Origin of the sequence: Nocardioides sp. REDSEA-S30_B4 (genome assembly GCF_001627265.1) — a bacterium.
Lineage (GTDB): Bacteria > Actinomycetota > Actinomycetes > Propionibacteriales > Nocardioidaceae > Nocardioides.
This window is the reverse complement of record NZ_LUPI01000038.1, coordinates 1-49,827: the sequence shown is the minus strand read 5'-3', so window position 1 is coordinate 49,827 and position 49,827 is coordinate 1. Positions and strand designations below refer to the sequence as shown.

Annotated in this window: 46 protein-coding genes and 4 pseudogenes; 11 read left to right on the top strand and 39 right to left on the bottom strand. The window is 67.3% G+C overall.

Going from position 1 to position 49,827, the window contains the following annotated elements:
- From A6R01_RS09340 to A6R01_RS09325, 4 genes are all read right to left on the bottom strand, one after another.
- Positions 1-353, bottom strand: a 353-nt coding sequence (locus A6R01_RS09340; RefSeq protein ID WP_292605170.1) for a glycosyltransferase, incomplete at its 3' end; no start/stop codon positions are given.
- Positions 354-695: 342 nt separating this feature from the next.
- Positions 696-989, bottom strand: a complete 294-nt coding sequence (locus A6R01_RS09335; RefSeq protein WP_292605169.1) for a glycosyltransferase — start codon at positions 987-989, stop codon at positions 696-698.
- Positions 986-1,678: a glycosyltransferase gene (locus A6R01_RS09330; RefSeq protein ID WP_292605168.1), complete on the bottom strand. Its 693-nt coding sequence runs from the start codon at positions 1,676-1,678 to the stop codon at positions 986-988. The genes A6R01_RS09335 and A6R01_RS09330 overlap by 4 nt, the downstream gene beginning before the upstream one ends.
- Positions 1,675-2,613 (bottom strand): glycosyltransferase family 1 protein, encoded by a 939-nt coding sequence (locus tag A6R01_RS09325; protein WP_366925102.1) that lies wholly within the window; start codon positions 2,611-2,613, stop codon positions 1,675-1,677. Before A6R01_RS09325 ends, A6R01_RS09330 begins: the two co-directional genes overlap by 4 nt.
- A 408-nt stretch (positions 2,614-3,021) precedes the next feature.
- Here A6R01_RS09325 and A6R01_RS09320 point away from each other — a divergent pair, with 408 nt between their 5' ends.
- Both A6R01_RS09320 and A6R01_RS09315 read left to right on the top strand, forming a co-directional pair.
- Positions 3,022-3,285, top strand: a complete 264-nt coding sequence (locus tag A6R01_RS09320; RefSeq protein WP_292605167.1) for a hypothetical protein — start codon at positions 3,022-3,024, stop codon at positions 3,283-3,285.
- Between the two features lie 110 nt (positions 3,286-3,395).
- Positions 3,396-4,475 (top strand): alkene reductase, encoded by a 1,080-nt coding sequence (locus A6R01_RS09315; protein ID WP_292605166.1) that lies wholly within the window; start codon positions 3,396-3,398, stop codon positions 4,473-4,475.
- A gap of 67 nt (positions 4,476-4,542) precedes the next feature.
- Here the strand turns inward: A6R01_RS09315 and A6R01_RS09310 are convergent, their stop codons facing one another.
- The 3 genes from A6R01_RS09310 to A6R01_RS09300 are packed head-to-tail and all read right to left on the bottom strand — an operon-like array spanning position 4,543 to position 5,938.
- Entirely contained in the window at positions 4,543-4,794 is a 252-nt protein-coding gene (locus A6R01_RS09310) for a CDGSH iron-sulfur domain-containing protein (protein WP_292605165.1), read from the bottom strand.
- A complete protein-coding gene (locus A6R01_RS09305; RefSeq protein WP_292605164.1) occupies positions 4,791-5,786 on the bottom strand; it encodes an iron-containing redox enzyme family protein in 996 nt (331 codons plus the stop codon). Before A6R01_RS09305 ends, A6R01_RS09310 begins: the two co-directional genes overlap by 4 nt.
- Positions 5,786-5,938 carry a hypothetical protein gene (locus A6R01_RS09300; protein WP_292605163.1) on the bottom strand — a complete coding sequence of 51 codons (153 nt, stop codon included), beginning with the start codon at positions 5,936-5,938 and terminating at the stop codon, positions 5,786-5,788. The genes A6R01_RS09305 and A6R01_RS09300 overlap by 1 nt, the downstream gene beginning before the upstream one ends.
- A gap of 291 nt (positions 5,939-6,229) precedes the next feature.
- Between A6R01_RS09300 and A6R01_RS09295 the strand changes: the two genes are divergently transcribed.
- Entirely contained in the window at positions 6,230-7,348 is a 1,119-nt protein-coding gene (locus tag A6R01_RS09295) for an NADH:flavin oxidoreductase (protein ID WP_292605162.1), read from the top strand.
- Between the two features lie 13 nt (positions 7,349-7,361).
- Here the strand turns inward: A6R01_RS09295 and A6R01_RS09290 are convergent, their stop codons facing one another.
- The 10 genes and pseudogenes from A6R01_RS09290 to A6R01_RS09250 form a co-directional block, all read right to left on the bottom strand.
- Complete coding sequence (locus tag A6R01_RS09290; protein ID WP_292605161.1) at positions 7,362-8,822, bottom strand: ABC transporter substrate-binding protein; 1,461 nt, start codon at positions 8,820-8,822, stop codon at positions 7,362-7,364.
- Between the two features lie 503 nt (positions 8,823-9,325).
- Positions 9,326-10,014: pseudogene (locus A6R01_RS09285) on the bottom strand (transposase); the annotation flags it as partial.
- Positions 10,015-10,144: 130 nt separating this feature from the next.
- Complete coding sequence (locus A6R01_RS09280) at positions 10,145-10,909, bottom strand: GntR family transcriptional regulator (RefSeq protein ID WP_292605171.1); 765 nt, start codon at positions 10,907-10,909, stop codon at positions 10,145-10,147.
- 136 nt (positions 10,910-11,045) lie between these two features.
- Positions 11,046-11,702 (bottom strand): NAD(P)H-dependent oxidoreductase, encoded by a 657-nt coding sequence (locus tag A6R01_RS09275; RefSeq protein ID WP_292605160.1) that lies wholly within the window; start codon positions 11,700-11,702, stop codon positions 11,046-11,048.
- Between the two features lie 120 nt (positions 11,703-11,822).
- Positions 11,823-12,170: an ester cyclase gene (locus tag A6R01_RS18295; protein WP_366925101.1), complete on the bottom strand. Its 348-nt coding sequence runs from the start codon at positions 12,168-12,170 to the stop codon at positions 11,823-11,825.
- A 110-nt stretch (positions 12,171-12,280) separates the two neighbouring features.
- Positions 12,281-13,090, bottom strand: coding sequence for a fumarylacetoacetate hydrolase family protein (locus A6R01_RS09270; protein ID WP_292605159.1), 810 nt, complete (start codon positions 13,088-13,090; stop codon positions 12,281-12,283).
- Positions 13,087-13,827, bottom strand: coding sequence for an isochorismatase family cysteine hydrolase (locus A6R01_RS09265; RefSeq protein WP_292605158.1), 741 nt, complete (start codon positions 13,825-13,827; stop codon positions 13,087-13,089). The genes A6R01_RS09270 and A6R01_RS09265 overlap by 4 nt, the downstream gene beginning before the upstream one ends.
- On the bottom strand, positions 13,824-14,387 hold the full coding sequence (locus A6R01_RS09260) for a YceI family protein (RefSeq protein ID WP_292605157.1): 564 nt from the start codon (positions 14,385-14,387) through the stop codon (positions 13,824-13,826). Before A6R01_RS09260 ends, A6R01_RS09265 begins: the two co-directional genes overlap by 4 nt.
- A gap of 157 nt (positions 14,388-14,544) precedes the next feature.
- Positions 14,545-15,324: an SDR family NAD(P)-dependent oxidoreductase gene (locus tag A6R01_RS09255; RefSeq protein ID WP_292605156.1), complete on the bottom strand. Its 780-nt coding sequence runs from the start codon at positions 15,322-15,324 to the stop codon at positions 14,545-14,547.
- 11 nt (positions 15,325-15,335) lie between these two features.
- Positions 15,336-16,379 carry a Rid family hydrolase gene (locus A6R01_RS09250; protein ID WP_292605155.1) on the bottom strand — a complete coding sequence of 348 codons (1,044 nt, stop codon included), beginning with the start codon at positions 16,377-16,379 and terminating at the stop codon, positions 15,336-15,338.
- 321 nt (positions 16,380-16,700) lie between these two features.
- On the opposite strand from A6R01_RS09250, the gene A6R01_RS09245 reads away from it, so the two are divergent.
- The 4 genes from A6R01_RS09245 to A6R01_RS09230 all read left to right on the top strand — a co-directional run bounded on the left by A6R01_RS09245 (position 16,701) and on the right by A6R01_RS09230 (position 22,010).
- On the top strand, positions 16,701-17,114 hold the full coding sequence (locus A6R01_RS09245; RefSeq protein ID WP_292605154.1) for a carboxymuconolactone decarboxylase family protein: 414 nt from the start codon (positions 16,701-16,703) through the stop codon (positions 17,112-17,114).
- Entirely contained in the window at positions 17,107-17,532 is a 426-nt protein-coding gene (locus A6R01_RS09240; protein WP_292605153.1) for a carboxymuconolactone decarboxylase family protein, read from the top strand. Before A6R01_RS09245 ends, A6R01_RS09240 begins: the two co-directional genes overlap by 8 nt.
- On the top strand, positions 17,525-18,490 hold the full coding sequence (locus A6R01_RS09235; protein WP_292605152.1) for a VOC family protein: 966 nt from the start codon (positions 17,525-17,527) through the stop codon (positions 18,488-18,490). The genes A6R01_RS09240 and A6R01_RS09235 overlap by 8 nt, the downstream gene beginning before the upstream one ends.
- A gap of 121 nt (positions 18,491-18,611) precedes the next feature.
- A complete protein-coding gene (locus A6R01_RS09230; protein ID WP_292605151.1) occupies positions 18,612-22,010 on the top strand; it encodes a pyruvate carboxylase in 3,399 nt (1,132 codons plus the stop codon).
- 60 nt (positions 22,011-22,070) lie between these two features.
- Here A6R01_RS09230 and A6R01_RS09225 read toward each other — a convergent pair.
- Together A6R01_RS09225 and A6R01_RS09220 are read right to left on the bottom strand one after the other, a co-directional pair.
- Positions 22,071-22,493, bottom strand: a pseudogene (locus A6R01_RS09225) (nicotinate-nucleotide diphosphorylase (carboxylating)); the annotation flags it as partial.
- Positions 22,494-22,512: 19 nt separating this feature from the next.
- The gene (locus A6R01_RS09220; RefSeq protein WP_292605150.1) at positions 22,513-23,163 is read right to left on the bottom strand and encodes a hypothetical protein; all 651 of its coding nucleotides are present in this window, start codon (positions 23,161-23,163) and stop codon (positions 22,513-22,515) included.
- Between the two features lie 188 nt (positions 23,164-23,351).
- Between A6R01_RS09220 and A6R01_RS18290 the strand changes: the two are divergent.
- Positions 23,352-23,735, top strand: a pseudogene (locus A6R01_RS18290) (hypothetical protein); the annotation flags it as partial.
- Positions 23,736-23,932: 197 nt separating this feature from the next.
- Here the strand turns inward: A6R01_RS18290 and A6R01_RS09215 are convergent.
- From A6R01_RS09215 to A6R01_RS18285, 6 genes are all read right to left on the bottom strand, one after another.
- Positions 23,933-24,742, bottom strand: a complete 810-nt coding sequence (locus A6R01_RS09215; protein WP_292605149.1) for a nuclear transport factor 2 family protein — start codon at positions 24,740-24,742, stop codon at positions 23,933-23,935.
- Positions 24,743-24,880: 138 nt separating this feature from the next.
- A complete protein-coding gene (locus A6R01_RS09210) occupies positions 24,881-26,104 on the bottom strand; it encodes an ABC transporter substrate-binding protein (protein ID WP_292605148.1) in 1,224 nt (407 codons plus the stop codon).
- A 108-nt stretch (positions 26,105-26,212) separates the two neighbouring features.
- A complete protein-coding gene (locus tag A6R01_RS09205; protein ID WP_292605147.1) occupies positions 26,213-26,908 on the bottom strand; it encodes an ATP-binding cassette domain-containing protein in 696 nt (231 codons plus the stop codon).
- Positions 26,905-29,010, bottom strand: a complete 2,106-nt coding sequence (locus A6R01_RS09200; protein ID WP_292605146.1) for a branched-chain amino acid ABC transporter ATP-binding protein/permease — start codon at positions 29,008-29,010, stop codon at positions 26,905-26,907. Before A6R01_RS09200 ends, A6R01_RS09205 begins: the two co-directional genes overlap by 4 nt.
- Entirely contained in the window at positions 29,007-29,618 is a 612-nt protein-coding gene (locus tag A6R01_RS09195; RefSeq protein ID WP_292605145.1) for a branched-chain amino acid ABC transporter permease, read from the bottom strand. The genes A6R01_RS09200 and A6R01_RS09195 overlap by 4 nt, the downstream gene beginning before the upstream one ends.
- 72 nt (positions 29,619-29,690) lie before the next feature.
- Complete coding sequence (locus A6R01_RS18285; protein WP_366925100.1) at positions 29,691-29,834, bottom strand: helix-turn-helix domain-containing protein; 144 nt, start codon at positions 29,832-29,834, stop codon at positions 29,691-29,693.
- Positions 29,835-30,173: 339 nt separating this feature from the next.
- Here A6R01_RS18285 and A6R01_RS09190 point away from each other — a divergent pair.
- Positions 30,174-31,435, top strand: a protein-coding gene (locus tag A6R01_RS09190; protein ID WP_292605144.1) for an IS3 family transposase whose coding sequence is annotated in 2 segments (ribosomal slippage) — positions 30,174-30,522 and positions 30,522-31,435 — 1,263 coding nt in all. Because the reading frame shifts where the segments join, the coding sequence is not laid out codon by codon here.
- On the opposite strand, the gene A6R01_RS18280 is transcribed toward A6R01_RS09190, so the two are convergent.
- The 9 genes from A6R01_RS18280 to A6R01_RS09145 all read right to left on the bottom strand — a co-directional run bounded on the left by A6R01_RS18280 (position 31,393) and on the right by A6R01_RS09145 (position 40,569).
- Positions 31,393-32,010, bottom strand: coding sequence for a GntR family transcriptional regulator (locus A6R01_RS18280; RefSeq protein WP_366925099.1), 618 nt, complete (start codon positions 32,008-32,010; stop codon positions 31,393-31,395). The two genes, A6R01_RS09190 and A6R01_RS18280, sit on opposite strands and share 43 nt — an antisense overlap.
- 143 nt (positions 32,011-32,153) lie before the next feature.
- Positions 32,154-33,146 carry an amidohydrolase family protein gene (locus A6R01_RS09180; RefSeq protein WP_292605142.1) on the bottom strand — a complete coding sequence of 331 codons (993 nt, stop codon included), beginning with the start codon at positions 33,144-33,146 and terminating at the stop codon, positions 32,154-32,156.
- Positions 33,136-34,311, bottom strand: a complete 1,176-nt coding sequence (locus tag A6R01_RS09175) for an NADH:flavin oxidoreductase (RefSeq protein WP_292605141.1) — start codon at positions 34,309-34,311, stop codon at positions 33,136-33,138. Before A6R01_RS09175 ends, A6R01_RS09180 begins: the two co-directional genes overlap by 11 nt.
- A 55-nt stretch (positions 34,312-34,366) precedes the next feature.
- Positions 34,367-35,293, bottom strand: coding sequence for a fumarylacetoacetate hydrolase family protein (locus A6R01_RS09170; RefSeq protein WP_292605140.1), 927 nt, complete (start codon positions 35,291-35,293; stop codon positions 34,367-34,369).
- Positions 35,294-35,614: 321 nt separating this feature from the next.
- Positions 35,615-36,355 (bottom strand): SDR family oxidoreductase, encoded by a 741-nt coding sequence (locus A6R01_RS09165; protein ID WP_292605139.1) that lies wholly within the window; start codon positions 36,353-36,355, stop codon positions 35,615-35,617.
- Positions 36,356-36,463: 108 nt separating this feature from the next.
- Positions 36,464-36,997 (bottom strand): VOC family protein, encoded by a 534-nt coding sequence (locus A6R01_RS09160; protein ID WP_292605138.1) that lies wholly within the window; start codon positions 36,995-36,997, stop codon positions 36,464-36,466.
- Positions 36,998-37,832: 835 nt separating this feature from the next.
- Complete coding sequence (gene dmpG / locus A6R01_RS09155; RefSeq protein WP_292605137.1) at positions 37,833-38,837, bottom strand: 4-hydroxy-2-oxovalerate aldolase; 1,005 nt, start codon at positions 38,835-38,837, stop codon at positions 37,833-37,835.
- Positions 38,838-38,842: 5 nt separating this feature from the next.
- On the bottom strand, positions 38,843-39,775 hold the full coding sequence (locus A6R01_RS09150) for an acetaldehyde dehydrogenase (acetylating) (protein WP_292605136.1): 933 nt from the start codon (positions 39,773-39,775) through the stop codon (positions 38,843-38,845).
- Positions 39,772-40,569: a fumarylacetoacetate hydrolase family protein gene (locus tag A6R01_RS09145; RefSeq protein WP_292605135.1), complete on the bottom strand. Its 798-nt coding sequence runs from the start codon at positions 40,567-40,569 to the stop codon at positions 39,772-39,774. The genes A6R01_RS09150 and A6R01_RS09145 overlap by 4 nt, the downstream gene beginning before the upstream one ends.
- A 65-nt stretch (positions 40,570-40,634) precedes the next feature.
- Here A6R01_RS09145 and A6R01_RS09140 point away from each other — a divergent pair, with 65 nt between their 5' ends.
- Positions 40,635-41,396: an IclR family transcriptional regulator gene (locus tag A6R01_RS09140; protein ID WP_292605134.1), complete on the top strand. Its 762-nt coding sequence runs from the start codon at positions 40,635-40,637 to the stop codon at positions 41,394-41,396.
- A 334-nt stretch (positions 41,397-41,730) separates the two neighbouring features.
- Here A6R01_RS09140 and A6R01_RS09135 read toward each other — a convergent pair whose 3' ends face one another.
- The 4 genes and pseudogenes from A6R01_RS09135 to A6R01_RS09120 all read right to left on the bottom strand — a co-directional run bounded on the left by A6R01_RS09135 (position 41,731) and on the right by A6R01_RS09120 (position 45,551).
- A complete protein-coding gene (locus A6R01_RS09135; RefSeq protein ID WP_292605133.1) occupies positions 41,731-42,573 on the bottom strand; it encodes an IS3 family transposase in 843 nt (280 codons plus the stop codon).
- A gap of 47 nt (positions 42,574-42,620) precedes the next feature.
- Positions 42,621-42,908 carry a transposase gene (locus A6R01_RS09130; RefSeq protein ID WP_292605132.1) on the bottom strand — a complete coding sequence of 96 codons (288 nt, stop codon included), beginning with the start codon at positions 42,906-42,908 and terminating at the stop codon, positions 42,621-42,623.
- A 68-nt stretch (positions 42,909-42,976) separates the two neighbouring features.
- A pseudogene (locus A6R01_RS09125) lies at positions 42,977-44,015 on the bottom strand (IS256 family transposase); the annotation flags it as partial.
- Between the two features lie 288 nt (positions 44,016-44,303).
- A complete protein-coding gene (locus tag A6R01_RS09120; protein WP_183591284.1) occupies positions 44,304-45,551 on the bottom strand; it encodes an IS256 family transposase in 1,248 nt (415 codons plus the stop codon).
- Positions 45,552-46,120: 569 nt separating this feature from the next.
- On the opposite strand from A6R01_RS09120, the gene A6R01_RS09115 reads away from it, so the two are divergent.
- Complete coding sequence (locus A6R01_RS09115; RefSeq protein WP_292605131.1) at positions 46,121-46,372, top strand: hypothetical protein; 252 nt, start codon at positions 46,121-46,123, stop codon at positions 46,370-46,372.
- Positions 46,373-47,340: 968 nt separating this feature from the next.
- Here A6R01_RS09115 and A6R01_RS09110 read toward each other — a convergent pair.
- Positions 47,341-47,682, bottom strand: coding sequence for a hypothetical protein (locus tag A6R01_RS09110; RefSeq protein WP_292605130.1), 342 nt, complete (start codon positions 47,680-47,682; stop codon positions 47,341-47,343).
- Between the last annotated feature and the right edge of the window lie 2,145 nt (positions 47,683-49,827).

Here is a 49,827-nt window from a genome sequence, read left to right as displayed (position 1 = left end):
TCGTGGGGGCGCCGCTGCGGCACCAGCACCGCAGGACGACGGGCGGCGGCGACCTCGGCGACGGCGTTCTGCCCGGTGTGGGTGACGACGACGTCGGCCCCGTGCAGCAGCGTCCGGGTGTCGGGGCGCCAGCGACGCGCGTCGGCCACCTCCCAGGTCCACGTGGGCGTCTGCTCCTGCGCGGCCGCGAGCCGTGCGTCGAGCTCGGCGTCTCCCAGGTCGTGGCCCCCGGCACCGCCGAGGTAGAGGACCGTGCGTCGACCGGGAGGGGGCACGTCGCCGACCGGGTGCCGCGAGAGCCCACCGACCCCGTGGACCCGCGCGCGGACGTCGGCGGGGAGCCCGGGCAGCATGGCGGCGCTCGCTTCGTCCCGCGAGCCACGCCGAGAGCTGGGTCGTACGCCGGAGCAGGCCGGCGTGGTCGCGGGGCACCCAGTGCAGGCGACCGCCGGCGGTGACGTCGTGGTGCGCGGTGGGCAGGGGCGGGAGCGGGTCGTCGTCGCGGGCCAGCTCGAGCCAGCCGCCGGCCCAGTCCCCCGACCACTCCGCGGGGTGGGGGAAGGAGGAGAGGCCGGTGACGGTGCAGCCGTGGCGGCGGGACAGCGCCCGGGCCACCGCACCGGCACGGTGCAGGTGACCTCGCCCGTGGTGGTGGACGTAGTAGCCGATGGTCGGTCGGCCGGCCCGCGAGGCGCTCACGCGGCCACCTCCCCGTGGGCGAGCGAGGCGTAGACCTGCTCGTACTCCGCGACCATCCGCTCGGCGGAGAGCCGGCGCACGGCGTGCCGGCGCACGGCCCGCCGGTCGCACCCGGCGGCCTCCTCGATCGCCGCGGCGAGGCCGGTGACGTCGTCGGGGGCGCAGAGGACCCCCGTTCCCTCTGCCACGATCTCGGGCAGCGCACCGCGGGCGAACGCGGCCACCGGGGTGCCGCTCGACATCGCCTCGGCGGCCACCAGTCCGTAGGGCTCCTCCCAGGCAGGGGTCACCACCGCGACCGACGCCCGGCCGAGCAGCCGGGCGAGGCGGGGCCGGCCAGGACGATCTCGCGGCCGGCGAGGCGTGCCGCGTCCACCGCGAGGTGGGGCGCCTTCTCGCGCACCAGCCGACCGGTCCACACGACCGGCCCGCCGCCGGGGCCCGGGCGCCAGGCCCGGGTGTCGACCCCGTTGAGGACCGGGCGGGCCTCGATCGTGCCGGCCCAGGCACGGGCCGTGCACTCACTGACGGCGGTGAAGGAGGACGCGCCGCCCGACACCGCGACCGCGGACTCCAGCCACGGCAGCGGCGGGGTGTGCAGGGTCGTCACCAACGGCACCGGCAGCAGGTCGGCCATGGCGACCGGCAGGTGGTGCAGGGAGTGGTTGTGCACCACGTCGAAGCGGTCGCCGGCGGTGCGGGTCAGGTCGAGCATCAGGTCCAGGTAGGCGTGGTGGTCGGCCATCCACTCCTCGGCGGGGGCGTTGACGTCGCGCATGGACACCGCCGAGGGCCGGAAGCGGGGCGGGGTGAGGGCCCGGACCGGCAGCGCGGGGTCGCTGCCGGCGGCGGCGTACACCGTCACGTCGTGGCCGCGCCCGACGAGCAGGCGGGCGAGGTGGTGGGTCAGCGCCTCGAGACCGCCGGCGAACGGCTCCGCGACCGGGTAGCGGTTGGAGGCGACCAGGCAGACCCTCACGAACCGGCCCGTCCTGACAGGAGCCGGGAGTAGAGCTGCTCGTGCGCCGACGCGACGGCCGCCCGCTGGGCACGTCGCCAGGCGACCGAGACCCCTGCGGCCGGACGCTCCGCGTGGGCGCGGCGCAGCGCCGACGCCAGCGACGCCTCGTCGAGGCCCGCCTCGTCGTGGGCGTAGGACAGCACCGGCCCCTGGTCGGCGTAGTGGCCGCAGGTCGGGGCCACCACGGCGGTGCCGAGGTCGCGGCAGGCCTCGAGCCACCCGGAGTGCGTGCCGAAGCGGTAGGGCAGCACCGAGACGTCCAGCGACGCCAGGTAGTCCCACAGCGCGTCGTCGTCGAGGAAGTCGTGGACGTGCAGCTCCAGGCGTCCGGCGTCGGCCTGGTCGTGGAGGTACGCCGCCAGCGACTCGTCGCGGCGGGCGCCGTCGGGGTCGAGGACGTCACGGTGCCCGTTGACCTGCAGCACCCCGCCCGGGATCGCGGCGACGGTCTCCACCAGGGTCGGCAGCAGGGCCATCGGGTCCATCGAGGCGCGCAGGCTCTTGACGTGCAGACCCACGCGGAACGTGTCGCCCGTGCGCCAGCCCCGGCGCTCCTGGGCCGCCTCCATGGTCGAGAACGGGACGACGTGCGGGTGGGGCAGCACGAGTGCCTCACGGCCCCAGCGGCGCGCGATCTCCGCCGCCGCGCCGGAGGTCAGCGTGACCACGGCGTCCGCGGCCGGCACCAGCACGTCGAGCTGGGCGTCGTGGGCGGCACGGTCCTCGTGGTGGGGGTTGCGCAGGTCGTGCACGGTCAGCACGAACGGCTTGCCGCGGCCCCGCAGGACCTCGGTGAGCTCGGTCAGCTCGGCGGGGTCGACGGCGTCGAAGCCGAAGTGGACGTGGAAGACGTCGAAGTCGGCCGTGCGGGCCCACTCCGGGCGCAGCATCACCGGCGGCCACCAGCGGGCGGACGGAGGCGACCGTGATGGTCGGCCCAGCGGTCGGCCCGGCGGTCGGCCCGGCGGTCGGCCCGGCGGTCGGCGACGGGTCCGACGACGAGCCCCGGGGCGGGGGGACCGGGAGGTGCTGGGTCGCCTGGGGGGCCTGGGTGGCGTGGGGGGCCTGGGTGGCGTGGGAGGGGGACTCGGGTCCCGAGAGGAGTGGCACAGCCCGTGGATATCCTTCGAGGACCGCTCTCATGTCACTCGAAGGGGTGGAGTGGCCGGGCCGGTGTCCCTGCGGACGGGCGCCGCGGCGAAGTCGGTCCTTCAGGGTGGTCCACCAACGGGCGAGGCGGGCGGCGCCCGCGCCCCCTCCGGACACCCGGCGGGGTGGTGGACCCGTGCCAGCATCGGTCCATGACCGTCTTCGTCGCGTGGTCCCCCGCCGGGTTCGACGACGAGCTCGTGGGCGAGGCGACCGGCCCCTGGCACGAGGTGCGCCGGGTCGCCGACCAGGTGCTGCTCGTCGATGCCGACGAGACGCTGTCGAAGGTCTACCACCACCTGAAGTGGAGCCTGCCCGAGGACGCACCGCTCCTGGTGGTCCCCTCCGAAGGACCGGGCAAGAACCGCGGCCTGCCGGCCGGCACCACCTCCTGGCTGCGCGCCCGCGCCGAGTAGTGCCGGCTGCTCCTCGAGCACCGGCCACACCCCTCCGGCGACGGCGGTCGTGATCCATCCCTCGCTCCTGCCGGGGATGAAACGGACCGCGGTCCGCTGTTGACCCGACCATGACCACCTCACCTGCCTTCGAGTCCGTCCGGGTCGGCTCCTGGGAGCTCCCGCAGCGCTTCGTCATGGCTCCGCTGACCCGCAACCGGTCCCCCGAGACCGTGCCGACCGAGCTCAACGCCACCTACTACGGCCAGCGCGCCGGTGCGGGCCTGATCATCAGCGAGGGCACCCAGCCCAGCGCGGTCGGACAGGGCTACCTCGCGACCCCGGGCATCCACTCCCCCGAGCAGGTCGCCGGCTGGCGGCGCACCGCCGAGGCCGTGCACGCCGAGGGCGGGCGCATCGTCGTGCAGCTGATGCACGTCGGGCGCGTCGCGCACCCCGACAACAAGGCGGGTCTCGAGACCGTCGCCCCGAGCGCGATCGCCGCGCCGGGCGAGATGATCACGGCCGCCGGTCCGGTCCCGCACCCGGAGCCGCGCGCGCTGGGCACCCACGAGGTCCGTGGCATCGTCGAGGACTTCGTGCAGGCCGCGCGCAACGCGGTCGAGGCAGGCGTCGACGGTGTCGAGATCCACTCGGCCAACGGCTACCTCCTGCACCAGTTCCTGTCCCCGGTCAGCAACACCCGCACCGACAGGTACGGCGGCTCCCCCGAGGCCCGCGCCCGGCTGAGTGTCGAGGTCACCCGCGCGGTCGCGGAGGCCATCGGCGCCGACCGCGTCGGCATCCGGATCAGCCCCGCCCACAACATCCAGGGCGTCCTGGAGGAGGACCCGGCCGACACCCGGGCCACCTACGAGGCGCTCGTCGACGGCATCGCCGACCTCGGCCTGGCCTACCTCTCGATGCTGGCCGACCCGCGCGGGGAGCTGACGCAGGACCTGCGCCGCCGCTTCGGCGGCCCGGTGATCCTCAACTCCGGCTTCTCCGAGCAGACCACCTTCGAGGAGGTCGAGAAGCTGCTCATCGACGACCTCGCCGACCTGGTCGCCGTGGGTCGCCCGTTCCTGGCCAACCCCGACCTCGCCGAGCGGTGGCGCACCGGCGCGGCCCTCAACGAGCCGGACCCGGCCACGTTCTACGGCGGCGGCGCCGAGGGCTACACCGACTACCCCACCCTGACCAGCGCCTGAGGGCGCACCCCGCGTCGGGCCCCCCCCGGGGGGGTGGGGGCCCGACGCATCCTCCTGGGGAGGAAGCTCAGTAGTCCTCGAGCTCGCGCCCGTGGCGCGGGCTCGGCACCGCGGTGGCGGGACGGCGCCGCACCTGCTTGTGGGACCCGTCGCACCACGGCGGCACCGACGAGGCGCCGCAGCGGCACACCGCCACCACCGGTCGCTCGGAGTGGTGCTTGACGCCCTGCTCGTCCTCGACGGTCACCGGTCCCGGGATCAGCACCGGGCCGTCAGGGCACAGCAGCACCTCACGCGTGGTGGTCTCCCCCGTGCTCATGCCACGGCTCCGTGCTCGAGCTGGGCACCGTCGCGGACCGAGGACAGGACCGCGGTCGCGGTCTCCTGCTCGGCCGCCAGGCAGACCGCCGCACCCCAGAGCGCGTCGTCGGCCACGAGCGGCTCCCGGGCCACCCAGCCGCCGAGCATCCGGCGTACGGCGACCTGCTCGTGGACGGCGTCGGCGACCATGTGCTCGCGGTAGTAGGCGATCATCGGCTCGGGCATCCCCAGCCGCTCCAGGCCACGCACCATCCGCTTCGACGGCACCGAGCTGCAGACCTCGAAGGCGGCCAGGTGACCCAGCGCTGCGGGCACCAATCGCCGGTGCAGCCCGAGCATCGACATCAGGTTGTTCTGCTCCAGGACCTCCGGCAGCGCCTCGTCGACGTACGCCGCGTAGCCGGTGTCCAGCCCGCAGGCCGCCATCCCGCGGCGCCAGAGCTCGGCGTGCAGGTGGTCGGGGTGGCCGTTGCCGTACTCGTCGGCCGCGATCGCGACGAGATGCGCCTTGGTCTCGTCGTCGAGCCGGGGCAGCGCCCACATCGCCGAGTCCTGCTCGCGCACGTGGTAGATCGAGCGCTGCCGCAGCAGCGCGAGCACCTGCTCCTCCTCGGCCTCGCGCTGGACGAAACGGACCAGCGACTCCCCGCCGGTGTCGGCGGCGCACAGGTCGAAGAAGAGCTCGGCGAAGTCCTCCCCGTCGGCCACCCGGTCCTGGGCGGGCTGGGCCAGGTGCCGGGCGCGGTCGCGCCAGCGCTCCTCCAGGTCGTGCTCGAGGTCGGCACGCACCGCCAGCAGCGCGGGATCCCACTCCAGCGCGTCGTCGACCTCGTCGAAGCCGCGGTGGTGCAGCTCGTAGAGCATCCACAGCGCCAGCGCGGCGTCGTCGTGGGAGTCGGCCTCCACGCTGCGGGTCACCCCTCGCCCGCGGAAGCAGTCGCTGAGGGCCTCGGTGAGCGCGCCCCGAGGGGTCGGCAGCGGGGCCGGCATCAGCGGTCCTCCTGCCAGGCGTGCCACACACCGCGGCAGTCCCGGAAGCCGTCGGTGGCGGGGCGCACGGCGTCGCGGCGCCCGGGGGTCGGGCCGGAGGGGGCTCGGCGCTCCTCACGGAGCTGCTCGAGATGCTCGAGGAGGCGGGTCATGCCACGACGGTGCCCAACCCGCCGGACCGTCAGGCCACCCGAAGGGAGATGACCGAGCAGCCTCCGCGCGAGCGCCCCGCGACGTCACCCGAACGGGCGAATCCTCACCGGTCCCGCGCTCGGTCGCGCGAGGTTCACCCTTTCGGGGTGGTTGCCGGTGAAGCGCCGGGGGAACCCACCGGACGCGGCAGCGACCGCCCCGGTCTGGACTCACGCAGGCTCGGCCGGGGCGGTAGCCGCACAAGCCTCCTGCTGGCGCCCGTGCCCCACGTGACCGGCATGATGACCGCGATGAGCACGCCAGCCCCCTCCTCGCCACCTGCCTCGCCATCCGGCCCGACACCCGCCCTGGCCGACCCGCTGCCCCAGCCGCACGGACGGCCGTGGCGCAACCGGTTCGCGCTGGCGCCGTTGACCAACACCCAGAGCCATGCCGACGGCACGTTGTCCGACGACGAGCGGCGCTGGTTGGTCGCCCGCGGGACCGGCGGCTTCGGCCTGGTGATGACCGCAGCGGCGTACGTCGCTCCCGCCGGCCAGGCCTGGGGCGGTCAGCTCGGCATCGCCTCCGACGCGCACCTGTCCGGGCTCACCGCGCTTGCCGACGAGCTGCGCGCGACGGGCGCCACCTCGTCGGTGCAACTGCACCACGGCGGACGGCGCGCCGACCCGCGGCTGACGGGACGGCCCAACCAGTGCCCGTGGGACGATCCCGAGAAGGACGCGGTCGCGATGAGCACCGGCGAGGTCGAGGCGATGGTCGAGGACTTCGTGGCGGCCGCGGTGCGCGCGGAGCGCGCCGGCTTCGACGGGGTGCAGCTGCACGGGGCGCACGGCTACCTCCTGGGCCAGTTCCTCGACGCGCGGCACAACCACCGCACCGACGGGTACGGCGGTGACCTGGACGGCCGGGTGCGGCCCCTGCTGGACGTGGTCGAGGGCGTGCGCGCCGCGACCGGGCCCGACTTCCAGCTGGGCGTGCGGCTGACTCCCGAGGGCACCGGCATCAGCCTCGAGGAGGGTGTCGAGACCGCCCGGCGGCTGCTGGACTCCGACCTGCTCGACCACCTCGACATGTCGCTGTGGGACGTCTTCATGCGCCCCCGCACCGGTGCCGACGGGCTGCTCATCGAGCACTTCGCCCGGCTCCCCCGCCGGCGCACGGCGCTGGGTGTGGCCGGCGGTGTCGTGTCGGCCGCCGACGCCCGGTGGTGCCTGGAGCAGGGCGCGGACTTCGTGACGGTCGGGATCGGCGCGATCCTCCACCACGACTTCGCGGCGCGGGCGCTGGGCGACCCCGACTTCCGGGTGCGCGAGCGCCCGGTCAGCCGTGAGGACCTGCGTGCGGAGTCGGTCGGCGAGGCGTTCCTGGACTACCTCGCCGCCGGCTGGGACGACCTCGTGGCGTGAGCCGACCCGGGGGTCAGCGGGCCACCGACGTACGCACGAGGTTGCCGCAGGTGTAGCCCTTGCCGGAGATCTGCTGCCACTCCCCCTGCTGCAGCTGGACGACGGTCTGGCACGGGAAGGACTTCTTGCCGCCGACGTTCATCTCCGCGTGCATCCCGCCGGCCGTCCACGAGCCCACCTTGCGGATCTCCGCCAGCAGCGTCTCGCGGCTCAGCTTCCCGCCGAGGGCCACGGCCCGCTCGGCGAAGAGCCGGGCGGCGGACCAGGCGAAGAGGCCGAAGGTGCTGGGCGACGCACCGGGCTTGACCCGCTGCAGCCACTGGACGTACTGGGTGATCTCGGGGTTGCCGGAGTTGAAGGCCGGGTGCGGGACCGGCGCCATCGCGCCGTCGACGTTCGCGCCGCCCTGCTCGTGGAACTCCGGGCCGTACTGCGTCTGGGTCACCACGAACTGGTCGGGCTCGAAGTTCTGCTGGGCCATCGCGTCGGCCAGGCGCACGGCCTGGATGGTGGCGCCGGTGAAGGAGACGAAGCGGATGTCCTTGTCCTTCATCTCCTGCACGAACGGCGCGTAGTTGAACTCCGCGGTGCCGATGCCCTTGAGGATCTTGACCTGGAAGCCCACCGACTCGGCGGTCTCGGAGAAGCTCTTGGCGAGGTCGGGCGACCCGCCGAGCTCGAGGTAGAGGAAGGCGGCGGACTGCGTGGCCGCCTTGTTCTGCTTGGTGTAGAACTGGTACGCCGCGTCGGTGATGACGCCGGGCTCCAGCGCCTGCGCGGAGAAGCAGGTCGTGCAGTCCGCGCGCCCCTCGGTCAGGATGTTGGCCCGCAGGTCCGGCAGGCCGCACTCCTGGGTCGTGCGCGCGCCACCGGCGTCGTAGATCGAGACCGAGCCGACCGCGGCGAAGGACTCCGCGCAGGCGCGGGTGTAGGCCGCCTGGTCGCCCGCGGAGTCGGTCTTGCTGTCCAGCTCCAGCAGCGTCAGCTTGCGACCGCACACGTCGGAGCGGGAGTTGAAGTAGGCCAGGTAGGCAGCGGTCGCCAGCCGGGCGGACTCGAAGAGACCCGGCACCGGGCCGGAGAGGTCGGAGGAGTTCGCGACGACGATCTCCTTGTCGGTGATGCCCGTGGAGTTCTCGAACCCGTCGCAGGACCCGGCCCTCGTGCCGCCGGTCGGGTCGCCCGCCTCGTCGTCGCCGCCGGACGGCCCGCCGCCCGAGCTGCTGGTGCCGCCACCGGTGGAGGAGGTCGTGCCGCCGTCCGAGCCGCCGGCCGTGGAGACGTCCCCACCGCCACCGCTGCTGCCGTCGACCGAGGTCGTGGTGCCGCCCCCGACGTCGGCGCCCGCACCGGAGACCGCGGTGCCGGTGCCGGTCTGGCCGACCGCCCGGACGTCGTCGGGGTGCAGCTGGGAGCCGCAGGCGGAGAAGAGCGCTGCAAGGACGAGTCCCAGCACCAGGACGATCACGCGCACGCAGGGACCTCCGGAGGGAGCGACGCCGCCGAGGTGACGGCTGTCACAGTCAACGACGGGGGTGCGCTCGGGTCACGGCCCTCCCGCCCCGCCTCGTGTGGCTCAGCGCGGTCCCTGGCCCGGGCTGGGCCACACGAGACGGGCCGGGTCGGGGTGAGCAGGGGCCAGGAACGACTCAGGCCCGACCGAGGTCGTCGGTCGGGCCTGGATCTTCGGTGGAGCTGAGGGGATTCGAACCCCTGACCTTCTCATTGCGAATGGCCCTGCCCCAACCTTCTGCGTCTGCCGCACGCCTAAAGTGGCAGCCGTGCAATGGCAGGAACGGGACGTGTTGCGCGGCGGGGGTACGTCGGGGGCACCTGACCACGGCGCGCGGCCCCATACGCAGCCCGCTGCCACGGAGTTCCACAAACGGCGCTGCAGCAAGAGCGCTAGACCATCTGATCCGTAGTCAGACGAGGCTCGTGCGTTGAGCCGGTCGCCAGCCTCTCGACAGACCCCTTCCCATCCTTGTCGGGGATGGTGGTGCGAACCTTCTTGACCCGCCGCACGCCCTCCAGGCCCAGGGTGCGCATCGCCCGGTCCACCGCCCCGGCAGAGGCGCCGGGGGACCGCGGTGCGACGCACGTAGGCGGTCATCTTGCGGCGCCCGTAGAGCCCTTCTGGGGCCAGCACCCGCTCACCCCTGGCGTTGAGGGTCCAGGCGATGTCCCGGACCGCGTCGACGACCACGGCATCGGACACGGTCCGCTCGGCGACCCGCTGGTTGGCCCGGCGCCACAAGCGGTAGGTGCGCGCGGCGATCTGCAGACCCTGCTCACGCAGGACCCGGCAGATCGACTCGACCTCGTGCCCCCGAGCACGTTGACCGTCGATGAACGCGACGATCAGCGGTTGCGGGGGTCGAGCTCCCCGGCGAAGAAAATCGAGGCCGCCTTCAAGATCTCGTTGTCCTCACGCAGCGGACGATTCTCGGCCTTGAGCTTGCGGCCGACTCGCTCGTCGAGACACCGGGGCGGTCCCCGACATCGATGTCAGCCTGCGCGACCCAACGCCGCAGGCTTTCCTTGCCGACCCCCACCTGCTTGCTCACCGCGGCAACCGCGGCGGTCGTCGTGGGGTACTCGCCCCGGTGCTCCAGCACCAGACGCACAGCCCGCTCCTTCAGAGCAGGATCGATCTTCTTCGGCATGCTGTTCATCCTTCCGGACTCGAACAGCAGCGGCATCAAACCTGGGGCGCTTCAGGCTTCGCCTCGCCTCACGTCACCTCGGCGCCACGGTTCAGTGGGGCAGCGACCTGCGCGATCGAATCGTCGGCGGTTAACGATCGAGGGAGACGTCCCCGGCGACGATCTCGAGGATCGTCCTAACTTGGATGGCGTCATACTCCGGCGCGACCGAGCCGAGCAAGGACGTTGCGGAGCGAGCAAGGTGCCGCGCGAGAGTCGCGATCGCGTCACGACGTCGCCCCTCACGACATGCCTGAGCGATCTTTTCGTGGTCGATGTCCCACGCGGTCCAGCTTCTGTCCGACGTGTTCTCCGCCATCGGCCGAAAGCGGGCTCCTTGCTGCGTGAGGAGCGAGATTCGACTCCTCAAGTGATCGCTCGCCCGCAGGGCTAGCTGCCGGTGGAAGGCGCGGTGAGCCTCATCCCATTCATCAAACCTGCCGGCCGTCTTCGACTCACGCATCTCGTCCGAGAGCCGATCGATCTCATCCAGATCTGATGGCCGCATGTGCTGCAGACTCACGCCCAAGGCAAGAGTCTCGTGCATGATCCGTTCTGTGAATATCTGCTCGAGCGTGCTGGGATCCACCTGAGCCACGCGCGCGCGACGGTTGAAGTCCGCCTCGACCAGGCCCTCCTGCTGCAGTCTGCGGATGGCCTCTCGCAGTGGGGTGCGACTCACCCCCATCTGCTTGGCAAGTTGGACCTGGGAGATGACCGTGCCAGGCGCAAGGCGACCATCAAGAATGTCGTTGCGCAACTGATCGTAAAGGTCGAACCCCGGTGAAGCCGTCGCCGACGAGGGCTCAGACTGCGCCTGGTCTACCGATTCATCGTCGGCGCGCGCATCGATCATCTCCACAGGATTCTTGTTTCCGATCGTCTCGTAGCCTGTCGCGACACTGTGGACAGTCTATCCGTCCTCTCGCGGATCACCGCATATAGCCACGACCACTCACACAGAATGCCGTCGACTTGGGATAGCTCCACGGCTACCTGCGGTGACAACGTTCGGCAGTCCGTGCGACGAGTTGCTCGATGGTTGCCCGCGCCTCACTCAATGCACGATCAGCGTGCATCTGAGCATCGTCGACGGTCATCGGGTTCTGGCTGTGCGCGTACACGAAGTCGACGTCGTCGATTCCAATAAACGCAAGGACCGAGCGCAGATACGGTTCCAGAAAGTTCGTCGCTGCACCACGTGTCGTTGGCCGCGGATCTCCGCTACAGGCCACGAGGACCGAGACCGATGTACCGGTCGCCAGACCGGCGAAGCCGCCCCCGACGATCCTCACCGTACGGTTCACTCGAACGACTTGATCAACCCAAGCCTTGAGAACAGCCGGGCAGCCGAAGTTGTACATCGGCGTACCGATGACAATGTGGTCTGCGCACAGAACCTCGTTCACATAGCCATCTGAGATCGCGAGCGCGTCGAGAGCGGCAGGGCTCCGCACATCAGCCGACGCGAAGGCCCCCTCCATCCATGCCTCACTGACGAACGGTGGCGGATCTCGCGCTATGTCACGCATCACCACGCGCCCGTCTGGATGACGCGTTCGCCACTGATTCTCGAACTGCGCGGTCAGCGCGCGACTACGGGAGCGCGCGTCCCGTGGACTCGCATCGACGCGGAGGAGAGTCAGCACGCCCCTTCACACCCACTGCGGATGATCGAAGGCGCTTCTCCAGGTAGGAATGGCCCGCCGAAGGCACCCCGGAGTGGGACGCCAGTGCGCGGAGCCCGATCCTGTGCCGGCTCGATGTCATCAACCCCAGGGCTCACTGACCCCCCAATGTTCGACGATCTGACCATCACGAACCCTCATGATGTCCATCGCGCGTGCCTCGAAGCGCCGTCCTGTCGCTGCAGAGCCCAAGAACTCGTCAGTGTGCGTGCCGCGCATCGTGTACTGAGTGGCGACGATGTCACCTGCTTCGCAAGTCTGCTCGATGGAAGCGTGGAAGTCCGGGTACCCGCGTCGCACGGACTCCCAGAACGCCCGCCATCCTCGCCATCCCGAGTCAGTACCGATGGGTGCGGCGTGGTTTACCACTCTCGGCGAGAGCAGAGCTTGTGCTGCGTCCAGGTCACCTTCGTTGAAGAGCCGGACCATCGAGTGGACGGTCTCTGTCGGCGTTCTCGAGAGCTCGTCGCGCGCCGAATCTCCTCGAGCGTTCGGCGCACATTCCTCTCGGTCAGGCGCACGCTGGCTCTTCGAATCCATCAGTCGAGCCGTCCCGACCCTGTGCTCCCTGTGCTCCTCATGGTCAGCGCGCCCAAGTTTGCGAACTCGACGTGTACTAGATCGCCGGGGCCGAAAGGCACCGCGTCAGTGATTCCGCCTGTGAGGATGATCCACCCGGCCTCGAGCGCGAGCCCGCGCTTGCCCAGGGAGTTGACTGCGAGCGCCAATGCCTCGGCGGGGTGTCCCTGGACGTCAGCACCTGTTCCTGTTTCCGCGACCACTCCATTGAGGGAGATCCGACAGGCTTCCGCCGCAAGATCGACAGACCGCGGATCTACGCCTCGATCGCTGACCATGAAGCGCGCAGCGGAGGCGTTGTCCGCAACCACGTCCGGCAGAGTGAAATGGAAGTCCGCGAATCTGCTGTCGATAACCTCGAGGCCTGCGTGGACGGTACGCACAGCCGCTAACGCCTGGCCTGCGGTCACCCCCGGACCTTCTAGCCTTTCTCCCATCACGAAGACGATCTCTGGCTCGACGCGTGGATGGATCAGGCCGTCTAGGGACAGCGCTTCGCCGTCCTGGAGGGTCATCGCGTCGGTGAGCCAAGCAGTGAGGGGAGTCGAGATCCCCATCCGCTTCTGCTTCGCCGGCGATGTGAGCCCAAGCTTGACGCCAACAACCGCGTCCCCGTCCTGCTCCATGTGGCGCAGTAGGGCCGTCTGGGTTTCGTAGGCGACGTCTAGATCGAGTTCTTCCCAGACGTCCACGAGCCTTCCTCCTGCACGGGCGAGCGTCTGACGCTCGCGCAGCTCGATCGCAGCTCGCTGCACCGTCCAGTCGTTCATGTCGGGCTTCCCGTCTCAGGCCCTGGCCGAAGCGCTTCTGCGGCCGCGTGCAGGTGGCGCGATTCAGATACCCAACCGAGGGTCGACTCGATGATGGCCAGCGAGGCGTCGTGGTTAGCCTGACCCTGCGGCTCGGCAGTGCAGTCCGAAAGGACAATGGGCCGATAGTCGCGGTACATCGCATCCCTGACGAGCGCTTCAACGCAGATGCTCGTGGTGCAGCCCGTGACGACCAAGGTTTCGATACCGGATGACGACAGGGTCGACTCCAAGGGCGTGTCGTGAAACCCACTGAAGCGGTTCTTGCGAATGACGACGTCCCCGGGCTGCGGGGCGAGTTCGTCGATGATCTGAGTGTTCCAGGTGTCGTGAACGCCTATTCGACCCATCGAGCCGTCTGGTGCGGCGAATGGTGTTCCTACTCCCGCCGCCAAGTGGGCGATTGCGTTGCGCGACTCCGGCGGGCCGAGGTCGGACAGATCCGGCCTGTAACCATGCTGCAGATAGATCACCTGTAGCCCGATGGATCGTGCACAACTGAGCACGTCCGCGATAGCAGGGATGATGGACCGCACCAGCGAAAGATCAAACCCCGCCGTTTCCACGCTCCCTCCGGGTGTGCAGAAGTCGTTCTGCATGTCGACGACGACGACAGCTGTGCGCTGGACTTGCATTTCCAGCGCGGCCGGCTTCGCGTCAAGGTGGAGTCGTTCGGCCTCGCCACGCACTTCGGTCATGAGACTGCCTCGTCCTCTCGGAAGACAAACTGAAGGTCTGATTCCAGTCGCACCATGTCGGCCAGCCCGCCTTTGCCCCCTGGCAGGGCGACCTGCCAGTCCAGACCGAACCGGTGTCGGTCTACGTCAGCCCTGAGAGAGACCCCCACGACAACCGCACCGAACTGGTTTCGGACCGGGCCGTACAGGGTCCCGCTACCGACACACTGCTGCCACACTCCCCGGACACAGAGGCTTGCCGTCATATCCAGCTGTGAGCCCTGCGTCTCACAACGCTCCGACCGGAACAGGATGCGGGGATGATCGACTGCGTCGAAAAACTCCGGGCCCAAAAGATGCGCGCGAAACGGCGGCAACGTGACGTTGACAGACTCGGCGAGCGCGCTGCCCTCCAGACTGATGTCTCCCGTTCGTGCGTCCAAGGTCGCGTCGAACTCACTGAACTCGGCCCAGAACGGGCCTGCGACGAAGTCGACCGCGAACGCGACCCGAGAGTGGACTGTGTCCAGCTCCCAGACCCCATCGACCGCCGGCCAAGGCTCTGTGGTGGTTGAAGTCACGATCGAATCCTTACTAACGAAGTGTGCTGCCACGGACTACGAGATTGGTCGCCGCATCAGTTGCCTGCCCGGCGTAGAGATCGCACAATGCGTCTACGCGCTAGGAGCCACTGACGAATGACTCCGCCACCGGTGCGGCGACGAGGGTGGACGCACGCTAGGTGCTCTTCCGAATAGGTGGGACCCGCACGGCGCCGTCAAGACGGATGGTCTCGCCGTTTAGCATCTCGTTAGTCGCGATATGGCACACGAGCGCTGCGAACTCGTCCGGGCGCCCGAAGCGTTGTGGCCACATCTGTGCGGCACTGAGATGCTCGCGCAGAGCATCCGGGACATGACGGGTCATTGGGGTGTCGAATGTGCCTGGCGCGATGGCGCAGACCCGGATGCCAGTACTGGCGAGATCTCGTGCCGCCGGCAGTGTCATCCCCACGACGGCCGCCTTGGATGCCGTGTAGGCAATGGATCCCCGCGGCCCATCGAGGGCAGTGATGGAGGCAACATTGATGCAGACCCCCCGCTCGCCACTCACGCTCGGCTCGTTGGCGACCATGGCCGCGGACGCCTCGCGTAGCACGTTGAACGTGCCGAGCAGGTTGACGTTCATGACATCGACGAACGTCTGGAGAGAGTGCGGCCCACTCTCGTCGGCGATGGGTTGCTGCGCGGTGATTCCTGCGCAGCAAACGGAGATACGCAATCCCCCTGCCGCCTCGGCAGCGACGGACACCGCAGACGCGACCTGACCGGCATCCGCGACGTCCGCCTTGACGAAGAGCGCCCGGTCACCCAGTTCGGCCGCAAGGCGAGTGCCCTCCTCCTCGTTCACGTCGGCGATAACCACAAAGGCGCCAGCGGCAACAAGGGCACGTACCGTTGCTTCGCCGAGACCTTGTGAACCGCCAACGACTAGGGCGCTCTTCTGGGCGATGTCCATCGACGCAGCCCCTACGCCGTTCCGCCAGCGGGGATGGTTCCCCACATATCAATCTCGACTCGCACTCCGGGGAGAACGAACTTGGGGACTTCGATCACCGTGGGGTTAGGGACAGGTCGTCCAAACCACTTCTCGACAACCTCTGCAACGGCGTCCCATTCCCGTCGGTCAGTGAGGTGCCAAGTTGTTTCGAAGATGTCGTCCCAACTGGAGCCAGCTGTCTGGAGGATGTTCGCGTAGTTGTTCAGACAGACCTCGACCTGATCGCGGATGTCTGCCACAGGTCGATACTTGTAAAGATCCGAAGCCTCGCCGCCGATGTACATCGGAATCGCCGCGCTGCCGGAGATCGCAAGGATCGTCGGATCGCCGGCGTTGGCCGGCTGAGCAGGCCCTTCGGTCCAGGCACTGAGCTCAACGCGGGCACCCACCTGGCCGACCTTCGTAACCGCCAGTGGCACCAGCACCGTCTGAGCCGGGTCGAACTGCCTTTCCAGGATCTGCCGGCAGAGCGACCAGTCACTCATGTCGGCGAGGTGCACAGCGAGCCTTGCGACCTGCGCCCGGTCATCGCGCGAGGCGGCTAGTGCCTGATCGATCGCATTGACACAGCTCTCCAACTCAGCCTCGAGGCCAGCACCGGCTGCTTCACCGGCCTGCCCGTGGGCAACCCGCACGTCTCCGGCCCGAGTCACTGAGCCGCCGTCGGGCTCAACGACCGCCCAGACGTCTACTTCGAAACGTGCACCCGGCACCGAGCAGGCCGAGACCTCAAGGAGTGTCTTGGCGGGATTCGGGCGTTCGTCGCTGGCGTAGTGCTTGTCGAAGACGGCGTTGCTGTCCCAGACCTCTCTCACGTCGGTCATGCAGAGCGTCATCTTGACGGCACGAGCGCTGTTGCCAAGTCGGGCCAGCATGTCGTCAACGTTCGCGAGGCAGTCCGCGGTCTGTTGGGCAATCGATGGATTGACGGCACCGTCCCGTTCGGGGGTGACCACTCCCAACGGGATGATCCGCGCCCCAGGGTTGAGGGCGTAGCCGGGGGTGAACGCCAAGCCCCGCGGTGTCCTCGGCGGCCTAATCGCCTTCATCGTGCCTCCATTATCTGTATGCAGTTCTTCCACCATAGATCTGAGATCCAGGCATGTCAATCGCAGAGTTCGCGCTCAGTTGGGCGTTGACTTGCCTCGACTTCTGTGTACAGAATCTCGGGCTGCTGGTCTGCGCTCGCAGCGAAGCCGGCGACTGAACAACAGTCCGGCGCACGCCTGATCGGACAAGTTCGGATGTGGTTTCGGCGCGGAGGCCGAGCGCCGGGCGCGCGCTCGATGAAGTTCGAAGCTCGCCGCCACAACTTCGACAATGGAGGAACTCGCATGTCACAGGACACGAAGTACGACCGCGGTATCGAAATCATGAACGAGATCCACGGGTCCGGGTCTCTCGCGAGGATTGGGAATCCGATCAGCGAGATCAGCCCGGACTTCTTCAAGTTCGTTGTAGAGACCGGGTTCGCGGACGTCTACGGCCGCCCCGATCTGTCGCATCAGCAACGCCAGCTCATCAACGTGGCAGTCCTGACCGCGCTTGGCGATACCGAAAAGCTGCTCACCGCGCACATGCGCGGAGCCCTCCATGTCGGGGTCAGCCCGGCTGAGATCATCGAAGCGATCTTCCACGTGTCGATCTATGCAGGACACCCCCGCACAATCCGCGGCCTCGATGTCGCCAAGGCGGTCTTCGCCGCCAAGGGCATCGCGATTCCACTCGAAGGCAACGACAGTGAGTGATGAACTGTCCCGCATCCGTCAGACGAGCGTGGATGAGGAGCAGACGATTGCGGCCCTCCGCGCCACCTACGAAGAACTCGTCGGCTTCGTCCCCTCACGTGTCGCTGCACGCTTCGACGCAGAAGCACAGCGTGATCCCGCCCTGCTCCTCGCGCAGGAGAAACTGCGACATCTAGCGATGTACCCCGAGGCCTTGGACCAAAAGACGGTTCAACTCGTTCTCTTCGGAGTTCTCCACTCGAAGTTGAGCGATGCCGCGGCACTCCACGGCCTCGCCGCTCGGAGGGCCGGTGCAAGCTGGGACGAGCTGCAGGCGGTCGTCAACCTGGCCTTCCTCTTCACTGGATACTCAGCCGCCAACCGGGGACCCCAAGTGTTGGCTGACATCGCTCTGATGGAGACCCAAGGTCATGCCTGAGACGCAGGCGGCGGAGGAACCGATCTACGATCTGGCCCATTTAGGTCACGTTGAACTGCTGACACCTCGCTTCGACGAAAGTCTGGCGTTCTTCCTCGAGGTGTACGGGCTCACGATGGTGGCCGTAACAGGATCCAGCGTCTACTTGAGGGGCTGGGGCGACCATGACCTCAGCACACTGAAACTGACCGCCGCCCCTGTCGCTGGCCTCGGTCACGTGGGATGGCGTACAACCAGCGCCGCCGCGCTCGCACGCAGGGTGTCCGCTCTGCGGAACCAAGGTGTGGCTGGCGAATGGATCGACGGTGACATCGGCCATGGAGCGGCGTTCCAATTTCGCTCGCCCAGTGGCCAGCTCATGGAGATCTACTACGAATCCGAACGCTACGTTGCATCCGAAGATTCGACGTCCTACCTCTTGAATCAGCCCCAGAGTTCCGTGAGTCGGGGAGTTGGCGCCGCTCGGATCGACCACTTGAACGTCTTGGCCGGCGGTGTTCCTGAAGCGCGCGAGTTCATGTCGAGCACGCTGGGCTTCAAACTGCGCGAGCGACTTGTCCCTCCAGGCGCACCAGAAGTAGGCGCGTGGATGAGTTTGATGAACAAGGCGCACGATCTGGCAATCACTCGGGAACCGGTAGCGGGACAACATGGGCGCCTGCACCACATCGCGTACGCCGTCGAGGACAGCTCGGCAATCCTTCGAGCCGCCGACCTGTTCATGGAACTGGGCACGCCCATTGAGTTCGGGCCGGCGAAGCACCTTAGGACGCAGGGGTTCTTCCTCTACGTCCTCGAACCCGGAGGAAACCGCGTCGAACTCATTTTTGGCGGGTTGCACATCACTGCTCCGGATTGGGAACCCGTGACGTGGAACACCGAATCTGAAGCTCGCTCCACGGCGTGGGGACAGGATGTCCCGGAGACCTTTCATACACACGCCACGCCGGTTGTCTGAGACGCACGTCGCGAATCGTTTTGACGAACCGGGTCGCTGGACTTGCAGCCATGGCAAGCGGTGGTCGGTACCCCTGCGCGCGCAAGACGCGTTCTCTTGAGAGAGATCAAGGAGCACTCCAGTGACCAACGGATTCGTGAAGGTGCTGGTCGCTAATCGCGGCGAGATCGCGATCCGCGCGTTCCGCGCGGCGTACGAGCTCGGCGCGCGCACTGTCGCGGTGTTCCCCTACGAGGACCGCGGGTCCGAGCACCGGCTGAAGGCGGACGAGTCCTACGAGATCGGCGAGCGCGGCCACCCGGTCCGGGCGTACCTGGACCCGGACGCGGTCGTGCAGGTCGCCCTCAACGCCGGCGCGGACGCCGTCTACCCCGGCTACGGGTTCCTGTCCGAGAACCCGGCCCTGGCCGAGGCCTGCGCCGACGCCGGCATCACCTTCGTCGGGCCCTCGGCGGCCATCCTTGAGCTGACGGGCAACAAGGCCCGCGCCATCGCGGCGGCCAAGGCGGCCGGCGTCCCGACGCTCGCCAGTGTGGACCCGTCGACCGACGTGGACGCCCTGGTCGCGGCCGCGGAGACGCTGCGGCTCCCGCTTTTCGTCAAGGCGGTCGCCGGTGGCGGCGGCCGCGGCATGCGGCGGGTGAACCGGGTCGAGGACCTGCGTGAGGCCGTGGAGACCTGCATGCGCGAGGCCGAGGGCGCCTTCGGCGACCCGACGGTCTTCATCGAGCAGGCGGTCACCGACCCCCGTCACATCGAGGTACAGATCCTGGCCGACGCCGCGGGTGAGGTGATGCACCTTTTCGAGCGGGACTGCTCGGTGCAGCGGCGGCACCAGAAGGTCGTCGAGATCGCCCCGGCCCCGAACCTCGACCCCGAGCTGCGCGACCGCATGTGCGCCGACGCGGTGCGGTTCGCCCGCGAAATCGGCTACCGCAACGCCGGCACGGTCGAGTTCCTCCTTGACCCCGACGGTAACTACGTCTTCATCGAGATGAACCCCCGCATCCAGGTCGAACACACCGTGACCGAGGAGGTCACCGACGTCGACCTCGTCCAAGCCCAGTTGCGGATCGCTTCCGGCGCGACGTTCGCCGACCTCGGGCTGTCCCAGGACACCGTCCAGCTCCGCGGTTCCGCGCTGCAGTGCCGGATCACCACCGAGGACCCCGCCAACAGCTTCCGCCCCGACACCGGGATCATCACGACGTACCGCTCCCCCGGCGGCGGCGGAGTCCGCATCGACGGCGGCACCACCTACACCGGCGCCGAGGTGTCCGCGCACTTCGACTCGATGCTGTCCAAGCTCACCTGCCGGGGTCGGACCTTCGGGGACGCCGTCGCCAAGGCCCGGCGGGCAATCGCGGAGTTCCGGATCCGCGGCGTCACGACCAACATCGCGTTCCTCCAGGCCGTCCTCGACGACCCGAGCTTCGCGGCCGGACGGGTCACCACCAGCTTCATCGAGACGCACCCGCAGCTGCTCCAGGCCCGCGCCGCCGGTGACCGCGGCACCAAGCTGATGACCTTCCTCGCCGACGTCACGGTGAACCAACCGAACGGGCCGGCGCCGGTCAGCGTGGACCCCGCCTCGAAGCTGCCGCCGGTCGACCTGCGCGTCCCGCCGCCGGACGGCACCCGTCAGCGGCTGCTCGCCCTCGGACCCGAGGCATTCGCGCGGGCCCTGCGCGAGCAGGCACAGGTCGCGGTCACCGACACCACGTTCCGCGACGCACACCAGTCGCTGCTCGCGACCCGGGTCCGCACTCGCGACCTGCTCGGTGTGGCCGGGCACGTCGCCCGGACCACACCGGAGTTGTGGTCGCTAGAGTGCTGGGGCGGCGCGACCTACGACGTCGCACTGCGGTTCCTGTCCGAGGACCCCTGGGAGCGGCTGGCCGCGTTGCGCCAGGCCGTCCCGAACGTGATGCTCCAGATGCTGCTTCGCGGCCGCAGCACCGTCGGCTACACGCCGTACCCCACCGCCGTCACCCGCGCCTTCGTGCAGGAAGCCGCCGCCACCGGCCTGGACGTGTTCCGGATTTTTGACGCCCTCAACGACGTCGAGCAGATGCGCCCCGCGATCGAGGCCGTCCGCGAGACCGGCACCACACTGGCCGAGGTCGCGCTCTGCTACACCGGCGACCTCTCCAGCCCCGACGAGACGCTCTACACCCTCGACTACTACCTGCGGCTCGCCGAGCGGATCGTCGACGCCGGCGCCCACGTCCTCGCGATCAAGGACATGGCCGGCCTCCTCCGCGCCCCCGCTGCCCGCACCCTGGTCATCGCCCTGCGCGAACGCTTCGACCTCCCCGTCCACCTCCACACCCACGACACCCCCGGCGGCCAGCTCGGCACCCTCCTCGCCGCCATCGACGCCGGCGTCGACGCCGTCGACGCCGCCTGCGCATCCATGGCCGGCACCACCTCGCAGCCCGCTCTCTCCGCACTCGTGTCCGCGACCGACCACTCCGACCGCGAGACCGGGCTCTCCCTCGCCGCCGTCAACGCCCTCGAGCCCTACTGGGAGGCCACCCGGAGGGTCTACGAACCGTTCGAGTCCGGCCTCCCCGCCCCCACCGGCCGCGTCTACCGACACGAGATCCCTGGCGGCCAGCTCTCCAACCTCCGTCAGCAGGCCATCGCTCTCGGACTCGGCGAGAAGTTCGAGCAGGTCGAGGACATGTACGCCGCCGCCAACGACATCCTGGGCCACATCCCCAAGGTCACCCCGAGCAGTAAGGTCGTCGGCGATCTCGCGCTCGCGCTCGTCGGCGTCAGCGCCGATCCCGCCGAGTTCGCCGTGAACCCCTCGAAGTTCGACATCCCTGACTCCGTGATCGGCTTTCTTCACGGCGAGCTCGGCGACCCGCCCGGCGGCTGGCCCGACCCGTTCCGAACCAAGGCCCTGGCCGGCCGCACCTGGAAGCCGTCAATCGGCGAGGTGACCGCGGAGCAGTCCGAGGCGCTCACCGTCGGCAGCTCCCGGGTCCGTCGCGAGACCCTCAACCAGCTGCTCTTTCCCGGACCCACCAAGGACTTCACTGAGGCCCGCGAGACCCACGGCGACGTCTCTGTGCTTCCGACCATCGACTACCTCTACGGGCTGCGGCGCGGCGACGAGCACGAGGTCACGATCGAGGAGGGCAAGACGATCCTGCTCGGGCTGCAGGCGATCAGCGAGCCCGATGAGCGCGGCAACCGCACCGTGATGGCAACCATCAACGGCCAGCTCCGCCCCATCTCCGTGCGCGACAGGAGCGTCTCCGCCGAGGTCGCGGCCGCCGAGAAGGCCGACACCTCGAAGCCCGGCCACGTGGCCGCGCCGTTCCAGGGCGTGGTGACCGTGATCGTCGAGACCGGCGCGACGGTCGAGGTCGGCCAGACGGTCGCGACCATCGAGGCCATGAAGATGGAGGCCTCGATCACCGCGCCGGTCGCGGGCACGGTCGAACGAGTCGCGATCCCCGGCACCCAAGCCGTCGACGGCGGCGACCTGGTGCTCGTCGTCGGTTGATCTTAGTGGCCATAGTCGTGGGCACCGCACTGGCGCGCCTCAGGCGCTAGCTCCTCATCCTCATCTGGCTGCCGACAACGCGTCGAGGCCGATGTCGATTGCCGGCGCGGAATGGGTGATGGAGCCGATGGAGATCGAGTCCACGCCGGTCAGCGCGATCTCGCGGGCATCTCGGAGACTGAAGCCCCCGCTGGCCTCGAGGCGCACGTCGCGTGAGCAGGCTCGTACACGTTCCACGGCGACGCGCATATCGTTCACGGCGAAGTTGTCGAGCATGATCTGACTGGCACCGTGGGCGACACCCTCGACCAGTTCGACGAAGCCCTCGACCTCGCTCTGCACCGGTACCGCACCGAGTGCGTTTGCGATGCCTCCGGCGGCTGCGATGTGGTTATCCTTGATGACGATCTCGTCGAAGAGTCCGTAGCGGTAGTTGGTGCCTCCACCGCAGCGCACGGCGTGCTTCTCAAGCGCGCGGAGTAGCGGTGTGGTCTTGCGGGTGTCATGTACCGCGACGCCGGTTCCGTCGACCGCGTCGACCCAGGGTGGCGGTCGCGATCCCGCTCAGGTGGGTCAGCGCCGTTCGTTCCGCTACCACTACTGAGCGGGCCGGGAGAAACGCCAGCTGCTGACCAGGGGCGATCGGGTCTCCGTCTGCGACCAACGACGTGAGCGTGACAGACGGGCCGATGATGTCCTCGCAGAGGAGGGCTACCACGCGGAGTCCGCAAGCGACACCGTTCTGGCGGGAGGTGAAGGCGACCTCGAGGCGGACGTTGGAGGGAACCACGGCCAGCGACGTGAGGTAGCCGGCTTCGGAGAGATCCTCGGCCATCGCTGCCCGAAGGAGACTGAGCACGGCGTCCGGTTCGGCGCCTGCGAGCCGCAGCGCGTCTCGCGCAGAGCCGGCGCCTCCGGTCGCGCGGACACTCTCGAAGGTGGGGGCGTTCGGCTCTAGCGGGACTCCCGCGGAGTTCGCAGCGAAGGAGATCGCGTGGTACCAGCCGCAGAACAGCAGAATGTCGAGCAGTTCGGCCTCGTAGACCTCGGCAGAGAGCAGAGCAGCTCCCGAAGCGAGACTGAGATCGTCGAGTGGTTGTGGAGTGCATCCGCTGCACGGACCACGAGGCGGTCGCGCGGCGAGGCCCAGCACAGGTCGCTCGCGCTTCCGTGGGTCAGGGAGGTGATCTGCTCCTGTGTGAGGCCGACCCGACTCGCGAAGAAGTCGATGTGGACCCCCACTCGTATTCGCAACGGCACGCGGCGAGGTGCGGTCGATGAGGATCTCGCGGTCGCGCACGGTGAGACAGATCGCGGCTCAGCTCGTACGCCCAACCCTGCATGGCTTTGGTCATCATTAGGCTTTGGCGAACGTGCGGAACAGCGCGATCGGGGGACGCCGGGCGGCATCATCGGCCCGAGTGCCTCGGCCGCCTCCGGGTCGAACGGTGCCGCCGGCGGAGTGATGCGCACGATGGATCCCCCTGTTTCGGAAACCGAAATCCCGTCGTGCACGCCAACATTTCTAAACCCAAAGTTCCCTGGAGATCGTGTGACACCCCCCACCCCAACCCCTGGTCACCCGGTTCGTGGTTCGACGACGGGTCGCCCAGTCACGGCGGCGATGGACCTCCTGGCCGGAGATGGGCACTGCGGGTCATGTGGGAGCTCGGCGACGAACCAATGCGCGCGCTTGACCTCAAAGACCGCTGCGACGACATGTCATCGAACGTCCTTTACCAACGACTCCGAGCGCTTTCGGAGGCGGGACTGGTCGCCCGACACGACGAAGGCAGGCTTGCCATCACGCCACTGGCTGCGGAACTACGTAGCGCCCTCGCCCCCTTGACGCGTGGTCACGCCGCTGGGCCGACCGCGCACAATCATCGGTGCTATTTGGATCGCGCGTTCCATCACAGCCGTTACGAGTCGGGCGCTACCTCCTTTGCGTCGGCGCCCGCTGATGCATGGAAACCTGACTCGACCATGGCCAGGCCCTCGAGAGCAGCAGGGATACCCATCGACGGGATCGTCAGCAGCATCACGCCTCGTAGCTCGTCGAGCGTGGCCCCGTGTTCAATCGCCATGCGAGCGTGAGCGTGGAGGCTCGCCTCCGCACCACGAACAGCGCAGAGTACGACCGTGATGAGTTCCGCCGTCTTCCTGTCGAGCTTCGAGCGAGCCGGAAGCTCCTGTCCGAAGAGCGGAATGAACCAGTCCTCGAACAGCTCCCAGTAGTAGCCCAGGGCCTCGTCGACGCCGGTGCCTTGCATCGACTCCATCCCGGCCGGCCTGAGCTTAGTCGGCGCTCCGGCCGAGCGTCCAGGCACCGAACGCCAACTCTCGGCATCAGCCTGAGTGTCCATGTACTCGCGCACTGACGTGATCACGCCATCGCGAACGACGAAGATCCCGCTGCAGCAGTTCTCGTATTGAGTCCCTGTCGGCGTGCGAGCACGCGATACCCACTCGGCCGCAGCATGGTCTTCCGACACGAAGGTGCTCGTCAGTTCAACAGTGAGCGAGCCGGGCTCGAAGCGCGAGAGCGCTCCCTGGAAGAGCCCATCGACGATCGCGTCGCGACCCTCGTACGTACCGCTGATCGGGAGGTTGCCATGGATCCAGAACGTGGCGTCTTCAGCGAGACTCGCTCGGATGCGCTCCTGATCGCCCCGTTGCACGGCGTCGAAGTAGGTGCGAATCACGTCATCTACTGAGTGCTGGTTCGTCATTGCTGTTCCTTCTTCTAGCGTCTGCGGGCAGGCGAGTGTGCATCCCCAGCCGATCCGGCCCGTCGCCAAAGTCGGCGACGGGCCGGACATCTCGCGGGTTGTTATCATGTGTCGTGGTTCGCCGAGGCAGCTAGCTGCCTAGCCACCGGTGGCTGTCCCGGCGATGTCGAGCACGCGAACGGGCTCGTCCGACTCGGGCGCGTACACGCCGTCCTCCACAGGGCCGACATAGAGGGCCATGTCATCGGACAACTTCGGATACCGAGACGTTCCCTCGCCGCCCGGCGACCACGTGACGAGTCCTTCCACATCCAGATCCGTCGTCGTCTTCAGGGCGGCGAGCATCGACTCGCTGGTCACCGGTCCGGTGATTGTCGCCGCGACTTCGGCAAGGGCGTGGATTTGGAGCCAGGCATCGATCGAGTTCTCGTTACGGTTGTCCGCGTCCGCGTTATCGATGTTGTTGTCCGCGGCGTTGTCCATCTCGGCGTTGTACTTCGAGATTCCCGGGAACTGGTCGCCGGCCGATGCTGGCGGCAATGCCGACACCATCCAGAGCGCTCCGCTGCCAGCGTTCTGGGCGATGGTCTTGAAGTCTCGCTCGTTGTTCGGCGCAGCGAAGTATCCCCACTTCGGCGTGTAACCAAGCTGGGCTGCCGACTGCACAAGCGTCGTGCTCTGCGGGGGTCCGTTGCTGATCAGAACCATGTCAGGGTCAGAGTCTCGCAGCTGTTCGACGGTCGAGGAGAAGGTCGTTTGCGTCGGCGCCACTTCGATGACGTCAACGACGTCGACGCCCAGCGACCTAGCGACGTCCTGGGTGTTCTGCAGGTTCTCTTCGGCCCCCGGGAATTGGACGGCGACGATAGCCACGGTCTCCGCGCCGGCCGACTCGGCTACGAGCGCTTGGCCGTAGAGTTCGCCGAACAGCCCGCCGCTCACCGGGAACTGGGTCTCGGTCTGGAATTCAGAGCCGTTCACCGCAGACAACACCGAGGGAATGCCCTTGGACGCCAGCGTCGAGTAGGCGACCGAGGCGAGCGCGTCCCATCCGGCATAGGCCACCACGCCGGCATTGCCAGCGTCTCGGGCGCACGACTTGCTCTTGTTGGGCGAGAGTTCATTGTTGCAGGTGATGATCTCGATGGGTCGGCCGCCGATGCCTCCTGCATCGTTGACTGCGAGCGCGGCGGCCTGCGCGCCTGCGAAGACGCCGGGGAAGTCTGCGAGCGGGTTGCCCTGGGGGGCAGTCACCATCACCTTGATGGGTTCACCGGTGAGGCCCGCCTGGTTGGTGTTGGCGTCACCGCCTTCAGAGCCTCCGTCGCCGCAGGCAGTGACCGTGAGGGCTACGCCGACCATGGCGGCAATCGCGCCAGGCCAACGAGCTCGACGACTCAGTGGGTTCATTCTGTTCCTCTCCTTCTGATCGCGCGCTCAACTCGTTGCTGTGCGCTCATCGCCGTGCGCTCATTGCTGCGCGCCGTGGCTACTTGACATTCCTGTGGTACCGATGTGCCGAGCCACATCCGCTGGATCGCCGCTGAAGACGATTCGGCCGCGATCCATCACGTAGGCACGGTCCGCGATACGCAGGACCTGGCTGACGTGCTGCTCGACGAGTAGGGCACCGATGCCGTCTTCGTCGGCTGCTTGGCGGACTGTTTCCAACAAGCGGCGGACCACGAGCGGAGCCAGACCAAGGGACAGTTCGTCTGCGAGAAGGAGTCGTGGCTCGCGGGCAATGGCGCGTGCCAGGGTGACGATTTGCTGCTCGCCACCCGACAGCAGCCCGCAGCGACGGTTCATCAGCCGCTCCAGTTCGGGGAAGAGTGCAATCGCGCGCGCGACATCACAGCGCCCGAGCCGGAGGTTCTCCGCGACGGTGAGTCCCATCAGCACCGACCTTTCCTCCGTCACGAGCGCCATTCCGCGTCGCGCTCGGCGGTGTAGGGGGTCGGTCGAATCTGCCCCGAACATGCGCACGACCCCCGCGATGGGCGAGAGGTCTCCGGCGAGCGTGAGTAGCGTTGTGCTCTTGCCCGCCCCGTTAGGGCCTAGAAGGGCGACGACTTCGCCGGCGTGCACCTGCAGACAGAGGTCGCGCACGACCGGGTGATCGCCGTAGCCGGCCTGGAGGTTGTCGACCGAAAGCAGCTCGTTCATCCCTCCCTCCTCTCACGCACGACGACGTCACCGACGTCATCTGGTGAGCCGGCGGTGGCGCCTACGTGCTCTTCGACTTCGACGTCAGTGGTGCCGAGGTATGCCGCGATGACACGCGGGTCTCGGCGCACTTCGTCTGGCGTTCCGTGAGCGATCTGGCAGCCGAAGTCGAGGACAGTGATGTCGTCGCAAACCTTCATCACGAAGTCGACGTCGTGCTCGATGAGGAGGATCGAGATCCCCCATCTCGTCGCTAGACCCCGGACGAGTCGCGCGATCTCGGCCGCTTCCTGCTCGTCGAGTCCGGCGGCCGGCTCGTCGAGGAGAAGCGTCGACGGCTCACATGCCATCGCCCGGGCGATCGCAACCAGTCGGCGGGCACCGTAGGGAAGTTCGGAGGGATGCCTGTCGAGGTACTCCTCGAGCTGAAACTCTCGGATGGCGGAACAGGCGGCAGCAGAGAGTTCTCCTCGGCCGGACCATGCGAGGCTCGTGGCGTACGCGCTCGCATCACGTGGCTCGCAGGCGGCCAAGAGGTTCTCCCGAACCGTGATGCCCTCGAACAGCTCGAGCGACTGGAACGACCGGCTCACTCCGGCACGGGCACGACGATGGACCGACCACTTTTCGATCCGCTTGCCGTCGAGGGTCACGGTTCCCTTCGACGGGCGAACGAATCCCGTAATGGCGTCGATGACTGTGGTCTTGCCGGCCCCATTGGGGCCGATCAGGCCTGAGATTCGACCCGGCCTAAGTGTCAGCGATACGTTGTCGACCGCGGTGACGCCTCCGAAGCGCACGACCAAGTCACGCACTTCGAGCAGTGCTGGCCGCACCTTCTCGATGGTGGCGTCCGGCATGGACGCTGTGATCGTTGCACGTCCACGACCGCTACGGGCACGCGCACGGATTGCATCTGCTAGACGTGCACCGCCAAACGCGAGCCCATTGGGATTCTGCAGGAGCATGAGAAGGAGGCCCACGCCTCCGATCAGGGGAACGTATCGTTCGACGTCTGCGCCGAAGCCCTGGAGGATCCAGGCGCCGGCCCCACCCGGAGCGAACGCTGCACCGTGGACCGCGCCGCTCACGTATCCCACACCGCCGATCACGGCGTAGCCGGTCACAAGGATCGACTGGAAGGGATCGAAACTTGTGTAGACGATCGTCTCGAACTGGAAGCCGATCATGATCCCGCCCACGGCGGCGATCGCAGACGAGAGACCGAAGGCGTAGAGCTTCGCCGAGTACACGTTGATGCCGAGGGCGGCCGCGCCTCGCTCGTTCGCTCGCACTGCGAGCAGGCGCCGACCGACTCGACTTCGGCGCACGTTCGCCACCATGACCGCGCACGCGCCGAACAGCAGGAGAGCGACCACGCCGTACCGACCAGAGTGATTGACACTGTCGATTGGTATGCCGAAGACGGTCTGGGGACCCACCGCAGTGCCGTTGACGCCTCCGATGATGTCGGCATTGTTGAACACCACTTGGGTCACGGCGGAACCCATGGCAAGCGTGAGAATTGCAAGCGTCGTTCCCCGAGTGCGTAGCGCGGGAATCGCGAACGCCAGACCGATCGGCACGGTCACGACGACACCGATCAATGCCGCGAGCACAAACGGCACGCCCGAGAACGCCACAAGTCGCCCCGCCACGAGCGCGGCGAGTCCACTGAAGCAGAGCTGCGCGAGCGAGAGCTGCCCGCAGTAGCCGGTCATCACAACGACTGACAGCAGCACGATGGCGAAGGCGATCGAGGCCGTCAGTGCGTCGTTGAGCGACGGCGAGAACGTGGTGAGCATGAGGGCTGCCACGACTACAACGCAAGGAATGACGATGCGAGGCGAGATCCACCCCGTGCCTAGTTTTCCGGACTGTTCGGCCACTTGTCCGCGCATTGGGATCCCCTGGCCGCGCGCCATGAGGACAATGACGATTGCCAAGAGTGGGAGCGCATCGGAAGCACCTTGGATATGCACGTAGTTGCTGGCCTCTGCCTGGGCGATGCCGATGCCCATCGCGCCGGCGAGCGTCATTGGGAACGAGGAGAATCGGCCGAACAGTGCGGCGGCGAGCGCCGGGACGAGCAGCAGGGTCATCTGATTGACCTGAGGGCCCCCGCCAGTGCCCACGAGCCGGCTGCGAGTAGTTCCGGGGACCATCCGAGAGCTGCGGTCGCTCGCCGACTCTCGGCCACTCCTCGGATCGCGATGCCCGGCAGCGTGAAGCGCATCCCGGCCCAGAGAACGACAGTCAGGACACAGGCGATGACGGCGAGGGTGATCTGACCGACGCTGATGACCACGCCACCGAGCTCGACGAGACGCGACGAGAGGTACGGCGTCACCAACACGCTGGTCGCGCCCCATTTGAGCGTCGCGAGCGCCTGCGCGATTAGGAGCACCGCCAGCGTTGCCGCGATCCGCGTGAGCTGCGAAACATCGCGAAACGGCCTGATGGCGACGACGTAGACCACTACCCCTGCGATAGAGCCCATCGCCGTCAGGAACCCGAATGCTGTCCACGCTCCCCATCCGGAGGACTGTGTGAGCGCCGCGAAGGTAAAGCCGGCAACAACGGCGAACGCCGCCTGCGAGAAGTTCACGACCCCGGATGCGCGGTGGATGAGCACGAGGCCCTGGGCCAGCAGCGCGTAGACGGCTCCGATGGCGACGCCGATAACTGCGAACTGAATGAACTCGTTCATGCTGCGCTGTCCTCCAACTACCTATGCGAGCGCCTCTTTAGCCGCTCACTCTGTATGCAGAATCACATTCCGTCAAGAGTGTTGAGCGCACGGGAGCGACGTTTTCCGGGCTCTGCGCCTCACTGTGCGCACACACCTGTGTACAGATGCGCGGTTGAGCCCTGTGCGCTGCGACGCCCGCGAGAGGGGAACGCGCCCCTCAGACGGCGGGATCATCACCGCCAAACAAATCCCGCGGGCCGGGAGGCCTTAGTCGTCGAGCCCTGGGAGAACGCGGACGCGGGCAGGTCGCAACCGACGGCACCTACGCCGATGGAACGGCTCCTGTTTGGGCGGCGCGTCAGCTCGCGACTGCGCCCTTCGAACTAGTCGTTCTGATCATCCAGTCGGGTGGATTCACCCGCCCGGCTTATGCCGGCAACGATCTCGAGAGCCACCCTGACCTGCGCCGCGTCGTACTCGGGGGCCAGCGATCCGAGGAGGGGGCCTGACCCCGGTTCTTGGACACGCTGAATCCAGCACCTGGTGCTGGGGAAGCGAGATGATCCGAGAACCATGGCCAGGAAGAACTACTCCGAAGAGTTTCGTCGTCAGGCCGTCGACTTGTACGAGTCCACCCCGGGCGCCACGGTCCGCGGCATCGCCGATGACCTCGGTATCGTGCGCGGCACGCTGCGGCACTGGCTCGAGGCCTACGGGACCGGCAAGAAGACCGCCGCAGACGGGACGCTGACCTCCAGCCCACTGCAGTCCAAGCCGGCGAGGACGGGTGCTTCAGCACCAGCCGATGAGACGCCGGAGCAGAAGATCGCCCGGCTCGAGGCCCGGGTCAACGAGCTCGAGGTCGAGACCACCAAGCTCACCGCTGAGCGCGAGATCCTCCAGCGGGCGGCCAAGTATTTCGCCGGGGAGACGCGCTGGTGAGTCGCTTCCAGTTCGTCGCCGACAACTCCGCCACCTTCGAGGTGAAGCGACTGTGCGAGCTCGTCGAGATCGAGCGCTCGTCCTACTACGCCTGGCTCAAGGCGGCCCCGGCGCGCGAGCAGCGCACCCAGGCCGATGCCGAGCTGGCCGAGCGGATCAGAGCCGTGCACGCCGAGGACAAGACCTGCGGCGCGCCGCGTATTACCGCCGAGCTCAACGACGGCGCCAAGCCCGGGGAGCGGGTCAACCACAAGCGCGTAGCCCGGGTGATGCGGCTTGAGGGCATCCGTGGCTATGTGAAGAAGCGCCGGGTGCGGACCACGATTCCCGAACCGTCGGGGCACCAGCACCCCGACCTGCTCAAGCGGGACTTCACCGCCGATGCGCCGAACCGGCGCTACGTCGGGGACATCACCTACCTGCCGTTGGCCGACGGGACGAACCTGTACCTGGCGACCGTGATCGACTGCTACTCACGTCGGCTCGCCGGGTGGGCGATCGCCGACCACATGCGCACCGAGCTCGTCGAGGACGCGCTGAAGGCCGCTGGCGCGACCCGTGGCAGCCTCAAGGGCGCGATCTTCCACAGCGACCACGGGTCGGTCTACTGCTCGAAGGACTACGCCAAGCTCTGCACGAGACTCGGCGTCACCCAGTCGATGGGCGCCGTCGGCTCGTCGGCAGACAACGCACTGGCGGAGTCGTTCAACGCCACGATGAAGCGCGAGGTCCTCCAAGACGCCGCCTGCTGGATCGACGAGCCGACGTGTCGCCGGCAGGTCTTCAAGTGGCTCGTCCGCTACAACACCCGCCGCCGTCACACCTGGTGCGGCTACCTGTCCCCGTCCACCTACGAGGCCCGCCGAGCCGCTACGCTGCCGACCGCCGCGTAATCACACCCCGTGTCCAAGATCCGGGGACAGGGCCCGAGGGCCATTGCGGATCGTGCAAGATGGCGGGCCAGGCAACCGACCGCTTCCTGCCGACGGCCCTCACGACATGCGGCGGCGATGAGTTCATGGTCAAGGTCCCAATCGTTCCAAACGTTAAGCGTCGGGCCCTCGACCATGCATCGGAACCTCTCACCCTGCTCGGCGAGGGTCTTGATCTGCCGCTTCAACCGGTCATTCGAACGACCGACGAGATGACGATGGAAGTCCAGGTGAGCCGCGTCCCACACATCGAGCGCCCCGTCCTCCTTGGCCCTCCGCAACGTGCGAACGTAGACGTCCATTTGATCGAGATCCTGCGGCTCCCATCTCTGGAGAGTGATCTCGAGCCCGAGAGACTCGTGCATGATGCGCTCGGAGTAGATCTGCTCGAGAGCCACAGCGTCGAACTCCACGATGCGAGCGCGTCGATTGACCTCGGCCGCGATCAGGCCCTCCTGCTGAAGCCGCCGCATGGCTTCACGTAAGGGCGTTCGGCTGACGCCGAACTCCTGCGCGAGCCGAACCTGAGAGATCACCTGACCTGGGGCTAGGTGCCCGCTCAAGATCTGCTGTCGAAGCCCTAGATACACCACTTCGGCCGAGCGAGCAGCGCCAGTCACCCCGCACACTCCACGCTCGTCATGCTTCGTTCCTCGTGCTGTCGGAATTGACGGTGATGTCAGAGGCCGAACAAGCGACGAGCCGTCTGCCCTTTCATCCCTGCACGTACCGAGGGACCGACGTCGAGCGCGCCGAGTGCCGCCAATCCGGGTTGCAGGGCCTGTCGTTGAGCGAATGGAAAGTCGCTCGCGTACATGAACCGCTCCGCCCCTAAGACGTCGCACGCGAGGCGCAGGGCGCGAGGGTCGGGGTTTGCCGTATCGAACCAGAGCCGACCTAGATAGTCGGACGGCTGCGTCGGGAGAAGTTTTCGCACGTCGGGCGTGAGCCGCCATACGAAGTCCAAGCGCTTTGCAAGGAACGGCAACACTCCACCGAGGTGCGGCACGACCCAGTTGATCCCTGGGAATCGGTCAAGGACACCGCCGTAGATCAGGCGCACTGCGGCGATCGTGTCGTCGAACGGGGCACCGAGCGCCCACTCCATCCCGTGATCCGCCAGCGCGTTCTTGATGGAAAACCCCTCTGGGTGCAGGAGAACGGTGCAACCCCTGTTTGAGAGGTACTCATACAATGGATCAAGCCTGCGGTCATCGATGGGGACATCCTCGATATGAGTGCACAGAGTCACGGCGACAGCGCCCAGTTGGTCAAGGGCGCGCTCGCACTCCGCGATCGCAGCGTCGACGAAGGGAACCGGCAGGCTGGCCGAGAAGGCGAAGCGCTGGCGATGGTCGCGGACGATGTCAGCAACCCCGTCGTTGAACGACTCTGTGGCCCGCCGTCGGACATCAACGTCGTCGGACCAGACGTTCGGCGCAGGGAACTCCAGGATCTGCATATCCACGCCCGCGAGGTCCATGAGGCGAAGCCTCTCGTCGAGATCGTGTGTGAAGACCGGATCCTTCATCGTCAATGGGCTCGCCAACGCGCGAGCAGCGATGCCTGCGGCCCTATCCGAACCGGAGGCGATGGTCCGAAGGGCGTCGATGTAGCTAGACGGCAGGATGTGCGCTTGAACATCGATGACGCGTGCTGTGTCAGCTGCCATGTGCCAGTTCCTCCGACGTCTCGTAGCCAAGGAATCCGCAATCTTGCGCCGAAGACGGCCAGGCCGAGCAGACAACGCCGGCTAGTTGTGTTTGGAGGCAGCGCGGTGGATGGCACGCGCACGCGACGATCTCGTCCAGGCGCCCATCTCTTACCTTGATCGGCCACTCAGGGTCGGCCAGGATCGGTCTACCCAGACCGACCATCGCCGCTTCACCTGCCATCACGATGTCGGCGGCAAGGTCAGGGTCTGCGAGCTGGCCGTTAGTGAATACCGGTGCCGAGCATGCGCGCGCAATCTGGCTCGACACATCCCGTTGGAACTGGGGCCGCCCGAAGAGTCCTACGTTCGCCTCCGCTCGGAGGGATTCGAACGTCGAGACCATCGGGATGACGAAGTCGACGCCGTGATCGGGCAGCAGGGTCGAGAAGGCTATCGCGTCGTCGGCATCCCATCCACCCGGCATTAGCTCGCCCGCGAAGAGGTGGTATCCGACAAGGAACTCAGGACTGACTGCGGCCCGGACAGCATCGATCACCCGCAACGGGAACTTGTTCGGTTCCCGGCCGTAGTCGTCGACGCGAAGGTTCATTCGGGGCGACTGAAAAGACGAGATCAGGAACCCCTGGGCGCCATGGATTTCTACCCCGTCGAACCCGGCTTCCTCCGCCAACGCGGCGCTGTAGGCGAAGCTCTGCACGGCCGCCTCGATCTCCTCCGTGGTGATTTCCTGAGGAGTGACTCTCAGTCCCGGTAGCAGTGGAAAGCCGATCGCAGATGGAGCCAGCCGGCGGCGGGACTCGTACTCGTCCCACGGGCCTGCGTAGCGCCCGGCATGCACGATCTGCACGATCGCTACGGCGCCGTGTCGCTTGATCTCGGCGGCCAGCTCGGTCAACTTCGGAAGCCGGTCCCGGCCGTCGATCAGCGCCTGCCGAGGCAGCTGCCGTCCCGACGTGTCAACCGCCATGTTCTCCACGATGATCATTGCCGCGCCCCCGGCGGCCCGGCGACCATAGTGTTGAATCATCTGGTTGCTCACGTACCCGTCGCCGGTGGCGTAGCAGACCGAGAGCGGGGTCATCAGGATGCGGTTCCGCAGCGACTTCGCACCAAGCTGGAACGGCTCGAACAGTGCCCGATGGCGGGCGTTTGTGTCTGCCATGATCAGGCCTCCGTCCCTACGATGACCAGTTGCGTCTTCGCAGTCGGCGTCGTCATCACGAACGCCTGGAAATCGGTGCAGCAGGAATCAAGTCCTCGACGACGACCGAACTAGTGAGCCGGCCGATCAGGTCTGCCTCGACGACAAGTTCGTCGCCACCGCGCAGCGCGAGGCCCTGGGCGACGCCGACGCCGGCCGGGGTACCCGTCGCGATGATGTCGCCCGGCTCAAGGGTCACCCTTTCGCTCGCCGCAGCGATCAATTCCCAGATGTTGAAGATCATCTGAGACGTGTGGCCGTCTTGCTTGAGTTTGCCGTTATGCCAAAGGCGAAGGGAGAGCGCGTGCGGGTCCGGAACCAGCCACGACGGGACGAGACCTGGGCCGGTCGGGCAGTGGGAGTCACCGCCCTTCGCGTTCAGCCAATCGAACTCGAACGGCGGCGCGACCGCCATATCGCGCGACAGAAGGCCTCGAGCCGTGACGTCGTTGAACAGGGTGTACCCGGCGACGTAGTCCTGAGCCAGTTCAGCAGGGATCCTCTTGCCTCTGCGGCCCATCACGACGGCGAGTTCCGCTTCGTAGTCGGGGCGAATCGAGTCCTCTTCGGTGATGCGGACCTGTTCGCCAGGGCCGATGATCGCCGTCGATGGAGGCACGAGGAAGAAGTAGGGTCGCAGTCCCTCGGACGGCTGATCCGCACCCATCTCGCGAAGGTGATCGGGGTAGTTGGCGCCGGCGCACATCACCTTCCGCGGGTACCGGATCGGAGCCAGCAGCTCGGCGTCAGCAACCAACTCACCCTGGGTCATATCGCTACTTCTCAGTGCGTCGGCCAAGCGATCCCATTCCTGAACCGCCTCGAACAGGCCGTCAAAGCCGTCGAGAACCGGGTGACGGCGCACACGACCTTCGGCGTCAAGCACACCCGCTCGGGGCCGAGACTCCAGGTCGGTGCGGTACGTGACGAGACTCCAGCTCATTCCAGTGATCCTTTCGCGGTTCCTAACCAACGGCTCCCCTACTGTATACAGAATTTGCGGGAAGGCAAGCGCGCGCAGACAGCTCTGAAGCGCTACCCACTGACGACGTAGCATGATCTGCATACAGCGAAGTAGCGACGGCTGCGCTTGGCTTGGCGCTTCCTCACGCAGGCGTTCATCGCGATCTGTCGGCTTCGGATCTCGCTGCGCCCTGGTCAAACTTCAAGAAGAAGGCGCCGCTCTACCTGCCTGCCGCGACTGCCGGCCGACGCCGTGGATGCGGCTGAACTTTCGGCTGGCTCGGTCCTTGGCGATCCGCCGTCAGGTGTTCAGTCCGCCGTCGATGTTGAGCGTCGCACCGGTGACCTGGCTCGCGGCCGGACTTGCCAGAAATGCCACGCCGGCAGCGACATCGTCTGGCGATCCGTATCGGCCGAGCGGGATCAGATCACGCTGGAAGTCGGCGAACTCGCTAGTACTTGGGTTCGAGTCGGTGTCGGTGGAGCCAGGTTGAACGAGGTTGACGGTGATGTTCTTAGGGCCGAGCTCACGGGCAAGTCCGTGTGTTAACGACTGCAGTGCGCGCTTCGTCATCGAATACACCACACCGCCTTCGCCGACGGTGCGATCCGCGCCAGCGCTCCCGACGATCACGATTCGGCCACCGGCGGAGAGGTGGGAGATGGCGGCGCTTGCGGCAAGTATCGGTGCTTGAAAGTTGACGCGGAAGAGGGCCTCGATGTCGTCGGCTTTGATGTCCTCGATAGAGCTGAAGCGAACGATGGCGGCGTTGCTGACCAGGATGTCCAGTCCACCGAGCACGCGTGCTGCCTCGTGAACCGAGTCGCGAACCGCAGTGGCCTCCGAGAAGTCGGCTTGGATCGCGAAGCCTGCTCGCCCAGCGCGCTGGATGCGGTCGAGTATCTCCTGCGCGGGGCCGGTGGAACGCTCGAACGTAAACGCAACGTCTGCGCCGTGATCGGCGAGAGTCAGCACGATGGCGGCGCCGATGCCCCGGGAACCTCCGGTGACTAAGGCCCGCTTGCCGGAAAGTGCGCTCATGAGTCGCCTCTCGTCAATGACCGAGCATTCGGAGACGGCCGTCTCGGGCGTGCATTTGCCCTCGAGAGCCGGCCGCATCCGAGACCGAAGGGCGTGGAGCCGAGCGGGTCAGGCCTCGGTGGCGTCGGGAATCAGATTCTTGACTAGGCCCGGCTGGAGATAGCCGGTTCGCCCGTACTGCTCCACCAGCGCTGCGTTCTCGGCCAGCAACTTGTCGATCGGCTCGTTCAGATCGACGGCGGCGAGGAAAGGCTGGCGGGCGGGGAGACCGGTCTGCCAGTAGACCTCGCACCGATTGCCTTCCGGATCAAAGAAGTAGATGCCGAAGGCGTTGCCGTGGGTCACCACCAGATCCAAGAGGACATCGTTGTCGACGAGTCGTCCGTACATCTCAATCAGCTCGGTGAGGTGATTGACGCGGAACGAGATCTGCTGGATCAGTTTGGTGTCTTCAGCGGTCACTCGCCCCTCGACGAGCTGGAACTCGTGGTGCTCGAACTGGGGGCGCGCGCTGAAGAACCGCATACCGAGGTTCGCGTCCTCATCGGTGACGGTGAGACCCAGCACGTCCCGATAGAAGATTGTCGAGCGCTCCAGGTCGTTGCAGAACACTCCGAAATGCCCCAATTCAGCGATCGCCATGACGCACCTTCCAGGTCGGTTTTGAGGTGCCGGCCGCCCGCAACCAACATAAGATTCCGTGGGGTTGATTGGCCTGCGCCTCGGACACGGAAACCATAATCTGTATGCAGATTGGCGTCAACTCCACCCCAAGCGCAAGATTCTGGGCGCTCCCTACTTCGTTGGGCCGCGACCGCGCGGACTCGTGTCGTGTCGTTCCTGCACACAGTTAGTGGGCTGCTCGAGGCGCGCTCAAGAGCCGCCGGCAGCGACCTGGCACCCAGGCAGGAGACACGAACCGCGCAACCATCGCTCGCCAATGGTCTGTCCCGAGCTAGTCGGCAAGCAGCCCGGAATAGGCCGGCAGTCCGCGCGCTCGATCGCCTTACGGTCGCGCAGCACAAACCTGTCGACGTTCGGCCACTCCACGATCCGGCGCCCGACCGTTGCTTTGAGGCGCAACGCGATGAACACGATGTCCGCGTCGCCGCGCCAGCGATCGACGTCCGCTCGCATGTCCGGGCGAACGACGCGGAGGAGTTGCTTCGGCGAGCCAACTTCAAGGTCATCAGTAAGGCGCTAAAGGCCGCGGGCTAGTCGGGCGTCCGCACCATCGGGGCACCCTCGGGCGGGACAGCGTCCCCGAGGGTGCCCCAACGGCCGCCGCTCGACGCGGTCTCGAGCGCGCTTAGTCTTGGTCAGCCCTGACAGGTCGCAGTAGATCTGCGCAGCAGGGCCCGCGCCAGCGAGCCTCACCGAGTTGATGAAACCTGCGGGCGCCTGAGCTCTCGCTTCTCGCCGGCGTGACCTGGATTCGTTGTCCGGGGCGGCGAACTCAGCGACTAGGTGGTCAGCATCATCCGGCGAGGTCGAGGGCGACGTCGATGATCATGTCCTCCTGACCACCGACCAGGCTTCGGCGACCGCATTCCACGAGAATGTCGCGGACATCGACCTGGTATCGATCCGCGGCGTTCTGAGCGTGCCGAAGAAATGACGAATAGACGCCGGCGTATCCGAGTGTCAGTGTGTCTCGATCGACGCGGACTGGCCTGTCTTGAAGGGGACGTACGAGGTCATCGGCCGCGTCTTGGAGCTTGAACAGGTCGCACGCGTGCTTGAGTCCCGACAACTCAGCGACGGCGATGAATGCCTCCAGTGGGCAGTTTCCTGCTCCCGCGCCGTGGCCGGCGAGCGAGGCGTCGACACGTCGTACACCGTTCTCGACGGCGACTATCGAGTTGGCCACGGACAGCGACAGGTTTTCGTGGGCATGGATCCCGATCTCGGTTTCCGGATCGAGAACGTCCCGATAGGCACGCACGCGGTCGCGGACATCGCGCATGGTAAGCCGACCAGCTGAGTCGGTGACGTAGACGCAGTGCGCTCCGTAGGACTCCATGAGCTTCGCCTGGCCGGCCAAGTCAGATGGGGAGGCCATGTGCGAGAGCATCAGAAACCCGGAAACGTCCATGCCGATCTCACGCGCCGCGCTGATGTGTTGGGCGGAGATGTCGGCCTCAGTGCAGTGCGTGGCCACACGTACTGACCGGACACCGAGATCCCAGGCGGTCTTGAGTTCGTGGATGGACCCCACGCCAGGCAGGAGGAGGGTGGTCAGTCGTGCCTGCTCGATGACGCTTGCGGCCGCCTCGATCCATTCCCAGTCGGAGTTCGACGCCGGGCCGTAGTTGATTGACGAGCCTGCCAACCCGTCCCCATGTGCGACTTCGATGGCATCAACGCCCGCGTTGTCCAAGGCGCTCGCGATGCGTCGGATATCGTCGGTCGTCATGCGGTGCCGGACGGCGTGCATTCCATCTCGCAGGGTGACGTCCTGAATGAAGAGCTTCGGGCTCACTCTGTTTAGTCCTTCCGTGCGGCGATGCGTTCTGCCACCTGCACCGCGGCGGACGTCATGATGTCGAGATTGCCGGCGTAGGCAGGCAAGTAGTGCGCGGCACCCTCGACCTCGAGAAGAACAGACACCTGGTGCGTGACGCGCTGTGCTTGGGGGGCGATCAGCGTGGCCAGCGGCTGGTCCGCTGGTAGTGGATTGATCTGCACCTTCTGCTTGAGGCGATAGCCAGGGACGTAGGCCGCGACGGCATCGACCATCGCCTCGACAGAGCGAACGATTCGGTCTTGTGTGGCTTCGTCGGGCACGGAGGCAAGACAGAACACTGTGTCTCTCATCAGCATTGGCGGCTCGGCAGGGTTGAGAATGATGATGGCCTTGCCACGTCTCGCGTTGCCGATGCTGACGATTGCCGCTGACGTGGTCTCCGTGAACTCGTCGATGTTTGCTCGGGTTCCAGGACCCGCAGATCGGGATGCGATGGAAGCCACGATCTCTGCGTATTCGACATCCACGACCTCGGCGATGGCTGCAACGATTGGGATCGTCGCCTGCCCTCCACAAGTGACCATGTTGACGTTGGCCGCAGTTGTTTCTTCGAGGTTGACTGCAGGCACGACGTAGGGCCCGATGGCAGCTGGGGTCAGGTCAATGAGCGTCTTGCCGTAAGGCTCAAGGGCCTTCGCGTTGGCTGTGTGCGCATTGGCCGATGTCGCGTCCATGACGATGTCAATGTCGCGGAAGTTGGGGAGGTTGATGAGGCCGGCGACGCCCTCAGCGGAGGTCGCGACGCCCATCCGCCGCGCACGCGCCAGACCATCCGACTCCGGGTCGATCCCGACCATGGCCGCCATCTCTAGCCGGCCGCTACCGCGAAGGACCTTGATCATCAGGTCGGTCCCGATGTTTCCGGAGCCGATAACCGCCACCTTCGTTGTCATGTCGTGTTCCCTTCGCCCAGCCTCATTGCGACGGTCCCCAGGTCCGGGAACGTTGCCGTCACTCGCGCTCCCGGGGTGAGCGGGAACATGGGGCCGAGTGCCCCTGACATCACAAGCTCGCCGGCACGGAGAGGCGCGCCGATCCCGCGTGAGATCTGTGCCAGCCACGCGACCGCCAGGACCGGGTCGCCGAGGCAGTCGCGGCCGGTGCCAGCAGAGACCTTCACACCGTCGACGCTCATGCTCATCGCAAGGTCGACCGTTGAGACCTGATCGATCCTGAACGCGTCTTCGCCGACGACGACGGCGCCCGATGAGGCGTTGTCGGCGACCGTGTCGGCGAAGGAGATGTTCCAGCCCGTGATGCGGCTGCCGCAGACTTCGAGGGCAGGAACCACGTAGGCCGTTGCTCGTCGTACTTGTTCAGCGTCGAGAGGTCCCTCGACCAGGTCGTGCTCGAGCATGAACGCGAGCTCCGCCTCGACGCGTGGTTGCAGAACCCGGTCCGCAGGGATCTCGCTCCCACCGACATGGATCATGTCCTCAAAGAGGACACCGAAGTCTGGTTGGTCGACGCCGAGTTGGGCCTGCACGGCCTTGGAGGTCAGGCCTACCTTGCGGCCGCACGGACGCGCGCCACCGCGTGTCCGTTGCGCAGCTACCAGTCTCTGAACGGCGTAGGCGGATTCTTGGTCTGCGGGACCTATGAGGTCTCGCACGGGCTCGCACGGGCGCCCTTCTTCGGCGGCCGTGACAAGACGCTCTGCAGCGCGGGAAACAAGCTCCTCATCCACGCTTTGAGGGTGCGTTCCTGACGCATCGAGGTCCAGCGTCGCGTTTCGTTGAGCGATACGCTCTGATGGTGGACCCCGGACTGAACACGGTGTTGTCGAAGTCCGTTGCCATCCTCAGGGCGTTCAACAGTGACGACACGAACGTGTCACTTGCGGAGCTGGTGCGACGGACGGGGCTGCACAAAGCAACCGTGTTCAGGCTCGCCGCCGAACTGGTGGAGCTCCGTCTGCTGGAGAAGTCGGAGTCCGGCTATCGGCTCTCAGGTGGAATGTTCGAACTCGGGATGCGGGCGGCTGTTGAGCGAACCTTGCTCGAGGTGGCGATGCCGTTCCTTCAGGACCTTTACGAACGGACGCACGAGATCGTCCATCTTGGCATTCGGGAAGGCCACCACGTCGTCTACGTCGCGAAGCTCGGCGGTCACCGACAGGTCCGCAGCCCATCGAGAGTCGGAGGACGCATGCCGATGCACTGCACAGCCATCGGCAAGGTCTTCTTGGCGCACGATCCGATCGTTCGAAGGGAGATCCTGAGCGCACCGTTGGAGCGGCGGACGCCTCACACCGTCGCAACGCCCGGTCGGTTGGCCCGTCAACTGTCCACGGTGACGTCGACGGGCGTGGCCTACGAGCGAGAGGAGTCGGCGTTGGGCCTCACCTGCATCGCTGTGCCCGTACTCGACGAGACTTCTGCGGTGTGCGCCGCTATTAGCGTGGCTGGTCCGACGACGCGATTCCGTCCAGAAGCTCACACCGCAGTGTTGCGGGCAACCGGGGCAGCTCTTGGCACGATTCTTGCGCGACGAAGTAGCAGCGATGGCCATTGACATCACTACTGCGGGCAGTGGCGCTCACATCAGTTCGACAGGTTCAACTGTTGGAATCGACCAGCGCGCGACACTCGAAGGTCTGGCTTCCTCTACCGGTCCGTTCAGATACTCAGGGTTCAGTCATGGAGTCGGCCCGGGGTGCTGTTGGCACTCAGATACTCGCGCGGGGCCTCTACGCCCTACAACTCGCGGCCGGTGCTTCCGATGGTGTGCGTCCAGGAGATAAAGGAGAGCCTGGGTGTGCACCGTTCGATTGCGTCTCGCGTTCTCTCGGCGCTCGCGACGTTCGGGGGAGCCTGACCCGGTTCTCCGGACACGGGTGGTGTGGTGATCATGCCGCTCCGTTGGCGGCGGTGTGAAGGTGTTGCTGCTGCCAGTGATGCTCGTAGTCGACGGGGCTGAGCATCCCGATCGAGGTATGCCGTCGGCGCGGGTTGTACCAGGCCTCGATCCACTCAAAGATCGCTGCGCCGAGTTGCTCCTGGCTGTCCCACACGGCGCGGGTGTCGAGCAGTTCGCGTTGCATGGTCGACCAGAACGACTCGATCATCGAGTTGTCCACGCTGGACGCGACGCGGCCCATGGATCCGAGCAGGCCGGCGTCGCGGAGCCGGTGCCCGAAGACCCACGACGTGTACTGGCTGCCCCTATCGGCATGCACCACGGTCCCGGGCGCGGGCCGGCGGCGCCAGATCGCCATCTGCAGGGCATCGACGACCAGCTCGGAGCGCATGTGATCGGCGATCGACCAGCCCACCACCTGCCGGGTGAACACGTCGAGCACCGCCGCGCAGTAGACCTTCCCGGCCCGGGTGGGGTGCTCGGTGATGTCGGTGCACCACAACAGATCCGGCCCAGCGGCCACGAACCGTCGTTGCACGAGGTCCTGGTGAACCGCCTCAGCAGGCCGGTGGCGACGCTTGTGGCGGTGGCTGATCCCGCGACGGCCGGTCATCCGCAGCAGTCGAGCCACGCGCTTGCGCCCGACCCGGACGCCCATCCCGAGCCGGAGCTCGGCGTGCACCCGTGGGGTGCCGTAGGAGCACCGTGACATCTGATGGATGTCGACGATGGTGTTCGCCAGATAGGCGTCCTCGAGGTCACGGTTCGAGGGCGGTCGGTCGCGCCACTCGTAGTAGCCCGACCGCGAGACCTTCAAGACCCGGCAGGCCACCGCGACATCGAAGCCGTCCGCGGCGAGCTCCTGGACCAGCCGGAACCCTATTTTGGGAGCACGTTCTCCTGTGCGAAGTAGGCCGAGGCGCGTTTGAGGATCTCGATCTCCATCTGCTGGCGCCGGTTCTCCCGACGTAGCCGGACCAGCTCTTCGCGCTCGCTGGTCGAGAGACCTTCCTTGCGGCCGGAGTCGATGTCGTCCTGGGCCATCCAGCGGCGCAGACCGGACTCGCTGATCCCCAGATCCTTCGCGACCTGGGCGACCGACGCATCCGGCTGCCGGGCCAGGTCGATCGCCCTGCGACGGAACTCGGGCGGGTGAGGTGCAGGCATCTTCGAACTCCCTTCCTGCAGCGATCATCGCTACAGATCAGGTGTCCGGGCTACCGGGTCAGGCTCCGGGCGTCGTCGGTCGGGAAGTGGCCGCGGGTCTTGGTGATCTTGCGTAGCTGGTAGTTGATCGACTCGATCATGTTGGTGGTGTAGATGACCTTGCGGACCTCGGGCGGGAACGCGAAGAACGGGATCACCTGCTCCCAGGCAACCTCCCACTGTCGTTTGATCGCGGGGTACTGGCGGCCGATCTCGGAGTCGGTCCAGGCATCCAGGGCGTCGCGGGCGCCCTGCTCGGTCGGGGCGCTGTAGATCAGCCGTAGCTGGGCGGCGACGCGTTTGCGGTCCTTGTAGTTGACCACCGCAGGCTCGCGCGGGTCAGGTGCACGATGCAGGTCTGCACGACCGCATTGGGCCAGACCGCCTCGATCGCGGCCGGGAGCCCGGTCAGGCCGTCGCACACCACGATCAAGACGTCCTCGATCCCGCGGGACTTCAAGTCGTTCATCACTCGCAGCCAGAACTTCGCGCCCTCGGTGTGCTCGACCCAGATCCCGAGGACCTCCTTCTCGCCGTCGACGCCGACCCCGACGGCCAGGTGGGCGGCCTTGTTCTTCACCATCCCGGAGTCGCGGACCTTGCACACGATGGCGTCGAGGAAGATCACCGGCCACACCGGCTCCAGCGGCCGGGCCTGCCACTCGCGGACCTCGTCGAGGACGGCGTCGGTGATCTTGGAGATCAGATCCGGGAGACGTCGATCTCGTAGATGTCGAGCAGGTGGTTCTGGATGTCGCGCACGGTCATGCCGTGGGCCTAGAGCCCGATCACGATCTTGTCGATCCCGTCCAGGCGGCTCTGTCCCTTGCGGACGATCTGGGGCTCGTGGGTGCCGGCCCGGTCCCGCGGGACGTCCAGATCCAGCGTCCCGGCCTCGGTGATCAGCTTCTTCGGGGTGTAGCCGTTGCGGCTGTTCCCAGACCCGTTCCCGGCCGAGTCGCCGACCTCGTAGCCCAAATGATCGGTCAGCTCCTCGGCCAACGCCCGCTCGAGCACGGCCTTGGTCATCTGCTTGAGCAGACCACCCTCGCCGAGCAGCTCCACCCCCTGCTCACGGGCCTGCGCGATCAGCGCCTCAATCGCCTCGGCGTCGAGGAACTGAGGCTCCTCAGGCTCGCGTCGAGGCCGTCCCACCTCGACAGTGTCCAGCACTTCCTCCATGACGTGACTCCTCTCGAGAACCGCCCATGCGATTCAGGTTGGAGGTCACGCCCTTACACAGAGGATCTGACACGCCCCCTTGCCGCGCGCTCGCCTCCAGCGACTCGCTCCACGGATTAGGCACCGGGGTCAAGTCCCAGGTAGTGGTGTATCGCCTGTGATCCTTCGTAGGGGTTAGGCGCTGAGTTCGAGGACGGGGTCGGTGCTCACCTCCGTCGTCGTGTCGGTCACTGGAGCGAGTCGGCAGCGGGCGAGGACTTCGAGGCCGAGGTAGCGGCGGCCTTCGGCCCATTCGTCGGTCTGTTCGGCCAGCACGGCCCCGACGAGGCGAACGATGGCCTGCCGGTTGGGGAAGATGCCCACGGCGTCGGTGCGGCGCCGGATCTCCTTGTTCAGCCGCTCGGAGGGGTTGTTGGACCAGATCTGGGTCCAGACGTCCTTGGGGAAGGCGGTGAAGGCCAGGATGTCGGCGCGGGCGGCGTCGAGGTGCTCGGCCACCGCCGGCAGCTTGGCGGCCACGTAGTCCAGCAGCCGGTCGAACTGGGCGTGCACCGCGGCGGCGTCGGGCTGGTCGTAGACCGAGTGCAGCATCGCCTTGACCGCCGGCCACATCGACTTCGGGGTCACGCTCATGAGGTTGGCGGCGTAGTGGGTGCGGCAGCGCTGCCAGGTGGCGCCGGGAAGGTTGGCCGCGATGGCCTCGACGAGGCCGGCGTGCGCGTCTGAGGTCACGAGCCGGACCCCAGCCAGGCCGCGGGCCACGAGGTCGGCGAAGAACTCGTTCCACGCCGCCCCGGTCTCGGCCGTGGCCACCCGCATGCCCAGGACCTCGCGGTGCCCGTCACCGTTGACACCGGTCGCGATCAGGACCACAGCGTTGATGACCCGCCCGCCCTCGCGCACCTTCATGGTCAGGGCGTCGGCGGCGACGAACGTGAAGGGTCCGGCCTCGTCGAGGGGCCGGTGGCGGAAGGCCTCGACCTGCTCGTCCAGGTCGGCGGCCATCCGGGACACCTGCGACTTCGACAGGCTGTTGATGCCCAGCTGCTTGACGAGCTTGTCCATCCGGCGGGTGCTCACCCCGGCCAGATAACAGTCCGCCACCACCGTGATCAGCGCCGACTCGGCCCGCTTGCGCCGCTCGAGCAGCCACTCGGGGAAGTACGTCCCGGTGCGCAGCTTGGGGATCGCGACGTCGATCGTGCCGACCCGGGTGTCCAGGTCGCGGTGCCGGTAGCCGTTGCGCTGCGCGGTCCGGTCCGGGCTGCGTTGGCCCCACTCGGCACCGACCACCGCGTCGGCGTCGGCGGACAGCAGCGCGTTGATCACCGTCTGCAGCAGGTTGCGCATGAGGTCCGGGGAGGCTTCCGCCAGGGCCTCGCCAAGCAGGCCGGCAGGGTCGACAATGTGAGGTGCGGTCACCGTGATGCTCCGTTCGAGAGTGCTGTGAAGGGTTCACTCGAAGATCACGCGGTGGCCGCTCCACGTCTACTACGACGAGGCCGGCAACCGCGTTACACCATCATCGGGGACTCAACTGGCACCGGGAACGGACGAAGCGCCGGATCCGAGGACCCGGGCTCTGCCTGACGTGCGGGAGTGGCGAGTTGAACCGGAGGAGCCTCACGCTCAATCCCGCACGAACCACCGTCGGGCTGAGACCCCGAGTCCGGCCCGCCACCGGCCCAATCGAAGGAGGAGCCATGACCGAGCCCGCCCAGCCGGACCCGACCGGCACCGTCATCAGCGCGGAGGACCAGCGCGACGCCGCGTAGCCATGAACGCAGTCCCCTACGCGGCTGATGTCCGTGCCGATCCCGCCACGCGGAGACCTCAGCGCCCGCGACGTTGTCGCGTTCCTGAGGGCCTGCGAGTCGTGCTGACCGAGGTCGCCGGACGAGCCGACGATCAGCACCGGGTCTGCTCGCCATGGAGTCCGACGATGCGGCGTTCCGCCGCCTCATTGGCACCCCACCCGCCGAGGTGACCCCGTGAGCGCGCACATCGAGTGGCTGGCCGCCCGCGAGACCAGCGTCCAGGTGTTCACCCCCGGCGAGGACTGGGTGGGAGCCGGTGAGCACCGCCAACCGGTCCTGACGCTGGCCGGGGACGACGTGGTGGCGATCCAGGGCACGCCCGCCGAGTTGCGCGCGCTCGCCGCCCGGATCACCGCCGTGGCCACCGCCGCCTCCGGGCGGCTCGACCTCGCCGACGCGACCGCCCGGGAGGACCAGCCAGCATGAGCGAGGACGACGCCACGCTCCGCGCCCTGGAGCCCGCGCGACCCCCGGCCCGTGGACGCGTGTCGGTGACAAGATCCGCGCCACCGCCGCCGACGCCCTGATCCCGGACAACATCCTCGTGGCCTACTACGCCGGCCACGATCACTGGCTCGGCCTCAAGACCACTGGCCACGCCGCCGACGTCGAGTTCATGGCCGCCGCGCGCACCGCGCTGCCCGACCGCCTGGACCGGCTCGACCGCATCCGCGCCCTGCACGCCCAGTGGGCGAGCAGGCACCCGAGGACGCGGACGGCTACGTCGACCTGTGGGAGACGCTCGGTCGGCTCCTCGACGGCGAGCCCGCATGAACGCCGCCGTGGACCGAGAGGCCGGGTGATCGTCTGCCCCAACCGCCAAGGCCGCCCGCTGCGCTGTGTCCGCTGTGGGCGGCCTTCTGCGTTCGGCCCGGTCTCGGGTCGGGATCACCAGAGCGTCAGCTGCTCGCCCAGCAGCTCCTGGAGCCGCGCGAGGTCGTCGGCCACCAGCTGCGGGTCCTCCCCGCGCCAGGTCGCGCAGCTCCCGCGCTTGCCGACGCGGGCCACGCGGGTCGGCCAGCGGGCTGTAGGGCAGCCGCGGCTGTACCGACCACTCCCGGCGATTCTGCGCCGCGCTCGACACCACGACGTGGTTCGGCGCGATCCGCTGGCATAGCGGGTTGTGACACCGATGCCCGAGCAGCCGTGCCTGGGCGAGCGAGTCCACGCCGTGCATCACCGCAAACGCGAACCGGTGCGCGATGATCACCCGCCCCGGCGCGTACCAGAACCGGCCATGGCCGCCGCCGTCCGTGCGCTCTCGCTCGGACCGACCGGCCACCGCTCCGGTCCACCACAGGCACTCACTGCCCGGCACCGTGGCGACCTTCGCCCGGTACCGCGTGAGCACCGCCGAATCGGCGATCGCTGCCGCGACCGCCGTGAGGCCGGCGTCATCCAGCCGCCGAACCGGCACCCGCTCCCCCGCTCCCGGCAGGCGCCAGCCCCGCCGCACCGTCGCCGCCCTGCTCGCCGTCGCCACTGTCGGCCTGGTCGCCGGCGAGCCGCCGCAGCCGCGTCGCCTCCCGAACGCTCACCGTCTCACCGCACCACTCGACGGCCTCGCTCAGGGATAGACCCTCTCGCTCGGTCAACTCCCGCAGCGCCTCACCGGCGCGCTTCTCGGTTTCCATCACCGCCTGGTCGCGCTCACCTATCGCGACCATGACCCGCTCGGCCAGGTCGATCACCCGGCGCACCCGCTCCTCGCGCTCGCGCCGCCGCTTCTCGGCCATCCCGCGCCGTACGCCGCGCCTGCTGCTTGATCGTCTGCTGACTCATCTGGTCCTCACTCGTGTCGACATGGACTCTGACAGTCACCTACGACATTTTCCCGGTCCCCGAGCGATCACCGAGCCGCAGAAACCTTCAAACCCGCTCCCTCGGCCCAGCCAGTCCAGCCGATCCGAACCCGACGCCCCAGCCGTCACCGACACCCCTCTGCGTCCCCCCAAATTTCCGCGACCGACCAAGTGCCACACACCTCTTGCATCCTCGGACCCTCGAGTGTTTCGATTGTGCGAAACGACGGTGAGTCCCCAGTCGCCTGGAGCCTTCTATGGCCGACCATGATCAGCACCCAGAAGATGTTCGCTCCTGCCCGAACTGCGGCGGCACAGTCGTCTACCGGGGCGTCGGCCGACGCCCAGTCTGGTGCTCGACCAGATGCCGGAACGATGCCGCCTTGCGGCGGCTCGGCGCACGGAAGGGCGCCGTCGAGGTCCGGCTGGTCGACGTCCCGCGTTACCGAGCGCAGGACGTGCAGGCCGCTGCAGGGCCGCTGACCGACGCCTCCAGCCAGCCGCTTCCGAGCGCCGACGCAAACCCCCGGAAGGCCTCGCACCCCTCCCCCGAGCAAGCCCTTCGGGTCATCCGGAACGATCCCGAAGCAGTCGGTCAGCTCCTGGCACACCTCGAACGTCGCCGCTCCGACGGCACTCTTCTCGGAGCCGAATGGCTAGCCGTGCGCAACGCAGTTCGCCTGATCGCCGGCGCGATGCCGCCAGACATCGAACGCCGAACGTAGATCCCTAAGCGCTACGACCTCCCACCGGACGCGCTGCCGACTGATGTAGCGGCCACCGCGACCGGCGGTAAAGGACTCAGGCCACAGGGGTCTGCGACCTCGCCCTTGTGCGCCGAATGTGCACGACAGACACGCCGACAAGCGGGACGTCCCGACCGGTACCAACCGCGACGGAGCATCGCATCGCTGACGCTCGCTCCCACCGAGCGAGCACCTCGTGGATCGCTCGCTCGTTCAGATACAAGGGCACGTCGGCGGGTTTCGCCCAAGGAGGGAGCGCGCCCCGACGATCCCTTGCTGCGAGCAGATGACCTGCTCCGCCCACGAGAAGGTGGTGCCTTGTCTCGTGGGGGTTCCGGGCTCGCCGCAAGTCTGTGCCGGCGAGCCCGCAGTCGCCAATTGACCGACGGAGCAGATCAACGCGACGGCTGGCCTCAGCCATGCGACCCCCCGGCCGGCTGGCTTCCGCCGTTGTGACGTTAGGCGTTCCCGCGGCCGGTTCGATACGCGACTGGCCAGTAGGGACGTACGTCATAGCTCGACGGCCGCCCCCGGGCGCGGGCCCCACGACTCACGTGCTGAGCGGAGCACGACGGTTACGAGGCCCGACAGGACCCGAGGCAGTTCCCGAGGAGCAAACGCGCCAGAACTCGGCCGCGAACGGCGACGGGGTACTGACTGCTTCTCGCAGGCTCGGTGTCCCGAACAGGCTCTTACCGCTCCAGCGATACCTCTAGGTTGCGGCCAGAGGGGTGCTGCAACCGCGTGCTGGAGTCAAGCCCTGTCCCCGTGCGGTACCCGGCCCGTATGGTCCAGCTAATAGCCGATCGACATCCTCGTTTCGCCCAAGGTTGATACGGACGCGGCTCGACGTTATGACGTCGGTCTCTTACCCGCCGGTCACCTGGGCGACGCTATTACGTTCGGCCCACCGCTGACGCCTGGAGGACCCAGAGCCTCTCGGCGCCACCGGATTCGCGGCGGCCTTCCTCGACCTCCATCGAACAGGCGACGCGAACCCGGCCCCGTTCCGCCCAGTCGTCGCCGAAACGGGGCCGGGTACTCAACGACACTTGACGCATGTGGCCCTCCTCGGAGGGACGGCCGCGTGGGGATCCGCCAGCCGATCCCTACCTGTCACCGGAACCACCGTCCTGGACACCGATGAGCGCGGCGGGGCCTGTTCGGACAGCAGGCCGGTGGGCCTGCGCGTTGCTCGCCTCGTCGGCGTCGCGCCAACATGCTCCATGCGTGACTCAGCCCTGATCCACCGGTGAGGATTCGTCATCGGTGATTCTGGTGGATCGCGACGAGGTTCGCAGTGTGGGCGTGGGTGAGCTGCCGGCCGGTGCCG

What these genes read in the sequence shown, in the direction of transcription:
- A6R01_RS09305 (WP_292605164.1), bottom strand. Translation starts at nt 5,786, where the DNA reads ATGCCGGCCCCGCTGCCGACCCCTCGGGGCGCGCTCACCGAGGCCCTC.
- A6R01_RS09165 (WP_292605139.1), bottom strand. Translation starts at nt 36,355, where the DNA reads ATGAGCGCACTTTCCGGCAAGCGGGCCTTAGTCACCGGAGGTTCCCGG.
- A6R01_RS09130 (WP_292605132.1), bottom strand. Translation starts at nt 42,908, where the DNA reads ATGCCTGCACCTCACCCGCCCGAGTTCCGTCGCAGGGCGATCGACCTG.
- A6R01_RS09210 (WP_292605148.1), bottom strand. Translation starts at nt 26,104, where the DNA reads ATGGTCGGCGTAGCCCTCACGGTCACTGCCTGCGGCGACGGAGGCTCT.
- A6R01_RS09310 (WP_292605165.1), bottom strand. Translation starts at nt 4,794, where the DNA reads ATGAGCACGGGGGAGACCACCACGCGTGAGGTGCTGCTGTGCCCTGAC.
- A6R01_RS18285 (WP_366925100.1), bottom strand. Translation starts at nt 29,834, where the DNA reads ATGATCCCGCCGTCTGAGGGGCGCGTTCCCCTCTCGCGGGCGTCGCAG.
- A6R01_RS09265 (WP_292605158.1), bottom strand. Translation starts at nt 13,827, where the DNA reads ATGACCGAAGTGCGTGGCGAGGCCGAACGACTCCACCTTGACGCGAAG.
- A6R01_RS09160 (WP_292605138.1), bottom strand. Translation starts at nt 36,997, where the DNA reads ATGGCGATCGCTGAATTGGGGCATTTCGGAGTGTTCTGCAACGACCTG.
- A6R01_RS09180 (WP_292605142.1), bottom strand. Translation starts at nt 33,146, where the DNA reads ATGGCAGCTGACACAGCACGCGTCATCGATGTTCAAGCGCACATCCTG.
- A6R01_RS09315 (WP_292605166.1), top strand. Translation starts at nt 3,396, where the DNA reads ATGACCACCTCACCTGCCTTCGAGTCCGTCCGGGTCGGCTCCTGGGAG.
- A6R01_RS09255 (WP_292605156.1), bottom strand. Translation starts at nt 15,324, where the DNA reads ATGGACATCGCCCAGAAGAGCGCCCTAGTCGTTGGCGGTTCACAAGGT.
- A6R01_RS09200 (WP_292605146.1), bottom strand. Translation starts at nt 29,010, where the DNA reads ATGACCCTGCTGCTCGTCCCGGCGCTCGCCGCCGCACTGTTCGGCCGA.
- A6R01_RS09195 (WP_292605145.1), bottom strand. Translation starts at nt 29,618, where the DNA reads ATGAACGAGTTCATTCAGTTCGCAGTTATCGGCGTCGCCATCGGAGCC.
- A6R01_RS09280 (WP_292605171.1), bottom strand. Translation starts at nt 10,909, where the DNA reads ATGATCGATGCGCGCGCCGACGATGAATCGGTAGACCAGGCGCAGTCT.
- A6R01_RS09205 (WP_292605147.1), bottom strand. Translation starts at nt 26,908, where the DNA reads ATGAACGAGCTGCTTTCGGTCGACAACCTCCAGGCCGGCTACGGCGAT.
- A6R01_RS09235 (WP_292605152.1), top strand. Translation starts at nt 17,525, where the DNA reads ATGCCTGAGACGCAGGCGGCGGAGGAACCGATCTACGATCTGGCCCAT.
- A6R01_RS09140 (WP_292605134.1), top strand. Translation starts at nt 40,635, where the DNA reads ATGGTGGACCCCGGACTGAACACGGTGTTGTCGAAGTCCGTTGCCATC.
- A6R01_RS09175 (WP_292605141.1), bottom strand. Translation starts at nt 34,311, where the DNA reads ATGGCAGACACAAACGCCCGCCATCGGGCACTGTTCGAGCCGTTCCAG.
- A6R01_RS09245 (WP_292605154.1), top strand. Translation starts at nt 16,701, where the DNA reads ATGTCACAGGACACGAAGTACGACCGCGGTATCGAAATCATGAACGAG.
- A6R01_RS09110 (WP_292605130.1), bottom strand. Translation starts at nt 47,682, where the DNA reads ATGGCCGAGAAGCGGCGGCGCGAGCGCGAGGAGCGGGTGCGCCGGGTG.
- A6R01_RS18295 (WP_366925101.1), bottom strand. Translation starts at nt 12,170, where the DNA reads ATGGTCCGGCTCTTCAACGAAGGTGACCTGGACGCAGCACAAGCTCTG.
- A6R01_RS09270 (WP_292605159.1), bottom strand. Translation starts at nt 13,090, where the DNA reads ATGAACGACTGGACGGTGCAGCGAGCTGCGATCGAGCTGCGCGAGCGT.
- A6R01_RS09215 (WP_292605149.1), bottom strand. Translation starts at nt 24,742, where the DNA reads ATGACGAACCAGCACTCAGTAGATGACGTGATTCGCACCTACTTCGAC.
- A6R01_RS09295 (WP_292605162.1), top strand. Translation starts at nt 6,230, where the DNA reads ATGAGCACGCCAGCCCCCTCCTCGCCACCTGCCTCGCCATCCGGCCCG.
- A6R01_RS09320 (WP_292605167.1), top strand. Translation starts at nt 3,022, where the DNA reads ATGACCGTCTTCGTCGCGTGGTCCCCCGCCGGGTTCGACGACGAGCTC.
- A6R01_RS09300 (WP_292605163.1), bottom strand. Translation starts at nt 5,938, where the DNA reads ATGACCCGCCTCCTCGAGCATCTCGAGCAGCTCCGTGAGGAGCGCCGA.
- A6R01_RS09150 (WP_292605136.1), bottom strand. Translation starts at nt 39,775, where the DNA reads ATGACAACGAAGGTGGCGGTTATCGGCTCCGGAAACATCGGGACCGAC.
- A6R01_RS09170 (WP_292605140.1), bottom strand. Translation starts at nt 35,293, where the DNA reads ATGAGCTGGAGTCTCGTCACGTACCGCACCGACCTGGAGTCTCGGCCC.